Raw genomic sequence first — 57,671 nt, 5'->3', positions numbered from 1 at the left:
CGGATCGGCGTGCACGTCGTCGCCGTCGTCCCACAGCACCACCAGGCCGAGGTCGCGCACCGGCGCGAACATCGCGGCACGGGTTCCCACGACGATGCCGACCTCGCCACGCAGCACCGACAGCCAGCGCCGGTACCGTTCGGCGGGGCCCAGTTCGGCGGTCAGCGCGACGTGCATGCCCGGTCCCAGCCGTGCGGACAGCGCCGTGTCCACCGCGGCGACGTCACGGCCGTCGGGGAGCACCACCAGGCTGCCCCGCGCCGATGCCGACGCGGCCCCGGCTGCCACCGCGATCGCATCACACCACTGGGGGCCGGGAACGGTGTCCCACACCGCCCGGGGCCCGCGTCCCGCGCGCAGAGCGGCGAGGAACGCCGGTCCTGCCGGGTAGTCCGCCCAGGGGCCGGGCCCGGCATCGGGCTCGGTGACGGTCGGGGCGGGTTGCTCCGGGCCCGGGGGAGCCCCGTGCTCCTCCGGGCCGTCTTCGGCAGAGGAGGGGGCAGCAGGCGCGGTTTCGGGCTCCTGCGCGGCCGTGTGGGCAGAGGCGTTGCCGCTTCTCTGCTCCTTCCGTTCTTTCTCCACCCGGGCGTGGCGTGGGGGGACGGCCAGGCGGAGTACATCGTTGAGGGTTCCGGCGTAACGGTCGGCGACGGCGCGTGCCAGCGCGGCGATCTCGGGGGTGAGCACCGGTTCGGGCGAGACCACCTGATGCAGGTAGGCCAGGCGGCCCTGGAAATCGGACTCGGCGACCCTCTCCAACAGGAAGCCGTCCAGCGTCTGGTTGTTGAACCGCACCCGGACCCGACAGCCGGGCACGGCGCTGTCGTCCATGTCGTCCGGCACCTGGTAGTCGAACGGACGGTCCAGGTGGGGCAGCGGCGTGTCCACCAGGACACGGGCCACCGCACGCTCGGCCGCTGGGCGACGTGGAACAGGAGCCTTCCTGCGGGCCGCGGCCTTGGCGCGGGGCACGTCGAACAGGGCCCCTTCGTCGGGGCCGGGCTGGTGGGTCACGCCCACAGTCCTACCAGAGGGGGCCGACCACGGTGGTGCGCCTGCGAGGTGGGCCGGTGCCGGCGGTTCGCCCGTCCGCCCCCCGGCGGCCCGCCGAAGCGTTGCGGTACCGCTGCCCGGCCGGGCGCGTCGGTTCGTTCGCCCCGGCCCGCGTGCGCGTGCCGGCACCGGACCATCGCAGAGGAGGGACGGTCCGCGGAGCCGGTCGCCCCCTTTCGCCGTAGCGGACGGTTTATGGGGCGAATTATGGTCATTGGGAAAGCTCGGGAAAGTCGGAAAATTCCGCCTCGCCGTCGGTCGCTGTGCCACGCTGGGCGGGTGAGTGGACACACTGACCACGCCGCCGCAGAGCACCTGGTGCCCGGAGCCGCTGCCCCGAGAGAGAACGGTCCGGTGCGCGCCTGGCTGAGCCGGGCGCACCGCCAGTGGGTTTTCTGCGCCAAGCCGGTGGGAGAGGTTGTGTTGAAGCCGCCGACTACCCGCCCCGACCCTTCGCCGGTGGCGCCCGTACGCCTCGCTCCGGAATCCGAGCTCGCCGCATCTGCCCGTCGCTCACCGTTCCTGGTCGCCCTCCGCGCACTCGCCGACTGGGCCGAGGAGCACCGCCCCCGCGTCGTCGACGGCCGCCCCGAGCCCGGTCCGGCCGCACGGGCACTGCGGGAACTGCCCGCGGTGCGCCCGGTCGCCCACGACGGCGATGTCCAGGACCCGGACATGGCGTGGGTGTGGAACACGGCCTTCGACACCGGCCTGCTCACCATGGAATCGGGCCGCGCCAGACGAACCCCCGAGCTCGGCGGAGGGGACTCCGACCCGCTGACGCTGCGCCACTGGCTCGCGGTCTACGTCGCCCTCACCGAGTTCGACGAGGACACCGGCCACGGTGCCCAGCGCGTGGCCGAACGGGTCCTCGGTGAATTCATGTTCGAGCTCTACCAGTGCGGGCGCGCCGTCCAGCCCGAGTCCGGCATCGCCCGACTGGCAGCAGAGGTCCTCGACGACGCGGTCACCGACGGTCTCGTCGACGCGACCGAGACCGAGAGCCTGAGCACGCTCGCCCAACCCACGGTGCGCAACGCCCTGGGGGAACTGATCCGCCACGGCGCGGTCACCCGGCCCTCGGCCGTGGGCGTCGAACTCACTGCGCTGGGTCGCTGGGGCCTCAACCGGTTGCTCAATGCGTCCGGAATGACTGCCCCGGTCCTCGGCGGCCATGCCCACGCCGAGGCGGACGAACTCCTCGCCGCACTGTCGGGCTACTCCGAGTCCGAGCGTGCGGTGGAGTTCCTGGGGTGGTTGGCCGAGCGCACGGAGGAGGATGCAGCAGCGGGTCTGATCGCCGCTGCCGCACGAGCCGGGACCGGACAGCGCGGGATCGCGGTGGTCCTGTTGGGGCGCCTGGGACCCGGGGCCGAACCCGCGGTCCGCGCCGGACTCGCCGACCCGCTGATGTGGCGTCATTGTCGCCAATGGCTGGCCGGCCATGCCATCGCCCCCGTCCCACCGCTCTGCGACACCGACCGCGCCTGGTTGGTCGCAGAGGCCGTCGTGGGCCTCAGCCATCAGCGCGGCCTCCAGGACTACACCCGTCTCCTGGACCGTCTCATCGGCCCCCGCGAACTCCCGCTCGTGGCGCTCCTGGCCGACCTCGATCACCCCGACCGCGCCCGTGCGCTGGAACTCCTCTTCCAACTCCACCCCGACCCGCACATCTCCGTCGCCGCCCGGCACGGCATGCGCCGCTGATCCCGTCCAGCAGATACGCCGCCCCGACGTGTCCGCTCGGCGCGCCGGCCGTCGTCGCTTCCAGGACCCGCGTTTGTCATTACGCTGTGTGCACCCGGACCGCCGCGGGGCCGTCCTCGCACGGTGCCGCGCGGCGGCGGGTCGGAACGAACGTCTGGAATATGGGGTCCGTAGATGAAGTTGGTCTTCGCGGGAACGCCGGAGGCGGCCGTACCGTCGTTGAGAGCGCTGCTCGACTCTCAGCACGAGGTCGTCGCGGTCGTCACCCGCCCCGACGCGGTGTCGGGTCGCGGGCGCAAGGTCTCGCCCAGTCCGGTCGCGGAGGTGGCAGCCGAGGCCGGGATCGAGGTGCTCAAACCGGCCAAGGCGAGCGAGCCGGATTTCCTCGCGCGGCTGAGGGCGCTCGAACCGGACTGCTGCCCGGTGGTGGCCTACGGGGCACTGCTGCGCAAGGAGGCGTTGGCGATTCCCCGGCACGGATGGATCAACCTGCACTTCTCACTGCTCCCGGCCTGGCGCGGCGCCGCCCCCGTGCAGCACGCCGTCCTGCACGGCGACGACATCACGGGTGCGGCCACGTTCCAGATCGAGCCGGCATTGGATTCCGGCCCCGTGTACGGGGTGGTCACCGAGCCAATCGGGCCGCGCGACACCAGCGGCGTCCTGCTCGAACGCCTCTCCCACTCGGGTGCCGAACTGCTGGTCCGCACCCTGGACGGCGTCGCCGCCGGTTCGCTCGAGTCCCGTCCCCAGAACGAGGACGGTGTGTCCTACGCCGCCAAGCTCAACCCCGAGGACGCCGAGGTGGACTTCCACGCCCCGGCCCTGCGCATCGACCGCCTCATCCGCGCCTGCGACCCGGCTCCCGGAGCATGGACGGTCTTTCGCGGAACCCGGCTCAAACTCGGCCCGGTCGCGTTGGTCGAGGACGCTCCCGCGCTCCCGCCGGGGCGTCTGGAGATCGGCAAGAAACACGTCCTCGTGGGCACTGCCACCCGCTCGGTGCGCCTCGGCCACGTCCAGCCCCAGGGCAAGCGCATGATGCCCGCGGTCGACTGGGCCCGTGGTGTCCGTCCCGGTGACGACGAGCGCCTGGGGAGCGCCTGACCGGTCCGCGCCCTGGCTTCCGGCGACGGCCCGGCGGGCGATCAGCTGCTCGTTGAACTGTGGAGATCTGTACCCTCGATGGGTGACCCGCGGGGACCGCGGGCCGCATCGGATTCTCCAGGCGTGAGGCTGATCGACAGTGACTGACCGTTCCTCTTCCCCCTACCGCTCCACGCGTCGCGGGCGGGGCCGCCCCGCGACGCCACCCGTGCCCAAGGACCTGGCGCGACGGGTGGCCTACGACGTGCTGCGCGCGGTGGAGACCAGGGACGCCTACGCCAACCTGCTCCTGCCCGCGACACTGCGCGAACGCGGTGTCGCGGGCCGCGACGCGGCCCTGGCCACCGAGCTCACCTACGGTACGTTGCGCCGCCAGGGGACCTACGACGCGATTCTCAACTCCTGCGTCGACCGCTCCATCCGATCGGTCGATCCCGAGGTGCTGCCGGTACTGCGCCTGGGCGCCCACCAGCTGCTGTCCACCAAGATCCCGCCGCACGCGGCGGTCAGCGCCACCATCGACCTTGCCCGCAAGGTCATCGGTCACCACCGTTCCCGGTTCGCCAACGCCGTTCTGCGCAAGGTGAGCGCCCGTGACCTCGACGCTTGGCTGGCCATCGTCGCCCCCGCCCGTTCGGCCGACGCCCTGGGCCATCTCGCCGTCGTCCACAGCCACCCGCGCTGGATCGTCGGTGCGCTGGCCGAGGCGTTGGGGGAGGACCTTTCCGGGGAACTGGCCGAGACCGAACGTCTGCTCGCCGCGCACAACGAGCGCCCATTGGTGACCCTGGTGGCCAAACCCGGTCGTGCATCGGTTGCCGACCTGGTGGAGGAGGGAGCCCAGGCGGGGCGCCTCTCCCCTTACGCGGCCTACCTCACCGAGGGCGACCCCGGTCTGTTGCGTCCCATCCAGCAGGGACGCGCCGCTGTGCAGGACGAGGCCAGTCAGCTCGTCGCCCTCGCGCTCACCAGGGTTCCGCTGACCGGCCCCGACGCCCGTTGGCTGGACATGTGCGCGGGTCCAGGCGGCAAGGCCGGGCTACTGGGCGGGCTGGCCGGCCAGCGTGATGCCCGCCTGCTGGCGGCCGAGGTCCAGCCCGCGCGGGCCGGACTGGTGGCCCGGGCCGTTCACCGCTCGGTTCGCGACGCCGCCCGCGCGGTCGTGGCCGACTCCACCCGGCCGGCATGGCGCGACGGCGCCTTCGACCGGGTCCTGGTCGACGCCCCCTGCACCGGGCTGGGGGCCCTGCGCCGCCGGCCGGAGTCGCGGTGGCGCCGCACCCCCACGACCGCGGCCGGGCTGGCCCCCCTCCAGCACGACCTGCTCAACCGCGCGTTGGACGCCGCGCGCTCCGGTGGCGTCGTGGGCTATGTGACCTGTTCGCCGCACCTGGCCGAGACCCGCGACATCGTCGAGGCGGTCCTGGCGGAGCGCACCGACGCCGAACTCATCGAGGCCGCCCCGTACCTCGACGAGGTCGCCGACGTCGCCGCGGGCCCCTTCGCCCAGTTCTGGCCGCACCGCCACGGCACCGACGCCATGTTCCTTGCCCTGGTGCGCAAGCACTGACCGAATCCCCGGCCGGGTCGCGCCCGTCGTCCCCGCCCTGCTGGAAAGGGGTGAGGGGCGAGGCCGCGACCGGCGCATACGGCTAAGCTTCTGTCCCGTGGCGATCCAGATCTCTCCCAGCATCCTCTCTGCCGACTTCGCGCACCTCGCCCAAGAGGCCGCGGCAGTCGCCGACTCGGCCGACTGGCTGCACGTCGATGTCATGGACAATCACTTCGTCCCCAACCTGACGCTGGGGCTGCCCATCGTGGAGTCCCTGCACAAGGCGGCGGCGCTGCCGCTGGACTGCCATCTGATGATCGAGGACCCCGACCGCTGGGCTCCGGCCTACGCCGAGGCGGGCGCGGGCAGCGTCACCATTCACGCCGAGGCGGCCAAGTCCCCGGTGCGCACGCTGCGCGAGATCCGGCGCCTGGGTGCACGGGCGGGACTGGCGCTCAACCCGGCGACGCCGGTCGAGCCCTACGCCGACCTGTTCGGGGAACTGGACATGCTGTTGGTGATGTCGGTCGATCCGGGGTTCGGCGGCCAGAAGTTCCTGGACGTGGTGCTGCCCAAGATCCGACGGGCCCGTCAGCTGATCCGCAGCACCGACGCCGCTGTCTGGCTCCAAGTGGACGGCGGGGTGAGCGCGGAGACGATCGAGCGTTGCGCCGAGGCCGGAGCCGATGTCTTCGTGGCGGGCTCGGCGGTCTACGGCCAGGAGGATCCGGCCGCGGCCGTCGACGCGCTGCGGGCCCAGGCGGAGCGCGCGGCCGGCTGAGGGTACGCGGACCCCGCCCGCCATCGGCCGGAGCAGGGATGCGTTCCCGCCCTTCCGCTGGATTGCGGACATTCGATTGTCGGGCCCTCGGGTGGAGCGGGAATACCCGCCCGTGGCACACTTGTTGACCAAGACGTACGAAAACGCGTGCTCCGGGGTCGGTGAAAGTCCGAACCGGCGGTTATAGTCCGCGACCCGGCCGAAGCCATCGGCCGGTTGAACCGGTGGGATTCCGGTACCGACGGTTAAAGTCCGGATGGGAGGCAGCGCGCGTGGGACCGGTGTGACCGAACCTTGTTCAAGGTGTCGGCGACACCACCCTCGATGGTTTCAGCCATCCCCACACCCCCGGAGCCGAACCAGGCAAAAAGGGGATGGCGCTCTCGTGTTCACCGGAATCGTTGAAGAGCTCGGCCGGGTCGTCTCAATCACGCCGGTCGGCGAGGCCGCAGGACAGGCCGCCAGACTGACGATCCACGGTCCCACCGTCACCTCCGACGCCGCCCACGGCGACTCCATCGCGGTCAACGGCGTCTGCCTGACCGTCACCGGGTATGAAGACGGCCACTTCAGCGCCGACGTCATGAAGGAGACCCTCGACCGATCCAGCCTCGGCGCCCTTGAGCCGGGATCCCCGGTCAACCTCGAACGGGCGGCGAAGGTCTCGGCCCGCCTGGGCGGCCACATCGTGCAGGGCCACGTGGACGGCACCGGCGTCATCACCGAGCGCGTCCCCGGAACCGACTGGGAGACGGTGCGTGTCTCCGTACCCCCCGCGCTTGCGCGCTACGTGGTGGAGAAGGGATCGATCACCGTCGACGGCGTGAGCCTCACGGTCGTCGAGGCGGGCGACGCCCATTTCACGGTCAGCCTCATCCCCACCACGCTGGACCTCACCACCCTGGGTGCCAAACCGGTCGGCGCGCCGGTCAACCTCGAAGTGGACGTCATCGCCAAATACGTCGAGCGTCTGCTCGGCCACCGGGCCGGAGACACCCGGTGAGCGGCACGGGGGCCTGGTGGCTGGAGTGGGCCTACACGGGTTTCACCCTGTTCGGCGAACACGTCCGCTGGGCCGACCTGATCGGCAACATGGCAGCCCTGGCCACCGTCGCCTTCGCCATCCGCCGCAGCATTTGGACCTGGCCGGTGCAGCTGACCGGAACCGTGTTGTTGTTCGCGGTCTCCGTCGACGCCCTGCTGGTGGGCAACGCACTCAAGCAGGTCATGTTCGCGGTCCTGGCCGTCTACGGCTGGTATCGGTGGTCGCGCGGTATGCGCGGTGGCGCCGAACTGCCGGTTCGTCCCGCCACCACCCGAGAACGCCTCCTGTTGGCCGGCCTGCTGTCGGTGGGCACGGTGGCGGTGGCAACGGCTTTCAGCTACACGGGAATCTCCTGGTCGCCCTGGTTGGACGCCTTCATCTTCGTGGGGAGCGCCGTCGCGATGTTCGCGCAGAGCCGCGGACTCGTGGACTTCTGGGTGGTGTGGATCATCGTCGACCTGGTGGGGATCCCCCTCACCCTCATGGCGGGGTTGTGGGTCAGCGGCCTCGTCTACGGCGTCTTCTTCGTGCTCGCCGCCATCGGCATCCGCGACTGGACCCGCCGGTACCGAACCGATCAGGCCGCGGACCGCTCGTCCCGTCGGGTGACCGCATGAACCGTCCAGCCAGCCAGACCCCGCCAAGCAGCTTTCAAGGAGGACCCGTGAGCACGGTCGAGGACACCGGCCAGATCCAGTTGGACGACATCGACGCCGCGATCAAGGAGATCGCCGCCGGACACGCGGTCGTCGTCGTCGACGACGCCGACCGCGAGAACGAGGGCGATCTCATCTTCGCCGCGGAGGCCGCGACCCCCGAACTGCTGGCCTTCATGATCCGACACACCTCCGGGGTCGTCTGCGCGCCGATGCTCGGGGAGGACCTGGACCGCCTCAACCTGCCGCTCATGACGGCGACCAACGAAGACTCCATGCGCACCGCCTACACGGTCACCGTGGACGCGCGCTCGGGGGTGCACACCGGGATCTCCGCCGCCGACCGCGCCCACACGCTGCGACTGCTGGCCGACCCGGCCGGCGCCGTGGGCGACTTCACCCGCCCCGGACACGTCCTGCCGTTGCGCTACCGGCCGGGGGGTGTCCTGGCGCGTCGTGGCCACACCGAGGCCGCCGTCGACCTCGCCCGGCTCGCCGGCATGCGTCCCGCGGGAGTGATCGCCGAGGTGGTCAACGACGACGGGACCATGGCCCGCCTGCCGCGGTTGCGCGACTTCGCCGACGAACACGGGCTCAAATTGATCTCGGTCGAGCAACTGGTCGAGTACCGCCGCCGTACCGAGAAGCTCGTCGAACGCGTTGTGGAGACCCGTATCCCCAACCGTCACGGCGAATGGCGGGCGGTGGGCTACCGGGCCGAGATCGACGGGGCCGAGCACGTGGCACTCGTCCACGGCGACCTCGGAGACGGCGCGGACGTGTTGGTCCGGCTGCACTCGGAGTGCCTCACCGGTGACGCGTTCGGCTCCTACCGTTGCGACTGCGGCGAGCAGTTGGAGGCCGCCATGGCACGCATCGCCGAGGCGGGCCGTGGGGTGCTGGTCTACCTGCGCGGGCACGAGGGGAGGGGAATCGGCCTCCTGCACAAACTGGAGGCGTACCGACTCCAGGACGCCGGCTCCGACACCGTGGACGCCAACCTCGAACTCGGCCTGCCCGCCGACGCGCGCGAGTTCGGCACCGCGGCCCAGATCCTCACCGACCTGGGGGTCGGCTCGGTACGCCTGCTCAGCAACAACCCCGGCAAAGCCGAAGGACTGCACAGCAACGGGATCGAGGTCACCGAGCGGATCCAGATGCCCGCAGTCGTCACCGCCGACAACCTGCGTTACCTCATCACCAAGCGCGACCGTATGGGCCACGATCTGCCCGGTCTCGCCTCCTGACCGCATCTACCGAAGGGGCGCGTCCGGACGCGCCCCACGCACAGTGAGGACACGAACATGAGTGGAGCGGGGCGCCCCGACTACGTCGTCGAGGCGGAGGGCCTCACCCTGGGGATCGTCGCCACCCGGTGGAACGCCGACATCGTTGCCCCGATGCTGGAGCGGGCCCTGGCCGCGGCCAAGGAAGCCGGTGTCGTGGAGCCGACGGTGGTGCACGTCGCCGGCGCGGTCGAGATCCCCGTCGTCGCCCAGGAGCTGGCGCGGGGCCATGACGCGGTGGTCGCGCTGGGAGCGGTCATCCGGGGCGGGACCCCGCACTTCGAATACGTCTGCCAGTCCCTCACCCAGGGCCTCACCGACGTCGCCCTGCGCGAATCACGCCCCGTTGCCAACGGCGTGTTGACCTGTGACACCCTGGAACAGGCGCGTGAGCGAGCCGGTCTGCCGGGTAGCCACGAGGACAAGGGCTGGGAGGCGACCGTCGCCGCGCTGGACACCGCCCTGGTGCTGCGCGGACTGCGCGCCCGGCACGACTGAGGCTTCTACGCGTGATCCCGCCGGGTCCGGCGGGCAACGCGAGCGGGACGGGAAAGGCGGGCGATGGCGTGCCATCAAAAGACGTGAAGGACGGGGAGACAGTGAGCGGGCAGGGAAACGGGGCGCTGCGGTTGACGATGCGTCCGCGCAACGTCCGGTGGGTCGCCTACGGCCTGGCCGCGTTGATCTTCTTGACGCTCCTGGTGCTGGCGGTCATCATGCCCGGTGAGTGGGGCGTCCCCGACCGGGTGGCCCTGGTCGCCCTGGGCGCGGTCATGGCGGCGGGCCTGCACCTACTGGCCCGGCCCCACCTGGAACTCACCGAGAACCGGGTCACCGTGGTCAACTCCATCCGCACCCACGTGCTGGTCTGGCCCGAGATCGTGGATGCGCGGATGCCGGTGGGGGAGCCCTGGCCCAGCATCGACCTGCTCGACGGTTCCACCCTGGCGGTGATGGCCATCCAGAGCAACGACGGCGACCGCGCCCGTGCCGACCTCGCCCGGTTCCAGGAACTGCTCCACCAGTACGGTGAGGCGGCAGAGCCGCGCCGTTGACCCACTGCCGCGGCGGACGGTGGCTTTCTGTGGCCGGAACGTCGATTTTTCGTCACTTTCGGTAAAAACAGGAGAACCGAATAGGTGGTCTGGGCGTCCTACAGTTATGGACGTCAAGAATCGACGTAGAAAGCACGTTCGACAGCAGCAGATGGACCGGGTGGCCGCACTGATCTGGTGCGTCGTCGTGGTTCTGGCGCTGTTGTCGCTGATCCTCGCCTGACCCGGCCACGTCCCGATCGGCGTTGGACGGAGCCCCGCCCCTCGGGCGGGAGCCCCGTCCGTCCAACACACACGGTGGTACGGATAGGTACGAAAGTACGATTCGGACCCGGTGTTTTTGGAGGATCCTGATCGTTCCCCCGGAGTCCTCAGGGCAATAGCCTGGCCACACAGCCAGGAAGGGGCCCGATGAACGGTGACGACTCCGCTGCCGACCGCACCGCACCCGTGGTCGACACCCCCGAGCACCTTGCCGAGCTGCTGGACGCCCAGGACTACCTCGCCGACGACGGGGCGGCCACCGCCTGCTTCCTGGCCCTGAAGATGGGCCGCCCCCTCTTCCTCGAAGGCGACGCCGGGGTCGGCAAGACCGAGCTCGCGAAGGCGCTCGCCCGTGCGCTGGGCGGCCCGCTCATCCGGTTGCAGTGCTACGAGGGCATCGACGCGGCCCAGGCCCTCTACGACTGGGACTACCCCCGCCAACTGCTCCACCTGCGCGCGGCCCAGGCCGCCGGGGTCGCCGAGGTGCAGCGCCTGGAATCCGGCCTCTACGACCGCCGCTTCCTCCTGGCGCGGCCACTGCTTCGCGCACTGGAGAGCGGCGGCGCAGCCCCCGTCGTCCTCCTCGTGGACGAGATCGACCGCGCCGACGACGAGTTCGAGGCGTTCCTGCTGGAGTTCCTGTCCGAGTTCCAGATCTCCATCCCGGAGCTCGGCACGATCCGCGCGGCCGTGCCGCCCGTGGTCGTCCTCACCTCCAACCGGACCAGGGAGGTCCACGACGCCCTCAAGCGCCGTTGCCTCTACCACTGGACGCCCCACCCCGGTTTTGAACGCGAGGCCGCCATCATCGCCCGCCGCCTTCCGGGAGCGGGGGAGCGGTTGAGCGAGCAGGTCGCGCGTGCGGCCCAGGCGATGCGCGACCCGGTCGAAGGGCTCGACCTGCTCAAACCGCCGGGGGTTGCCGAGAGTATCGACTTCACCGCGGCCCTGCTGGCCCTGGGGGCCCACGAACTCGCCCCCGACTCCGCGGCCCGCGCCCTCGGTGCGCTGGTCAAGCACCGCGAGGACCAGGAGACGGTCAGCGGGCGGCTGTCCGCGCTGTTCAGCGGACAAACTGCCGGGAAGACGGGCTGACCGGTGCGTTCGCCGGCCACCGATCCCGACGTCACCGCCGTGATGCTGGGGTTCGTCCGGGCGCTGCGCGCGGCCGGCCTGCCCGCCGACACCGCCCGCGCGCAGGCGTTCCTGCGGGCGCTCGGCACTCTCGACGTCACCGATGCAACCGACGCCTACTGGGCCGGGCGTCTCACCCTGTGCGCGGGGGCAGCCGACCTGCCCGCCTACGACGCCTGCTTCGCGTACTACTTCGCCGGCGCTCCCCGACGACACCCGGTCCCTCCGGGGCCGATGGAGGCGGTGCGCGCCCCCATGTGGCGCCCCGAGGCGCCCAAGGGCCCTCCGCCCGCCCGGGAGGAAGCAGAGCAGGCATCGGCGGCCAGCGACGTCGACGTGCTGCGCGCCAAGGACCTCGCGACCCTCGACCCGGCCGAGCGCGCCGAGGTCGCCCGCCTGCTCGCGCTGCTGGCGACCCGTCGCGAACAGCGCAGGACCCACCGGATGACGCCCGCTGCGCGCGGCCGGCTCGACTACGCCCGCACCATCCGGGCGACCCTGCGCAGCGGAGGCGAGCCGGTGCGCCTGTTGCACCGTTCCCGCACGACCAGGCCGCGCCGCGTGGTCCTCCTGATCGACGTCAGCGGCTCCATGGCGCCCTACGCCGACGCGCTGCTGCGCCTGGCGCATGCGGTGACCAGGGGCGACATTCGCAACACCGAGACCTTCAGTGTGGGGACCCGGCTGACCCGGCTCACGTCCGCGCTGCGCAACCGCCACGCCGACGCGGCGATGGCCGCGGCGGGCGCCGCCATCCCCGACTGGAGCGGGGGGACCCGGCTGGGCGCGGAACTCAAGGAGTTCCTCGACCTGCACGGACAACGAGGGATGGCGCGGGGGGCGCTGGTCGTCGTCGCCTCGGACGGGTGGGAGCGCGGCGACGCCGCGCTGCTGGGCGACCAGATGGCCCGACTGGCCAGGCTCGCCCACCGTGTGATCTGGGCGAACCCGCACAAGGCCCAGCCGGGCTACGCCCCGTTGGCCGCCGGAATGGCGGCCGCACTGCCCCACGTCGACGATTTCGTGTCGGGGCACAGCCTGGGCGCGTTGGAAGAGTTGGCCACCGCTGTTACAGGCGCCAGGACCGGGATAGGAGGAGCGTATGCGTGACATCCGCAGTGCCGTCGCCGAGCTCTTCGCGACAGGGGAGACGTTTGCACTGGCCACCGTGGTCGACGCTTACCACAGTGCCCCCAGAGAGGTGGGGGCCGCCATGGCGGTCAGCGCCTCCGGCGAGGTCGTGGGCAGTGTGTCGGGCGGCTGTGTCGAAGGGGCGGTCTACGAACTCGCCCGGGAGGTGATCGCCACTGGGAAGCCGGTGCGCCGGCGCTATGGCGTCAGCGACGACGAAGCGTTCTCCGTGGGACTCACCTGTGGCGGAACACTGCACATCCTGGTCGAGCCGATCGACCCGAGCCGCTACCCGAGCCTGGGCCACGTCATCGACGCCGTCGACGGCCACCGCCCGGTGGCGGTGGCCACCGTCGCCTCCGGTCCCGACCTGGGCGCGCGTCGTGTCATCTGGCCCGACCGGGGGGAAGGGGACCTGTCCACGGGACGGCTGGCCGACGCGGTCGACGACGACGCCCGCGGCCTGCTCGCCCAGGGGCGCACCGCGATCCTGCGCTACGGTGCCGACGGCCAACGGCGCGGCGACGAACTGGAGGTGTTCGTGCAGTCCTTCGCCCCGGCCGCCCGCATGCTCGTCTTCGGCGCGATCGACTTCGCCGCCGCGGTCGCCGACATCGGCGCCTACCTGGGCTACCGCGTCACCGTCTGCGATGCCCGGCCCGTCTTCGCCACCGCCAAGCGTTTCCCGCGCGCGGATGAGGTGGTGGTCAAGTGGCCGCACGTCTACCTCGGCGATATCGCCGAGGAGATCGACGAGCGCACCGCCATCTGCGTGCTCACCCACGACCCCAAGTTCGACGTCCCGGTCCTCAAGGCCGCACTGGCGACGGGGGCCGGCTACATCGGCGCGATGGGCAGCCGCCGCACCCACACCGACCGGCTGGCCCGGCTGCGCGAGGTCGGCGTCCCCGCCGACCAGCTCGCCCGACTGCGCTCACCGATCGGGCTCGACCTGGGGGCGCGCACCCCGGAGGAGACGGCCGTGTCCATCGCCGCGGAGCTCATCCAGACCCGCTGGGGAGGGAGTGGCCGTCCGCTCACCAGCGGTTCCGGGCCGATCCATCACACGCCGCTGATCCCCAGCACGGTCTGAGCCCCCGTGGCGACACGTCCGACGCATCCTTCCGGGGTGGCCGGCCTGCTGCTGGCGGCGGGCACGGGCAGCCGGTTGGGCACGCCCAAGGCCCTGGTCGAGTTGGCGGGGGAGCGTCTCGTCGACAGGGGGGTGCGCCTGCTGGGCGACGCCGGCTGCGCCCCCGTGCACGTGGTGACGGGGGCGGCGCGGGTGCCGGTGGTGGGAGCCCTGGAGGTGCACAACCCCGAATGGGCCACCGGCATGGGGTCCTCGCTGTGCGCGGGTCTGGCATCGCTGCCGGACAGCGTGCCCGCCGTCGTGGTGGCGCTGGCCGACCAGCCTCTCATCACGTCCGCGGCCGTCCGCAGGCTGCTGGAGGCCCACGACCGAGGGGCGGAGGTCGCGGTCGCCGCCTACTCGGGCGCCCCGCGCAATCCCGTCCTGCTGGCGCGCGCGCACTGGCAGGGCGTGTGCGCACTGGCCCGCGGCGATACCGGGGCTCGTCCCTTCCTGCGCGCCAACCCCGAATTGGTCACCCGGGTGGAGTGCGCCGACGTCGCCGCCCCCGACGACATCGACACCCCGGAGGACCTGGCGAGGCTGCGGGCGGCCCTCGACGGCTCGGGCAGTTGACCCGCGCGGCCGGTGCGTCGGTGCGGACGCACGGCGCCGGTCGTATCGGGGTCGGACCGGGTGACAGGCGCGATGCGGGGGCGCGACTGGTACGGGGCGGGGCCGAGGAGCCCGCTCGGGCATCATCAATTTTGATGAAGGACCCGTTCGGCCTCCCGGGTGCCCGGCCACCGGGCCGGGAGCGCCCGTGGGCAGGGGGCATTCCCGGCAGGGCCGGCCCCGGGGGCGGGCTTCGTGGGAGTGGCGTTTGCCTGCCTTGTGCGAAACAGGTCGCTTTTCGTGCCGGATGTTCTTTTCTCGACAAGTGAATGAAACGAGGGTTACCCGCTGGTAGAGTCCCTGGTCATCAAGGGTGCTCCCCGCGCACGCGGGGATGGTCTTGTGTGCCGGGACGAGGAAGCGGGCCGTTCCGGCCTTCGCCGTCACGGATGGCCGCCGGTGTCCACGGCTGCCCGGGTGCAGGTCGTCGCGTCCCACGAGACGTGGTTCCAGGGTGGTGGACAAGGACCTATGACCAGCGTTGACTACTCTGCGAGAGCTTACGAATGCCAAGAGTGGTTGATTGCGACCGTCGTAGATCGGAGCGCTATGCGCCGTGTCCTTGCCGTCCTCGCCCTGTCGTCCGCTGTCCTCGGGGCTGCGGCCCCACCCGCTGTCGCCGGTGACGTGCCAATCAATACCCAGTCCCTCGTCTGTTCCCCGCTCGCCACGTTCGTCGCCGGCTCCACCGGGTCCGGCCTCGGATGCCCCATCGGCAGTCAAGACACGGAGGAGGCTCCGCTCCGGTAGGGCGGTCGGCCCGCGTCATCGTCGCATGTCACGATCGCGCGCCTGGTCTGTCGGGGGTGGAGTCCGCATCGGACTCCACCCCCGACAGGCTTCCCCGGTCGCGGAGGGAAGGTGCTCCGCTCTATGAATCTACACCGTAAAGGTCGTGCGGTTCTGAAGAGGACTCTCAGACCGGCGGTGCGGTGGTGATCCCGTAGGTCGACTCCACCTGCTGCCCGGGCGCCAGGACGACGACGTCCTCACCGGTGGCGAACGCGTTGGGCGGGCAGGTCATGGGCTCCACCGCCAGATGGCGCCGGTTCTGCGGCCCCGGGCGGTCGGCGCTGAAGATCTGGATCCAGGAGTAGCTGTCGTCGCACCACAGGCCCACCCGGACCCCGTCGGCCTCCAGTACCGTCCAGATGCGTCTGTCCGCGGACGGGGTCAGGCCGGTGAAGGCGTTGTCCAGCACCACGTCGCCGAACCGGCGCGGGGTGCGGAAGTCGTACTCGGTGTCCGCCACCGGTCGGGGCGCGCCCGCGGGCAGCAGCCGCTCGTCGGTGGGCAGCCAGGAGTCCGCCGGCAGCAGCAGGACGGTCTCGTCCACGGGGCGCTGCATGGTGAGGAAGTTGTGCGTGGCGTTGCCGTAGGGGGCGTTGTGCTCCCCGGTGTTGCGCGCCGTGATCCGGACGTCCATCCCCAGTTCGGCGTCGAGGGTGTAGCGCACCGACAGTTCCAGCCGGAACGGGTAGCCGGGAGCGCCGTCGAGCAGGAGGGTGAACAGGACCGATGCGGTGCCGGCCTCGGCGGTTTCCCAGAGCAGGGTCCGGGTGAGCCCGTGGATCGCGTTGTCCAGCGCGGGCTCGTTCACCGCCAACTGGTAGTCGGTGCCTTCGAAGGAGTAGCGGCCCCGGTCGATCCGGTTGGGCCAGGGAATCAGCACCTGCCCCTGGGACAACTGCGGTTCCCCTTCGGGGTAGCCCCAGATCAGGTCGCGTCCCTGCGCCTTCAGGGTGCGCAGCGCAGCACCGAGGGGATCCACTGTGGCCCGGTACTCTCCGGCCTCCAGCACGATCACGTCGTTGTTCTTCTCGCCCATGACCACCACCGTTCTAGGCCCGCGGAAAGCGGACCACCGGCGATGATAACCCGTGCGCCCCCGCCCGGGCCGGGAAAGGTCCTGCCCGGGCGAGGTCGGGGCGCGCCGACGGAGTCAGCCGGTGAAGACGACGATGGGGATGAGGATTCCCATGAAGGTGAAGAACAGTCCGTGCGAGGCCAACCGGATCGCCATGACCACGCTGCCCACCACCGCGAGTCGGTAGGCGGCCAGCTGGGCGCCGGCCTTGCGCTGTGAGCTTGCGGCGATGCGCCCGAGATAGAGCAGCCCCACACCCAGGAGTACGGCGAACCACCAGCTCAGCGCGAGTCCGCCGGGAACCAGTTCCAGGAGTCCGGTGGCGAGGTCGCCCAGGGCCGCGATCGGCGGGCTGTCCTTGATCGCCTGGAAGACCGCCTGGAGCTCCTGCACCCATTCCTGATCGCTGTACACGCCGTCGCCGCGCAGCTGCCACAGCCACAGGCCGAGGCCGTCCAGGATGCCGAGGTAGGCGGCCGGACGGGCGAACCTGCGGCAGCTCCCCGCGTTCATCGCGCGCTTGACCTGAGCCATCCCGCGTTCGGCCCGCCGTACGTCACGCTGCCGCTCACGCTCCGCCCGGGCGGCCTTGCGGGGGTCGGCGCTGCCGTGCCGGTCCCATGGGGAGTGCGGTGTCCCCGGACCGTGCCCCTCCACGGCCTCGGCCACCCGGTCGCGGGCGCTTCTCCATCCGCCGGTGGCGATCGTGGTGAGCCGTGTCCAGCGGTCGTTCCAGCGCGCCCTGCTCTCGACCCGTTCGCGTTCCCGGCGTACCGCGCCGGCCTGCACGGCGCTCGGGAGCAGCAGCACGGCGGTGACCACGGCCGCGTTCGTCGCGGTCTCGCCTTTGGCGCCGCGCAGTGCCGTGGTGCGTTGTTCGCTCCACCACTCGGTGCGCGGCGCGTCGCTGCGCCGGCCCGGCTGCCAGGACTGGGCCCGAAGCAGTCGGCGGTAGCGGGTGGTGGACTCCTCAGGGTCCAGGACCAGTTCGGTCGCGTGGGCCCAGGCGGCTTCCCAGTCGTGTTCCTCGGGGCGCGAGGAGCCCGCGGTGCGGGCCAACCGGTCCACGGTCGCCCGGGTCTGGCGCATGATCAGCGGGACCTCGTGCTGGGCCCGCTCCAACAGGACGCACCGGTTGGTGCTCTCGGCGCGGCATCGCGCGTGCCCGCACCAGTGCCGCGCGGCCAATCCGAGTGCGCCCAGTTCGACGGCCTCGCGCAACGTGGAGTGGCGGCTGCCCTCGCCCACGGCCAGCGCGAGCACGCCCTCGGCGCTGATCTCGTGGCCGCGATAGCGCGGGGTCATGCCGGGGACGAACTGGGCGGCCAGCGCGCTGATCGCCAGGTGGGCGCGCTCGGGGTGGTCGGCCAGTTGGTCGAGGTGGGCGCGGTCGAAGGTGTAGTCGCGCACTTCGCGGTCCAGCCAGGTGCGCAGTACCTGGTGGTGGGTGCGCAGCCAGACGGCGCCCTTGTCGGAGCGGTCCAGCAGGTCGAACGCGAGACTGGGCGGGTCGTCGTGGGACACCTCGGCGAACTTCAGCGGGGCGTGCCTGCGTGCCTTGACGACGCTGGGGCGCTCGCCGAGCAGCCAATCGCGCACCTGGGCGTCGCCCCAGCGCGCCTCGGGAACCGGCGTGAGCAGCCCACGGGCCAGCAGCCGCCAGTGCTCGTCGGCGATTGCCGAGACGTCGATCTCGGTGGTGCGCGCGGTGAGCCAGTTCTCCCCGCGTTCGGGGCGGCGTCCGGTGAGGAGTTCGTGCACCATGATGCCCAGCGACCACCAGGCCGCCGGGGCCTCGCGGCGGCCCTCGACGACTTCCGGAGCGGCGTAGGCCTCGGTGATGGCCTGCTCGCCGTAGACCCGGCTCATGGTCGCGCGCACCGCGCCGCCGAAGTCGGTGAGGGCGAACACCGGGGGGTCGAGACTGCGGATCAGCAGGTTCTCGGGCTTGACGTCGGTGTGGTTGTGCTGAAGGGATTCCTGCCAGTGGCGCAGGCAGTCGGCCACGGCCGCGACGATGGCGCGGGACCGGTCGTCGGGGAGCGGGGCGCCGTCCATGAGGGTGCGCATGGACCCCTCGGGGAAGTACTCCTGGGCCTCCCAGGCGATTTCCTCCCCCCAGGCGCTGCGGGCCCTGCCGTAGCCGTGGATGGCGGGGGTGTGGGGGTCGGGGGAGCGTCGGGCGCGCAGCCGTTCGAGCAGGTCGCGGTTGACGTCGTGGCCCGGGCGGTACAGCTTCAGCGCCAGTTGCCGCCCCTCTTCCCCTTTGGCCGAGGGTTCGGCGAGATAGACGACCGCCTCGCCGCCGGAGCCGATGTAGCCCTGGACGTCGTAGGTCCGGCGAAGTTCCGCGGGGATCGCGTACTCCAGTTCGCCGGCCGGCCCTTGGACGACCCGTCGCGTCAGTCGGCCGATCAACTCCAGCAGTGGTGCGAAGAGCCGTTGCCACCAGGTGGTGTCCCCGTTCTTGGCGGGGTCGCCGAGGTTTCGGGTGGGTTCGGGGCGTACGACGGTCCGCGTCTGATCGATGCCCTCGGCCGGGGTGCCCGGCCGGAGGAAGGCCGTCGCCCGCCGGGTACGGTCGGCGTCGGGCGTGAGCCGCGTGGTGGGCGGGGCGGGGGCGATCTTACGGGTGTGCTGCGCGTCGGGGTCGAGGGGGTCGGGAGCAGCCATCGTCGAGGGGCGCCTTCAGTTGCCGGTTGGACCAAAGTTCTGGGTCTGGTCTTTTCAGAGTAGGTGAGAGAACGGAGTCGTGGCCGATGGCGGCTCCCGGTTGTTTCCCCTAGGGGCTCCCTTGTCGATTACGTCACAGGTCGCTACATTGGCCCAGTGGCTAGGCCAATGTCTGGTCGATCCCGCCTGTAACCGGCCGGGGTGAGGTCGAGAGGGAGGGTGCACGTGGTTGAGGAAGGCGGGCCACTGGCCGGTATCGTGGTTCTGGACCTGTCCAGGGCACTGGCCGGGCCGCATGCGGCCATGATGCTGGGCGACCTGGGTGCACGGGTCATCAAGGTGGAGCAGCCGGGAACCGGCGACGACACCCGCGGTTGGGGGCCACCGTTCGTCGGTCCCGACGACGCCCCCGTCAGTACCTACTTCCTGTCGTGCAACCGCAACAAGGAATCAATCGAACTCGACCTCAAGTCCGAGGACGGACAGGTCCAACTGACCCGGCTGGTACGGGCCAGCGACGTACTGGTGGAGAACTTCCGTCCGGGAGTGCTGGACCGGCTCGGTTTCTCCATGGAGCGCCTGCACGAGCTCAACCCCCGACTCGTGGTCTGCTCCATCAGCGGATTCGGCCACGACGGCCCCGAAGGCGGGCGTGCCGGATACGACCAGATCGCCCAGGGGGAGGCCGGCCTGATGAGCGTCACCGGCCCCTCCGCCGCCGAACCGACCAAGGTCGGTGTGCCGATCGGTGACCTCCTGGCCGGGATGCACGGCGCATACGGGACCCTCAGCGCTCTCTACGAGCGCGAACACACCGGAAAGGGTCGGGTGGTACGCACGTCGCTGCTCGCCTCCATCGTGGGGGTGCACGCCTTCCAGGGCACCCGGTGGACGGTCGCGGGCCAGGTCCCCGAGCCGATCGGCAACCACCACCCCTCCATCTCGCCCTACGGGGCCTTCGCCTGCGGCTCAGAGATGGTGCAGGTCGCCGTCGCCAGCGAGGCGCAGTGGGCCAAGTTCGCTTCCGTGCTGGGCCTGGACCCCGAGGACCCCCGCTTCGCCCGCAACGCCGACCGGGTCGCCAACCGCGCCGCGCTGACCGCCCTCATCGAGGAGGTGCTGGCCACCGGATCCCGTGACGAGTGGCTCGCGCGGATCGGCGCGATCGGCATCCCCTGCGGTGCGATCCGCACCATCGACCAGGTCTACGAATGGGATCAGACGCGTTCGCAGGGGCTGGTGGTGGGGGTGGAGCACCCGGTGCTGGGCCCGATCGAACTTCCCGGTCCGCCCATCCGCTTCGACGCACACCCCGGAGAGGGCGCGGCCGGGCGCGCCACCCATCTTCCCCCGCCCGGGCTGGGCGAGCACAACGACAGCGTCCGCGCCTGGTTGGACGGTCTGGGGACCGGCTCCTGACCGGACGCGCCGGCGGGGCCGTCACCCCGTCGGCGCATCGGGTGCTTCAGTGCCCGCCGTCCGCGCCCCGAGGGGGCAGGCCCAGTCGGGAGCAGGCCTGCTCGTAGAGGCCGACCACCTCGGTTCGGATCTGCGCGCGCTCGGTGATGGGTTCCGACCAGGGGATCTGCACGGTGGTCTCATCGCCGTCGACGGTCCCGGCATACACGCCGACCGTGCCGTCCAGGCCGGTCATCCGTGCTGCCGTCGCGTCGGGCAGTCCGCCCAGGGCGCGCACGATGAGGAGGGTGTCCTCGGGGTGGTCGTCGTTCATGTGCGCGATGACGGCGCGCACGACCTCGGGTGCGAACGGGTTGGCCGACAACGTGGTCCCTTCGGAGGCGGGCGGACAGAGCGAGGGGGCCGTCGGCGCGCGCCGACGGCCCCCAACGTTATCGCCGTACCTGCCCGACCATCCGTGGCAGGGGCGGCCGGCGGATCGGTCAGCCCTCCTGGAGGGTGAACTCCGCGTCGATCTCGATCTTGATCTTGTCGCCCACGACCACGCCGCCGCCGTCCATGGGCATCTCGATGTCCACGCCGAACTCCTTGCGGCTGATCTCGGTCACGGCGTGGAAGCCGGCGCGCTGGAGGCCGTAGGGGTCGAGGGTCGAGCCGTTGAACTCCAGGACCAGCTCGACGGGGTTGGTGATGCCCTTGATGGTGAGGTCGCCGGTCAGGACGAAGTCCTCACCCTTCTGTGCGACACCGGTCGAGGCGAAGGTGAACTCCGGGTAGGTCTCGACCTGGAAGAAGTCGGCGGAGCGGATGTGCTCGTCGCGCTGGGGCTGGCCGGTGTTGATGGAGGTGGCGTCGATGGTCGCGGTCGCCGAGGCCTGGGCGGGGTCCTCGGGGACGGTGAGGGTGGCGTCGAACTTCTCGAACCGGCCGCGCACCTTGCTGACCATCATGTGCCGCACCGAGAAGCCGATCTCGGAGTGGGCGGCGTCGATCTTCCAGATTCCCGGCTTCAGCTGCTTCTCGGCCATGGTGTCCCCCTGTTGGTGGTTTGACGTGTGCTGTTCGAGGGGTCGGACCGAAAGCGGCCACAATGTCCCCGAAAGAATCTTGCTGGGAAGAGAGTTTAGCCTGAGATCGAGAAAGCGCAAGTACGATTGCCCTCATGAGCACGGTCAATTGGCTGGATGTCGAGGAGCAGCAAACATGGCGCAACTTTCTCGTCGTCAACTCCCTTCTCCAGGAACGCCTCGATCGAGACCTGCAACGCCGTGACAAGCTGACGCTGGTCGAGTACGGAATCCTCGTCCACCTCGCCGAAGCCGAGGGCCAGCGCCTGCGGATGCGCGTGCTCGCCGACAGCGTCATCGTCTCCAAGAGCCGCCTGTCGCACCAGGTGGCGCGCCTGGAACGCGACGGTTACGTGCGTCGTGAGAACTGCGCGGAGGACCGCAGGGGTTCTTGGGCAGTGCTCACCGACGAGGGCGGCGCCGCCCTGCGCCAGGCCGCCCCCGGACACGTGGCGACCGTCCGCACCAGCCTCTTCGACCAGCTCAGCCCGGAGCAGGTCGCCTCACTCGGCGAGATCATGGGCTCGCTCGCCGCCAGCCTGCGCGCCGGAGCCTGACCCCTCACCCGTCCCCGTCCCGTGGGCCGCGGCGCATCGCCCACGGGACGGGGACGGGTTCGACCGCGATGCCCGCAGCGGAACAAGTAGAGTCACCTTTCGTGACGGGACCACGCATTATCGGCGCGCAGCACTTCCGCGATGACGACGGGAGCGCCGACCCCGCTGTGCGCACACGCCTTGACGACTATGCCCAGGGGGCGGTGGGGGAGCGCCAGGTACTGGCCGCGCTGGGAGCCTCCCGTCTCCTCATCCCGGTGGTCGCCGCGGCCACCGAGGTCGGGGAAGGTGCCCACGGCCTCACCGTGGACAAGAAGAGCGAGGTCGCCATGCCCGTCCTCGTCGGCAAGGACGGCCGTCGGGGCGTACTCGCCTTCACCTCGGTGGACTCCGTCCGACGCTGGCGGGAGGACGCCCGCCCGCTTCCCTTCACCGCGATGGACGCCTGTCGCGCGGCCCTCGACGACGGTGCCGACGCGCTCGTCGTCGACATCGCCGGCCCGGTCACCTACGCCGTCCAGGGCCGTTTCCTCACCAGTCTCGCCGAGCACGGAACGGTTCCCGAGCCCAAGGAGGACCCGCAGGTTCTCGCGCTCATCTACCGCATCACCCACACCGAGTTCGGCATCGAACGGGTGCGCATCCACGACTCCGAGCGTGCCGACATCGGCGTCCGCCTCGAACTCGACGTCCGCGACGACGAGTCGATCCGCCGCGTCGCCGAACGCCTGGCAACCGAACTCGCACCGGTCCTGCCCGGGGGAGTGGAGCTGAGCGCGGTCGTCCGCGCCCGCCGCGACTACCCCGGGTCCCGCCCCGCCTCCCGGTCCTGATCGTCCATGGCCACCCACACCGATGTGCTCGCCGCCCTCGACGCGGAGACCGACGCCCTTCTCGACGCGCTCGCCCGGATCACGCCGACCGAGTACCGGCGCGCGACACGCTGCGCCCCCTGGGACGTGGCCGCGCTCGCCGTACACACCGTCGGTGCGTTGGACAGGGTCGTGGCGGTGCTGGAGGCGGCGCCCCCTCCACCGGGCGCCCGGACCGGCGCAGCCGGGTACTACCGCCCTGACGTCCGTTTCTCCGCGGAGGTCGACGCTGATCGGGTGGAGAGCGCGATGGCCGCGGCCGAGCGCGCCGATCCCGCGCTGATCGCCGCGGCCGGTGCGCGCCTCCGGGCACGGTTGCGGCCCCTGCTCCGTGCGGCCCCCGGCGACCGGATGGTGCGTACACGCCACGGGGACGCGATGACGCTCACCGACTTCCTCGTCACCCGGGTCCTGGAGATCCTCGTGCACGGCCTGGACCTCGCCGACGCGCTCGGGCGCCGGCCGTGGGCCACCGGCCCCGGGGTGGAACTCGTCGGTGGACTGTTCGCCGAGACCGCCGACCGCTCGGCACTGGAGGGCACCGGGCTCACCGGTCTGGCGTTCGTGCGCGCGGCCACCGGTCGGGCGCTGCCCGGCCAGGCGGGCCGTTCGGCGCTGGCCGGGACCGGGGTCCGCGACCTGGCGTTGGGCTGACCGTCCACAGTCGCCGCGGTCGGGGCGGGGAGAGCGTCGGCCGGGCGAATAGAGTTTCGCCATGCCCTCCCTCCCCGACATCCTCGTCGTGCTCGGCCTCGCCGTGCTGGGCGGCGCGCTCGCGCTCCCCGTCGGTCGGGTGGTTCCGCTGTTCCAGCGCTACGAACCCGATCCGGCCGACGACTCCCCTCCGCCCCCGGCCACCTACCCGGGATCGGGGACGCCCGTGGCCTGGCGGCGCTGGTCCCCGTTGCCGTGGCGGCTGGTTGCCACCGGCCGAGGCCCGGACGGCGAGCGGGTCGGTGCGCCCAGCACCGTCGTGGTCACCACGGCCGTCGCCTTCGCGGTACTCGGCGTGCGCGCCCCCGACTGGTCGGCCGTCGAGCTCGTCGCCTTCTGCTTCCTCGCGTTGTGGGGCGCGGTGCTGGCGGTCATCGACACGCGCACCCATCGTCTCCCCAACCCGTTGGTCCTGCCGGCCTACCCCATCGCCCTGGCCCTGCTCGCCCTGGCCGCGGTCACCACGCCCGGCGGTCCCGGTCACGCCGTCGACGCGCTGATCGGTATGGCGGCGCTGAGTGCCTGCTACTGGCTGCTGTGGTTCATCTACCCGGCCGGTATGGGGTGGGGCGACGTCAAACTCTCCGGTCTGCTCGGCCTCTACCTGGGGTGGGGCGGGCTCGGCGCGGTCTTCAGCGGGACCTTCGCCGCCTTCCTGCTCTCGGCCTCCGTGGGCCTCGTCCTCATCGCGCTGGGCCGAGCAGGGCGCAAGACCCCCATTCCCTTCGGGCCCTTCATGATCGCCGGAGCCCTCGCCGTCGCCGTGCTCGGCGACCCCCTGCCCTGGTTCACCACGTGAGACCGATGTCAGCCCCGAGACCAGGACATGGAAAGATCGAGGGCATGTTGCGTTGGCTGACCGCTGGAGAGTCCCACGGACCGGCACTCGTCGCGATTTTGGAGGGCCTCCCGGCCGGTGTGTCCGTCTGTTCAGACGACATCGCCGCCGCGCTGCTCCGCCGCCGCGCCGGGTACGGCCGGGGCGCCCGCATGAAATTCGAACAGGACCAGGTCTCCGTCATCGGAGGCATCAGGCACGGCCGCACCCAGGGCGGCCCCGTGGCAATCGAGGTCGGCAACACCGAGTGGCCCAAATGGGAACAGGTCATGTCCCCTGACCCGGTGCCCGCCGAGGTGCTCGACGGGATCGCGCGCAACGCGCCGCTGACCCGCCCGCGCCCCGGACACGCCGACCTCGTGGGCATGCAGAAGTACGGCCACGACGAGGCCCGTCCCATCCTGGAGCGCGCGAGCGCCCGGGAGACGGCCGCCCGGGTCGCCATCGGCGAGGTCGCGCGCTGCTTCCTGCGCCAGGCGCTGGGAGTGGAGGTGCTCAGCCACGTCGTCTCCATGGGGGAGGTGGACGTCCCCGACGGTTCCCCGCTGCCCGGCCCCGACGACCTCGCCCGCGTGGACGCCGATCCGGTCCGCTGCTTCGACGCCGAGACCAGCGTCCGCATGATCGCCGAGGTCGACGACACCAAGAAGACCGGCGACACCCTCGGCGGCGTCGTCGAGGTCCTGGCCTACGGCTTGCCGCCGGGCCTGGGCAGCCATGTGCACTGGGACCGCCGCCTCGACGCACGCCTCGCCGGTGCGCTCATGGGCATCCAGGCGATCAAGGGCGTGGAGGTCGGCGACGGCTTCCGCACCGCCGCACGACGCGGCTCCGCAGCCCACGACGAGATCGAGCCCGGCCCCGACGGAGTGCGCCGCCGTACCAACCGCGCAGGTGGTGTCGAGGGCGGGATGAGCACCGGTGACGCCCTGCGGGTGCGCGCCGCGATGAAGCCGATCGCGACCGTGCCCCGTGCGCTGGACACCATCGACGTGGTCACCGGCGAGGCGACCCAGGCCCACCACCAGCGCAGCGACGTGACGGCCGTTCCCGCGGCCGGGGTCGTCGCGGAGGCGATGGTCGCGCTGGTCCTAGCCGAGGCCGCCATCGAGAAGTTCGGCGGCGACTCGGTACCCGAGACCGCCCGTAACTTGCGCGGCTACCTGGACTCGCTGGAAATCAGGTAGTCGGGCGCATCGGTGCCGGGCCCGGCGCCCGGTACGGTGCAGGGCCCACCCACACGATGGGGGCGGGGCAGGGGAACGCGCTTGCGCCCCTGCCGGCAGACGCAGTGAACGAGAAGGAGATTTCCCGATGGGCAGACCACGCGCGGTCCTGATCGGTTCGCCCGGCGCGGGCAAGACCACCGTCGGCCAGGCGCTGGCCGAGCGGCTCGGCGTGGCGTTCACCGACACCGACATCGAGATCGAGGCCCGTGCGGGCAAGCCCATCGGCGACATCTTCATCGAGGACGGGGAACCGGCCTTTCGTGCACTGGAGCGCGCAGCCGTCGTCGAGGCCCTGCGCACCGGAACCGGCATCGTCGCGCTGGGGGGTGGCGCCGTCCTCGACGCCGCCACCCGGACCGACCTCGTCGGCCACCACGTCGTCTACCTTCAGGTGGAGTTCACCGACGCCGCCAAGCGGGTCGGCCTGAACCAGGCCCGGCCGCTTTTGACGGGCAACCCGCGGGCCAGGCTCAAATCCCTGCTGGAGGAGCGGTTGCCCGTCTACGAGGGCCTCGCCGTGCACACGGTTCCCACCAGCGGCTACCACCCCGATGAGGTCGTCGACCACATCGTGGAGACCCTGGTGGGCGTCGATGGCTGAGCCGGGAACCGATCAGGTACACCCGAGCGGAGTAGGAGAGTCGGTGCACGCGCGATGACCGCCACCCGGATCGCTGTCGGAGGCTCCTCCGCCCCCTACGACGTCGTCGTGGGCAGTGGCGTCCTCGGGGAGCTGCCCGGCCTGGTGGGCGAGGCCGCCCGCCGGGTCGCCGTTGTCCACCCCGAGTCGCTGGACCCCGTCGCCCGCCCGGTGTGCGCGGCGCTCGCCTCCGCCGGTTACGAGGTCCATCCGCTGCCCGTGCCCGACGGCGAGGCCGCCAAGGACGCCACGGTGCTGGCCGGGCTGTGGGCGAGCCTGGGCAAGGCCGCCTTCACCCGGACCGACGTCGTCGTGGGCGTGGGCGGCGGGGCCACCACCGACCTCGCCGGCTTCCTTGCCGCCAGCTGGTTGCGCGGCGTGCGCGCCGTCCTGGTCCCCACCACCCTGCTGGCGATGGTCGACGCGGCGGTCGGGGGCAAGACCGGTATCAACACCGCCGAGGGAAAGAACCTCGTCGGTGCCTTCCACCCGCCGGCCGGTGTGCTGTGCGACCTGGGCACGCTGCCTTCGCTGCCCCGCGCCGACTACATCGGCGGACTCGCCGAGATCGTCAAGGCCGGGTTCATCGCCGACCCGGTCATCCTGAACCTGGTCGAAGCCGACCCCGAAGGGGCGGTCCGTCCCGAGGGGCGCCACACCCGCACGCTCATCGAACGCGCCATCGCGGTCAAGGCCGACGTCGTCTCCGCCGATCTGCGCGAGGACAGTCAGCGCGAGATCCTCAACTACGGCCACACGCTGGGCCATGCGATCGAACGGGCCGAGAACTACACCTTCCGGCACGGCTACGCCGTCTCCATCGGCATGGCCTTCGCGGCCGAACTCGCCCGTCTGGACGGTCGCATCGACGACGCCACCGCGCGGCGGCACGCCGAGATCCTCACGTCGGTGGGGCTGCCCGTGCACTACCCGGCAGAGGCGTGGCCTGGGCTGCGCGACACCATGCGGGTGGACAAGAAGACCCGGGGCGCCACTCTGAGGTTCGTCGTCCTGAACGGCCTGGCCAAGCCCGCGATTCTGGCCGCCCCGGACCCCGACCTGCTGGACGGCGCCTACCGGGCGGTGAGCGGCACCGCATCCAACACCCACTAGACTCCTTCTAGTGAGCAGTTCCGGTCATCGGCCAGGGGCCGGCCCGGTTTCGCGGAGCGAGACGGGCGCGCCGGAACCTCGATGCTCTTGTCCGCGTGCGCCGCGGTGCCCAGAGGGCCCAGGCCCGCCGGGGCATGTTTGATCAACGACTTTTCGCCTGACGGCTGGGAGAGACGACCGAAGTGGCTACCACGAACGACCTGAAAAATGGCATCACCCTGAGGCTCGACGGCGGAGAGCTCTGGAGCGTGGTGGAATTTCAGCACGTCAAGCCGGGCAAGGGCGGTGCGTTCGTGCGCACCAAGCTGAAGAACATCACTTCCGGCAAGGTCGTCGACAAGACCTTCAACGCCGGTATCAAGGTGGAGATCGCCAACGTCGACCGCCGCGAGATGCAGTACCTCTACGCCGACGGCGAGTCCTACGTCTTCATGGACACCGACACCTACGATCAGCTCTTCATTTCGCGCGAGGTCGTCGGCAAGAACGCCGACTACCTGCTGGAGAGCGCAACCGCGGTCGTCGCCATCAACGAGGGCAACCCGCTCTACATCGAGCTGCCCGCCTCCGTCGAGCTCACCATCTCCCAGACCGATCCCGGCTTGCAGGGCGACCGCTCCACCGGCGGTACCAAGCCCGCGACCCTGGAAACCGGCGCCGTCATCCAGGTGCCGCTGTTCATCAGCACCGGCGAGAAGGTCAAGGTCGACACCCGTTCCGGCGACTACCTCGGCCGCGTCAACTAATGAGTGGAGCACGACGCAAGGCGCGCCGCCGCGCCGTGGAAGTACTCTACGAAGCCGAACTCCGCGGGGTCACCGTGGAGCGGGTGATCCAGCGGCGGCGTTCCCAGCCCGAGCCTCCGATCAACGAGTTCACCGAGCAGCTCGCCGCGGCGGTGGACCACCGCCGCGGTCGCATCGACGAGCTGCTCGACACCTACGCCATCGGCTGGACGCTGGAGCGTATGCCGGTGGTCGACCGCAACATCCTGCGGATGGGTGCCTACGAGCTGCTGTGGGCAGAGGACATCCCCGACGGGGTCGCGATCGCCGAGGCGGTCGCGGTTGCCAAGGAACTCTCCACCGACGAATCCCCGACCTTCATCAACGGTCTGCTCTCCCGGCTGATGGAGAACAAGCCGTCGCTCACGCTTTAGCGTCACCCCGCGCAAGGGCGCGCGGTCAGGAAAGGACTCGCTCGTGACAGACAGAGCCGGCGCCGCATTCCCCACCACAGGATCCCACCGCGCAGCCAGCCTGGCGCGTACCGCAGTGGTGTGGGAAGTACTCGACGCCGAACTGTCTGCCGCGAGCGCGCGGGCAGGTGGCCCGTTGGAGATCGTGGACGCGGGCGGTGGCACGGGCGGCTCCGCGGTTCCTTTGGCGAAACTCGGCCACCAGGTGACCGTCGTGGAGCCCAGTCCGGACTCCCTGGCCGCGTTGGAGCGCCGCGCCGCCGAAGCGGGCGTGCGGGTGCGCGCCATCCAGGGGGAGACCCGGGACCTGGCCGACCTCCTGCCCGAGGGGCGCGCCCACCTGGTCCTGATGCACAACGTCCTGGAGTACGTCGAGGACCCCGCTGCCGCGCTGCGCGACGTGGTGTCGGTGACCAGGCCGGAGGGTGCGGTCAGTCTGGTCGCGGCCAACGCCGTGGCGGCGGTCCTGCACCGGGCCCTGGCCGGTCACCTCGACGACGCCCTGCACCTCCTTGAGTCCACCGACGGGCGCTGGGGTACCGCCGACCCGATGCCGCGCCGCTTCACCGCCGAACGACTCGTCGCCCTCGCCCACGAGGCAGGGCTGGTCGATGTCCGGCTGCGCGGGGTCCGGGTACTGGCCGACCTCCTCCCCGGGCGGGTCTTCGAGGATGCCCAGACTCCTGAAGCCCTGATGGCTCTGGAGCGCGCGGCCTCCGACCACCCCGGTCTCTCCGGTATCGCCACCCAGCTGCACCTGCTGGCCCGGCGTCCCGCATAGCTCCACGAACGGCGGACCCAGATGAGTCGGCGCCAACTCGAACGCGGCAGGGCCGTGCGCGGCATGGTGACCGAGCAGGGGATCGTCCCGCTGGACAGCGGCGTTCCCGATGACGACGACTGTTCGATCCTGCACATCGACATGGACGCCTTCTTCACCGGGGTCGAGCAGCTGCGTCACCCCGAGACCGGGGGCCGCCCGGTCATCGTCGGCGGTACCGGTCCGCGCGGAGTGGTCTCGGCGGCCAACTACCAGGCCAGGGAGTACGGAGTCCACTCCGCGATGCCCATGTCACGTGCGCTTCGGCTGTGCCGGGACGCCGTGGTGTTCCCCCCGGACGGTGCCGCCTACCGCAGGGTTTCGGCGGCGGTCATGGACATCCTGCGTTCGGTCACTCCCGAGATCGAGCCCCTGTCGGTGGACGAGGCGTTCCTCGACGTGGCCGGAGCCCGGCGCAGGCTCGGCGGTCCGGTGCGCGTGGCCGAACTCATCCGTTCCAGAGTCCGCGCGGAGCAGGGCCTGACCTGTTCGGTGGGGGTCGCGGCGACCAAGTTCGTCGCCAAGCTCGCCTCCACCCGTTGCAAACCCGACGGACTGCTGTTGATTCCCACCGCGCATGTCACCGCCTTTGTGCACCCGCTGCCGGTCGGTGCGCTGTGGGGGGTCGGGGAGAAGACCGAGCAGACCCTCAAACGCCTGGGACTGCGCACGGTGGGAGATGTCGCGCGTACCCCGCCCGAGATGTTGCGCCACGAACTCGGCCAGGCGCTCGGCACCCACCTGGCGGAGCTGTCGTGGGGACGCGACCCCCGCCCGGTCAGCCCCCAGAGCGTGGACAAGAGCATCGGTGCCGAGGAGACCTTCGATACCGACGTCTTCGACACCGAGGTCATCCACCGCGAACTGCTGAGACTGGTCGAGAAGGTGGCGCGCCGCCTGCGGGAGAGCCGACAGGTGGGCCGCACGGTGGTGGTCAAACTGCGCCGCGGCGACTTCAGCACCATCACCCGCTCGCGCACGCTCACCGAACACACCGATGTCGCCAGGGAAGTGTTCGCGGCGGCCCGTGAACTCTACGCAGCCTCCGGACTGCACGGGGTACCACTGAGACTCGTGGGAGTACGGGTCGAAGGGCTGGAAGCACAAGAGCGGGTGCACCGCCAGCTCGCGTTCGATGAGCCCGACAGTGACTGGCGAGCCGCTGAGCAGGTCATGGACGCCGTGGCCCGGAAGTTCGGGGCCAACATGATCGGTCCGGCCGTCCTTGCGGCTCGGGAGGAAGACAAAGGATGATCCGGCAACTTTGCCGCCTCGCGGCACGTTCTACTCAGGGGGGACACCCCCGGCCGTACAGCGATTCCCCTGATCTGGGGGAGAAAGAGGGATGTGGGAACCCGTGAAACCGACAGAGGTCGAGGGTAATGTGACTCATGTGGGTCACCTACGCGCACATCTTTTCTTTTCACCGGGCGCTAAGTCCCCGTATTCTGGGCATATCACTGGCCATCAGACCGTTGTTCAGTACCCGTCGCCCCAACCGGGGACTGTTTTTGGGAGGCGTCGTGCCGCTCTCTGAACACGAGCAGCGCATGCTCGAACAGATCGAGCGGGCGCTGTATGCCGAGGACCCGAAGTTCGCGAACACCGTTCGTCAGACGAACCCGCAGGTCCATTACAAGCGCCGGATCATCAAAGCATCGATCGGCTTCGTGCTGGGCATCTTTTTGCTCCTCGGCGGTTTGATCACCGCCTCGGAGCAGCCGTGGACCGTCGGTGTCAGCATCGTGGGCTTCATCGTCATGCTGGCGTCGGTGCTCTGGGGTCTCTCCGGGCTTCGCGGTGCCGCAGGCGGGACGTCCGGGGCCGAGGGCGAGCAGGCGGCCCAGCCCAAGCAGCGTCGGCAACAGCGCCCTGGAATGATGAACCGCTTCGAGGAGCGCTGGCGTCGCCGGCAAGAGGGCGAGTAACAGCGCTCCTCGCCGGTTCTGACCCGTGTCCCTTGCCCGTGCGGAGGGGAGCCCGGGTCAGAACCGGCGTGAGGTGTAGAGCGATCGGGGCAACAGCACCGCCGTGATTCGGGCTCGGGTGGACTGCAGCGCCCCCAGGGCGAGCCGGACCGTGCGACCGTCGCTCCCCAGCCCCCGGCCTTCCAGCGGGTCCGGCGCATATCGTGCGGCCTCCTCGGCAGCCACGATCCGACGCAGGGACTCCTTGGCGTGTGAACCCAGCCGGTACTCGTTTTCCAGACGCCGGCCCAGCCCGCGCGGACTCTCCGCAGGACGCCACTCCACCCCCAGGTCCACGAGGTCGTCGCGCAGTTCCAGCCATGCCGCACGTGAGCGCCCCAGCGCATCGCGGGCCCTGCCCCAGCGGACCCGTCGCACCGCACCGCGGATCAGCGCGGGCAGCAGCAACAGCGCCGCGACCGCTCCGATACCGATCAGTACGCCGGTCCAGGGGAAGGACTCCTCCACCACTGTGCCGCCCCCGAAGTCGTCGGCCAGGTTGCCGCCGGGCACGGGTGCCGAGGTCTCGCCGGACTCGCTGTCGGTCCCCGCGCCCTCGCTGTCCTCGGGCTGTGCCGCCGACCCCGGGCCCTCGGGCGAGGAGGTGTCGGGTTCCGCCGGGTAGGCGTAGCCGGGGACGGTGGCACTGGGCTGGGCATCGGTCGAGGACGGCGTCGGCTCGAACCGCAGCCATCCGGCGCCTTCGAAGTACAGCTCCGGCCAGGCGTGGGCGTTGCGCTCGGTCACGATCCAGCGGTCGGCGGAGACCGAGGTCCCGGAGGTGTACCCCACGGCGACCCTGGCGGGAATGCCCAGTTGGCGTGCCATGACTGCCATCGCCGCTGAGAACTGCTGGCAGTAGCCGACCCGGTCCTCGAAGAGGAAGTGCGCCAGCGGGTCCGCGCCTTCGGGCACCGGTTCCGGGCTCAGGTCGTAGTCGAACCGGTCCCCGGAGGTGAACCAGTTCTGCAGGGCTACCGCGCGCGCGTGGGTGCTACTGGCATCACCGGTGATGGATTCCGCGAGTTCCCTCACCCGAGGGTCGACGCCGTCGGGGAGATCCAGGTAGCGCGAATCCACGGTGCGGGCCCCGGTAGCGCTGGTGCGGGCGAGTGCGGCGCTGCTCGGTTCGGGCGCGGCGCTGACCGCCTCATAGGTGAGTCCTCTGGCCTCGCCGCGGGGGGAGAACACCATCAGGGTCTCCGGGTCGGTGAACCAGTCACCGGAGATCGCCAGGTTGCGGGTGGGGTAGGGCAGGGGGAGGAAATCCATGCGTTGGGTCCCGGAGCTCACCGTGACCTGGGTCGTGGCCAACTGATCGGGGGCGGGGGTGACGAACCCGTCCGGTTCGGGGAGGTCCTGGTCGTCGACCCGGTTGCGCTGGGACGCCTCGACCGGCGACATCGTCCAGTTCTCCCCGTCGAAGGTGTCCAGGACGTGCATGCGCAGGTAGTCGGGCCGACTCTGGCTGGTCCGGTACTCCAGGATCCGCCGATCGCCCAGCGAGGTGATGTCGCGGCGCAGACTGGCCAGCGGATTCACCGTCGTCACCGTCTGCCCTCCGTCGCGCGCCCCGCTGGCCAGAGCGAACACCGCGTCGTTGACCATCCCGGGGACCGCCAAGGGCACCAGCAGTGCCAGGACCACAGCGACAACGGCGATGTGCGCGGTGGTGAGAAGCTGGCGCAGGTAGGAGCCGGTGCGGCTCGCCCACGTGTTCTTCGCCTCGGCCGAAGGCGGGACGCGCAGCCCCCATCCGGCGGAACGCTCGGAGCCTTCCACCGCCAGCAGCAGCAGAAATCCCAGCGCGGTCAGCGCGAACGCGCTCCAGGTGACTCCCTCGTGGTGCACGGTGAGAGGGACGAACACCAGTGCCAGGAGCGCCATTCCGGCGAGACCGGCCAGGCGCAGCTGCACCGCCACCAGATGGACGAGCACGCCCAGGCCGCCCAGGCTCGCAGTCATCACGACGAGCAGTCCCGCCGAAACAGGGACGGGACTGATGTTCATCCGGATGTCGCCGAAGCCCAGGGCGATCAGGTCGCTCAGGGCGGAGAAGGAAGCCGCAGTGGGGAGGAAACCGAGGATCGCGGATTCGGGCGCGTAGACGGCGGTCACCGTGCACGCCACCCCCACGATCTGGGCCAGTGGCACCAGTATCGCGGGCACCCTCGACCAGCTCAGGGCGACGCCGATGCCGGTCACGACCAGCACGGCCAGGGCAGACCCGTACCACCAGCCGGATGTGGCGAAAACCGGATCGAGCATTGAGAACGCGCACAGTGTGGTGACCATGGCTGCCAGGGGCAGTGCCACGCGCGGTTTGAAACCGCCGTGCCGCCTCATCGGACACCAGCGGCAAGGCCGCTCCACAGCGCGCCCAGTTCATCGGCGGAACTCGGTTCCAGGACCCGCCATCCCGCCTGGACGAGGTGCTCCCGGGCGCGGTCCGCCGCCTCGGGTGCGGCCCAGGCGGCCCCCGGGGTGAACACCACCACCCGACCGTTGCCCCGTTCGCCGTGGCAGGCGGCCAGGGTGCGCGCCTCGTCGGTACGCAGTGCTCCCACCACGGCCACCAGCAGACCGCGTCCACTGATCGTGGACTGGCCCACCAGGGCGGTCCCTTCCTTGAGCGAGGTCCCCGGTTCGGTCTGGAGGACCGCCAGTGCGTCCAGTACCTGGTCGCCGCGGTGAAGCGGGCTGATCTCGGTCTTTCCGGCCATGAACCGCAGTTCCTGCCCCCGTTTCAACAGGTGCACCGCGATGGACGCGGCCAGGGTGATCGCCGTCTCCAGCGAAGAGTCCGTTCCCTGGCCTGCGTGGGCCACGGATCGGACGTCCAACAGGATCGAACTGTGGTCGCGCCACTGCTGCTCCTCGCGTCGAACCATCAGCTGTCCCCTTCGCGCGGTGGAGCGCCAGTGCACCCGGCGCATTCCGTCACCGTGCCGGTACGCGCGCGGTACGGCGTCGTCGTCGCCCGCACTGGCGGAGACGCGCAACCGGCTCTCCCCGCTCTCGGCGCTGTCCCCGCGCGGAACCGCCCCCGCCAGGTCCACCACGGCGGGGGTGACCAGCAGGGTTGCCCCCGTCCCCACCTCACGGGTGAAGCGGGCGCACCCAAGGGGGTCGACGAAGTGCAGGGTGAGTGGGCCGACGGGATAGCGACCGCGCATGTGCGAACGCAACCGGTAGGTGACGGTCCGCCGCTCGCCCGGGCGCAGCCGCCCGAGAGCGAACCGGGGCGGATCACCCAGAGCGTAGGGAAGACGGTCCTCGACCAGGACGCTTCCAGGGGACGTCGTCCTTCCCGTGTTGACCACGGTCAGCGCCACCCGGCAGTCGCCGCCCACCGGTATCCGCGCCGGCGACAACTCCCTGGTGTGGGTGACACCGCGCGGAACCCTGACCATCACCAGTGCGCACACCACCGGCAGCAGAACCACGAATACCCCGATACGCAGCAGGTCGCGCTCCCCGACGGCGAGCGCGCCCACGACGATGACCAGCCCCACGCACAGAAAGATCCGGCCGCGCGCGGTGAGGGAACGAAAGGGGTTCATCCGTCCACCTCGGTGGTCCGGGGTGGGCAGACGCTGCAAAGGTGCTGCACGACGGTGTCCTCGCCAGGTGGGTGGGCGGCGCCAGAGGGCGGCGCGGCTGCGGGGCGCAGACGCCCCGCTGCCGCGGTACTACCGGCGATCGGGGACCGGCAACCGGGAGACGAGGTCGCTGACGACCTGTTCCGGCAGCCTCTGTTGTTGTTGGGCTTCCGGGCTGGGGAGCAGCCGGTGGGCGAGGACGGGGACGGCCAGGGCCTGAACGTCGTCGGGAAGGACGTGGCCGCGGTTGTCCAGGGCGGCGTAGGCCCGGGCCGCGCGGACCAGGTGCAGGGTGGCACGCGGGGAGGCTCCCAGCCGCAGTGCGGAGGAGGTTCGGGTGGCCGCCACCAGATCCACCACGTAACGCTTGACGGCGGGGGAGACGTGGATGGAGCGCACCTCCGCGATCATCGCCTGGACGTCGTGGGTACTGGCCGCCGGCCGGATGCTCTCCAGCGGGGACTGGGAACTGTGGCTGTCGATCATGTCCAGTTCCGCCTGGGCGGAGGGGTAGCCCACGGCGATGCGGGCCATGAACCGGTCGCGCTGGGCCTCGGGCAGGGGATAGGTGCCCTCCATGTCCCCTGGGTTCTGCGTGGCGACGACCATGAACGGGCGTTCCAGGGACCGGGTCACCCCGTCGACGCTGACCTGTCCCTCCTCCATGCACTCCAGCAGTGCCGACTGCGTCTTGGGCGAGGCGCGGTTGATCTCGTCGCCGAGCACGATATGGGCGAAGACCGGTCCGGGCTGGAACTGGAACTCGTGCAGTTCCTGGTGGTAGACGCTCACACCGGTGATGTCGCTCGGCAGGAGGTCGGGGGTGAACTGCACCCTGTTCACCTGGCAGTCGACGGAGCGGCCCAGTGCCTTGGCCAGCATGGTCTTGCCGACGCCGGGGACGTCCTCGATCAGCAGGTGCCCCTCGGCAAGGAGCACGGTCAGTGCGATGCGCACCGTCTCCGATTTGCCCTCGATGACCGACTCCACGGCGGAGCGGACCTTCTCGGCGGTGGCCAGGACACCGGCGACGCCGCCAACGCCCCCTTTGTCGTGGCTGTTCAACCGCGTGTCAAGTGACACGTGTCCCCTCTCGCAGCGTCTGCCCTGATCGAAAACGAGGCTAGGCGTAAAGCGGTGGTTTGCAAACCAAAACGACGAAGTTGACCTGCGCGGTGCCGCGCCTGGTCCGCGCTGGTGCGGTGCGGCCCGGGGAGCACCCATCCCACGACACCCCGTGGGAGGTGCGCAGCCCCCCACTCCGCTCCACCGCCCCTGACCTGCTGTTTTGTCGGAGATGGCTGGTCGTGGCGGGCGTGGATTCTGTTCACTGTGGAGGAGAGTGGAGTACAGTGGGGCCGCGTGGAGGAGGGGACTGCTCCACGGAGGCTTGGGGAGGTGGGGCCGATGTTTCTCGGAACCCACTCGCTACGCCTCGACGAGAAGGGACGCTTGTTCCTTCCGGCGAAGTACCGCGACGAACTGTCGGGGGGACTGGTGGTCACGAAAGGCCAAGAGCGCTGCCTCTACGCCTTTCCGGTGCGCGAATTCGAGCGCATCACCGAAGCCCTTCGATCAGCTCCCGTCACCGCCAAAGCAGTGCGCGACTACAGTCGCGTCTTTTTCGCCAGTGCGTCCGATGAACGGCCCGACAAACAGGGCCGGGTCACCGTCCCCGGCACCCTGCGCTCCTATGCGGGGTTGGACCGGGACTGCGTGGTCATCGGGGCCAACACGCGCCTGGAGATCTGGGACGCGCAGGCCTGGGCCCGTTACGAGGCCGAACAGGAAGAGGTATTCGCGGATCTGTCGGAGGAGGTGTTGCCGGGGGTGCTGTGACTCCACGGCACCGTCGCGCAGGTTTCGGCCAACCGAACCGGCGACGCGGGTCGATAGACAGACGGGGTCACGACCGTCGATCCTTGCCCGGTCCGAGCCCGCGAACGAGAACGATCCAGGTCAGCTGAGGCATCTTCCCCGGCGTCAGGTGACGGCCGCGAGAGACAACCGCGGTGACATCGGCGTTCGCGGGCCCGAACCGGCCCAACGGTTGATTCGTGGCGGCAATGCGCCGAACAGGCGCACGGGGATGTGAGACCGGACCGCACCGTATGAGCGGCTGCGGACGGCGAGGGGGATGGAAGTGCTGATGGGTGACGACGTGGCGAAGCAGAGCGAACGGCCGCGTCCGGGTGACCCCACCGACCCCCGACCGGCCCACGTCCCGGTGATGCTGGACCGTGTCCTGGAGGTTCTCGCCCCGGCGCTGTCCGAACCCGGAGCCGTCGTCGTGGACGGCACACTCGGTCTCGGCGGCCACTCCGAGGCGCTTCTTTGTGCCCACCCCGGGCTGCGCCTGGTGGGCGTGGACCGCGACACCACCGCGTTGGAGCGCAGCGCCCAGCGTCTCGCCCCCTTTGCCGATCGGATCGATCTCGTCCACGCGATCTATTCCGACATCCCGAGCGCACTGGACGGCCTCGGCATCGACCGCGTCCACGGCGTGCTGTTGGACCTCGGCGTGTCCTCCCCGCAACTCGACGAGGCCGACCGGGGCTTCGCCTACTCCTACGACGCCCCGCTGGACATGCGGATGGACCGCACACAGCCCAGAACGGCTGCCGAGGTGGTCAACACCTACTCCGCGGGAGAGCTCTCCCGCATCCTCAAGGTCTACGGAGAAGAGCGCTTCGCCTCGCGGGTCGCCGCGGCCATCGTGCGCGAGCGGACCAAGGCGCGCCTCGACTCCACGCGCGCCCTCGCCGAACTGGTGCGCGACGCCATCCCGGCCGCGACCCGACGCACGGGCGGAAACCCTGCAAAGCGCACCTTCCAGGCGCTTCGCATCGAGGTCAACGCCGAGCTCACCATCCTGGAACGGACGCTTCCCGCGGCAATCGGGCGTCTCGCCCTCGGAGGGCGCATCGCGGTGCTGTCCTACCACTCCCTGGAGGACCGGCTCACCAAGCGTGCCCTGGCCGCGTTGAGCACCGACACCACCCCCCAGGACCTACCGGTGCCGCTGCCCGACCGGCAGCCCGAACTCCGGTTGCTCACCCGCGGTTCCGAACAGCCCTCGGAACACGAGAACGAGCGCAACCCCCGTGCCGCGTCGGCCCGCTTCCGGGCCGCCGAGAGGATCCGGGAGCCGTGATGGGCGGCTCCGTAGCGAAGAGCATGTCCCCGGGAGCAGACCACGGGGGCTTCGACGGCGTTCGGGAGGCCGCATGAGTATCACCGAGGACCGCACCATCCGCAGCGGCACGGCCACCAAGCCCCGTACCCGGCCCGCGTCCCCGCCCCGGCCCACGACCGTGCCCACCCAGCGTGGTGCGGCGGCCCAGCGGCCCTCGGCACGGCCGCCGCGCATGCCCTTCGTGCTGCTCGTCCTGGGCCTGCTCGGTGGCGCGCTGGTGTGCCTGCTCGTACTGCGCACGGTCCTCGCAGAGGACACCTTCGAGATCAGCCGCCTGCAACAGGAGAACCGCACCCTGGCCCAGCAGGAACAGGCGTTGCGCGAAGCGAACCTGCACTCCGAGACGTCCGAGGCCATCGCCGATGCCGCCGAGGAGCTCGGCATGGAGCCCGGCGAGGCCCCGCGCTTCATCGAGGTCGAGGGCGAATCGGCGCAGGTGCTGACCGGCGGGCGTGAGGCCCCGTGACCGGCCCCGGACACAGACCCGTGCCCGTGGCGGGCGGTGCCGACGATCGGGAGAAGAAACAGCTTTGAGTACCCCGCGTGACCGCGACCCGCGCCGGCCCGGGTCCGCGGCCCGCCGTCGTCGTCCCAGCCAGCGCTCCGCAGACGGTCAGCCGCGCGGACGCGCCGGCGCCGAACCGGTTCGACGCCGCGCTCCACAGGCAGCGCGCAGTCGGCCCGCGCCGGGCGGCCGGGCCCCGCGGCGCCCGGCACGCAAGACCTCGGGCGGCGGGCCCACCGCACCACTGTTGCGCCGTACCTTCCGCCGCAGTGAGCCGGGACCGCGCATCAAGGTTGCCGTCGTCCTGCTCGTCGTGGTGCTGGTCGTCTTCGGCGGGCGCCTGGTCCAGATCCAGGGCTTCGAAGCCGCCCACTACGCCTCCCAGGCGTCCGACACCCGCCTCACCACGATCGACATTCCCACGGTCCGCGGCGACATCACCGACGCCTCCGGCCGCCCGTTCGCCATTTCGGTCGAGGTGCGCACGGTCTTCGTGGACCCCAAGGAGGTCAAGGCGGACGAGCGGGAGCAGATCATCACCGAGCTCTCCGGACGCTTCGACCTGCCGGTGGAGGAGGTCACGGCCAAGCTCGACGCCACCACGCCCGAGGGCGAGCCCAGCCGCTACCAGGTCATCAAGCGGCAGGTGTCGCAACAGGACTGGCGCGAGCTCGACGAACTGGACCTTCAGGGAGTCTCCTCCGAACGCGACTACAAGCGCGTCTACCCCGACGAGACCGGTGCCGCCAACCTGATCGGGTTCGTAGGAGCAGAAGGCCACGGCCTGGAAGGGCTGGAGGCCGTCATGGAGCGCACGCTCGCCGGCGAGGCCGGCAAGCAGCAGGTCGAGGTCGGCCGGGGCGGCACCCAGATCCCCATGGTGGCGGGCCTCGCAAAGGAACCCGTTCCGGGGCGGAGCGTGCGTCTCACCATCGACCAGGACATCCAGTGGCACGCCCAGCAGACGCTGGCCGAACGGGTCGACGCACTCGACGCCGAAGGCGGCAGTGTGGTCGTCATGGACCGCTCGGCGCGGATCAGGGCCATGGCCACTTACCCCACCTACGATCAGAACGACATCGACGGCTCCACCCAGGAGGATCGGCGCAACGGCGCGGTCGCCGACGCCTTCGAGCCGGGCAGCACCAACAAGGCGATCACCGTCGCCGGCGCACTGGAGGAAGGCGTCACCACGCCCGACACCGTGTATACGGTTCCCTACTCCATCCAGCGCTACGACCGCACCTTCAAGGACTCCGACTACCACCCGACCGAGCGTTTCACCGTCAACGGGATCATGGCCACCTCCAGCAATGTCGGCACCATCTACATCGGTGACCAGTTGGGGCCGGACAAGTTGTACGACTACCTGGGCAAGTTCGGTTTCGGACAGCCCACCGGTCTGGAACTGCCGGGCGAGAACCAGGGCATCCTCACCGACCCGCAGTACTGGTCGGGTACGGACCAGCCATCCATCTCCTTCGGACACAGCCTCTCGGTGAACGCCGTCCAACTGGCCAGTGTCTACGCCACCATCGCCAACGACGGGGTCCGGGTGGAACCCAGCCTCGTGGCGGGGACCGTTGACGAGACGGGCGACTTCACCGCTTCGCCGGCCCGCGAGAAGCGCCGGGTCATCAGTCCCGACACCGCCGAGCAGGTCCGGCTGATGCTGGAGGCGGTGACCGGGAAGGAGGGCACCGCGCAGGCCGCCCGGATCGACGACTACCGGGTCGGCGGCAAGACCGGTACCGCCAACCGGATCGACCCGGAGACGGGACGGTACGAGCAGGGGCAGTACACCAGCAGTTTCGTCGGTATGGCACCCATCGACGACCCCGAGCTGATCGTGCTCGTGGTGCTGCACAACCCCAAGAGCGAGGTGTACGGCGGTCAGGCCGCGGCGCCGGTTTTCACCGACGTCATGTCCTTCGCGCTCAAGACCGATCAGGTGCCCCCCACGGGTACCGAGCCGCCCAAACTCCGGTTGAGGGAGTAGTCCGGGCGCGTAAATTAACGACCCCCGCTCACCAGCCGATAGCCTCACAGCGTGTCACCCGTAATGCGTCCAGAACAGATCCAGCCGCGCCCGTTGTCCGAGCTCGCCCCGTTGCTGGGCCAGGACTCCTTCATCACGTGCGTGGATCCCACAGAGCCGCCCTTGGGCACGGTGGCCGTTCCCGGTGGTCCAGAGGCGGTGGAGGAGAGAGACGTGTTGGCTACGGCCATCACCGGCATCACGCACGACTCCCGCGCGGTGCGCCCCGGAGACCTCTACGCGGCCCTGCCCGGCAGCCGCGCCCATGGGGCCGACTACGCCCTCCAGGCGGCCGGAGCGGGCGCCTCGGCGATCCTCACCGACCCCGAGGGCTACGACCGTGCGGCGGCCACGCGGCTGCCCGTGGTCACGGTGCCCGACCCCCGTTCCCTCCTCGGGGAGATCTCGGCGTGGGTCTACGGACGGCCCTCCGAGGACCTTCTTCTCATCGGAACCACCGGCACCAGTGGCAAAACCACGGTGAGCTACCTGGTGGAGTCCGGGCTGCGTGCGGCCGGACTGCGTACCGGGTTGATCGGCACCGTGGAGATGCGGGTGGACGACGAGCGCGTCGACTCCTCGCTCACCACACCCGAGTCCACCGACCTGCACGGGCTGTTCGCTCTCATGCGGGAGCGCGAGGTGACCGCTGCGGCCATGGAGGTCTCCAGCCACGCCCTCGCCATGGGGCGGGTGGCCGGCGCGCGCTACGAGGTCGCGGTCTTCACCAACCTCTCCCAGGACCACCTGGACTTCCACGCGGACCTGCGCGACTACTTCGACGCCAAGGCGAAGCTCTTCACCCCGGAGTTCGCCTCCATCGCCGTGGTCAACCGCGACGACCGGTTCGGCCGTGCGCTCGTGGACATGGTCACCGCACGCGGTGAGATCCCCGTCACCACCTATTCCGCGGAAGGGGACCCCGAGGCCGACTGGCGGGCCACCGACGTCGTCCTGGGGCCCGAGGGAAGTCGTTTCCGGGTGGTGGGACCGGGCGGTCTCGAACTCGACGCTTCCGTGCGGCTGCCCGGCCCCTTCAACGTCGCCAACGCGATGGCTGCCATCGTCGGGCTGGTCGAGGCGGGAATCCCGCTGGCCACCGCCCTGGACGGTGTCGCGGAGGCCCCCGGTGTCCCAGGGCGGATGGAGCGGGTCGACGAGGGACAGAACTTCACCGCCATCGTCGACTACTCGCACAAACCCGGTGCGATCGAGGCGGTGCTCGCCGCCCTGCGTTCCATCACCGAGGGCGAGCTCACCATGGTCGTGGGCTGCGGTGGGGACCGGGACCGCGGCAAGCGGCCGCTGATGGGCGAGGCTGCGGTGCGGCTGGCGGACTCGGTGATCTTCACCGACGACAATCCTCGTACCGAGGACCCGGTCGTTATTGTGACCAGCATGCTTGAGGGCGTTGCGAAGGTCCCCGCCGACCATCGGGCCAGGATCACCGTGGAACCCGATCGGCTCACTGCGATCGAGTTGGCCGTGGAGCGTGCCAGACCCGGTGACGTGATCGTCGTTGCAGGCAAGGGCCACGAGCGCGGTCAGTACGTCGGGGACCAGGTTCTGCCTTTCGACGACCGTGAGGTGCTGCGCGCGGCGCTGCGGTGGCGGATCGGCAAGGACTGATCCGGGAGTGTCGTCCCGGCCCGACCGCGCAGGGGACCGCCCGGCCGCCGGGCACCGTCCGAGAGCTGCTTGGCCTTGCCCGTACGGGAAGCCGGGTTTCGGTCTCACTCGTGCCACATTCCGGCCGGGGCGCAACTCGATAACCAAACATGTTCTAAGGTGGGGTCCGGCAATTGCAGCCCGGCACCGTGGCGTCATCACGCCGCCTTGCGGCTCTTGTACATCATCCCCGTATTTCGCACGGTGTCCACCGTCAAGAGCGCTTCACGCGCGGTGGACCGGGCCCGACATGAGGAGTGGATTTGATCGCGCTGACGCTCGATCGGATCGCTGAGATCACCCAATCCCGCATCTGCGGATCGGCGCGGCCCACGGACGTCGTCACCGGCCCCGTCGTCATCGACTCGCGGCAGGCGGGCCCCGGCTCCCTGTTCGTCGCGTTGAACGGCGAGCGGGTCGACGGACACGACTTCGCCACGACAGCGGTGGCGGCCGGCGCGACAGCGGTCCTGGCCTCCCGGCCGGTCGAAGGCCCCCACCTGCTCGTCGCCGGTGGCGACGACGAGGTCGTGGCCGCACTGGGCCGGTTGGCCCGCGAGGTCGTGGACCGGCTGCCCCAGGCCGAGATCGTCGGCGTCACCGGATCGTCCGGCAAGACCACCACCAAGGACCTGCTGGCTCAGGTGCTCGGCAGGCTGGGGCCGACCATCGCACCCCCCGGATCGTTCAACAACGAGATCGGGCACCCGCTCACCGCGCTTCGTGCCGACGAGCAGACCCGGTTCGTCGCGCTGGAGGTGTCCGCCCGCGGGATCGGCCACATCGCCTACCTCTGCGAGGTCGCACCGCCGCGGATCGGCATCGTGCTCAACGTGGGCAGCGCCCACATGGGCGAGTTCGGCAGCCGCGCCGCGATCGCCCAGGCCAAGGGCGAGCTGGTCGAGGGCCTTCCCTCGGCCGACGCGGGTGGCGTGGCCGTCCTCAACGCCGACGACGACGCAGTGGCCACGATGGCTGCCCGCACCGACGCCAAGGTCGTGTTCTACGGCCTGGCCGAGAACGCCGACGTGCGCGCCACCGACGTTGTACTGGACACCGAGGGACGCGCTACGTTCGTCCTCGGGATCGCCGGGGCGCAGGCCCCGGTCCGGCTGTCCCTGGTCGGTGTCCACCAGGTGCACAACGCCCTCGCGGTGGCCGCTGCCGCCGTCGAACTGGGCATGGGTATCGAGGAGGTCGCCGTCGCGCTCAGCGAGGCGGAGCCGGTCAGCCGGTGGCGGATGGAGGTCTCCGAGCGCGCCGATGGCGTTACGGTCGTCAACGACGCCTACAACGCCAACCCCGAGTCCATGGCGGCCGCGTTGACGACCCTGGCCGCGCTGGCAACCGATCGCCGCGCCTTCGCGGTGCTGGGGCATATGGCGGAGCTCGGGCAGACGCACCGGGCCGAGCACGAAAGGGTCGGCCGTCAGGTCGCCCGCAGCGGTGTCGACGTACTCGTGGTCGTGGGCGACCAGGCCGCACCCATCGCCGAGGGCGCGCGGGGTGTGGCCGACTGGCAGGGAGAGATCGTGGGCGTCTCCGACGTCGGACAGGCAGTAGCCGCGTTGGCCGAGCGCCTGCGCCCCAAGGACATCGTCATGGTGAAGGGATCGCGCGTGGCCGGGCTGGAAAAGGTAGCCGAGCAGCTGACCGGTGTGGAGGCTGCCAAGTGACCGGGATTCTCGTCGCCGCGGGGCTCTCCCTGCTGGTGTCCTTCGTGCTCATGCCGCCGCTGATCAAGCTGCTGTACCGGTTCAAGTTCGGTCAGGAGATCCGCGACGACGGCCCCGAGGGCCACAAGACCAAGCAGGGCACGCCCACCATGGGCGGCATCGTCATCATCCTGGGCGCGGTCTCCGGGTACTTCGGCGCGCACCTGGCGACCATGACCCCGCCGACGGTCTCCGGTCTGCTGGTGATGTTCCTGTTCGTCGGGATGGGCTGCGTCGGCTTCCTCGACGACTTCATCAAGATCTACAAGCGTCGAAGCCTGGGCCTGCGCAGTGGTGCCAAGATGCTGGGCCAGGTCATCGTGGGCGTCGGCTTCGCCGTCGGCGTGACGCAGTTCCCCAACAACTACACCTACACGCCCGGGTCCACCCACCTGTCGCTGCTGCGCGACTTCGGTCCGCCCCTGGCGATCTGGCTGTTCGTGATCTGGGCGCTGATCCTGATCGTGGCCACCTCCAACGCGGTCAACCTGACCGACGGCCTCGACGGCCTGGCCACCGGAGCGATGATCCTCTCCCTGGTCGCCTATGTCATCATCGGCAACTGGCAGCTGCGCCAGAGCTGCATCAACGCCCTCGACCCCAACTGCTACACGGTGCGTGACCCGCTGGACCTCGCGGTCGTGGCCGCGGCGGCGCTGGGCGGCTGCATCGGTTTCCTCTGGTACAACGCCCCGCCCGCAAAGATCTTCATGGGCGACACCGGTTCACTGGCACTGGGCGGACTCCTGGTCGGCTTGGCCATCACCACCCGCACGCAACTGTTGTTGCTGGTCATCGGTGGGCTGTTCGTCCTCATCACCGCTTCGGTGATCATTCAGGTCGGTTCCTTCCGCCTCACCGGAAAACGGGTGTTCCGGATGGCTCCGCTCCAGCACCACTTCGAGCTCAAGGGCTGGGCGGAGACCACCATCGTGATCCGGTTCTGGATCATCCAGGGCCTGTTCGTGGGAGCCGGGATCGCCCTCTTCTACCTGGAATGGATGCCGCGGTAACCCATGACTGACACGGTGCTGGACCTTCGCGGGTCGACTGTCTGCGTCACCGGACTGGGGGTCTCCGGGCCCCCGGTCGCACGCGCCCTGCTCTCCCTGGGGGCGGTGGTGACCGTGGTGGACGGCCGCGACGACGACGCCAACCGTGCGCGTGCCGAAGAGCTGCGCGCCGAGGGGATCGCCGTCGAGCTCGGCGACCCCGCCCTGCCGGAGGGCACCACCTTGGTGGTGACCTCTCCCGGTTGGCGCCCCGACTCGCCGTTGCTGGTGGCCGCGGCACGCGACGGCATCGAGGTGATCGGGGACGTCGAGCTCGCCTGGCGCCTCAAGCCCGCCGACCAGGTGTGGCTGGCCATCACCGGTACCAACGGCAAGACCACCACCGTGCGCATGCTCGAAGCGATGCTGCGCGCCGACGGCCGGCGAGCCCTGGCCGTCGGCAACGTGGGCACCCCGGTCATCGAGGCGGTGCTCGACCGGGGCCCCGGTCGCCCCACGGTCCTGGCCGTGGAGCTGTCCAGCTTCCAACTGCACTGGTCGTCGTCCCTGCGTCCGCACGCGGGCGTCGTCCTCAACATCGCAGCCGACCACCTCGACTGGCACGGCGGCCTGGACGCCTACGCCGGGGCCAAGGCCGCGGTCTACGCGCGGGGCACCATCCGGGTGGTCAACGTCGCCGATTCCGCCACCCGCGCGCTCGCCGAGAAGCACGGCGATCCCCATACCCCCTTGGTCGGCTTCGGCCTGGGGACGCCACGTCCGGGGGAACTGGGCCTGGTGGAAGACCTGCTGGTGGATCGTGCCTTCGTACCCGACCCGGCCGGCAGCGCCGAGGAACTGGCCACCGTGGCCGATGTCGTACCGGCGGCGCCCCACAATGTCGCCAACGCGCTGGCCGCGGCGGCGCTGGCCCGTTCGGTCGGCGTTGCGCCGGAGGCGGTCCGCGCGGGCCTACGGGAATTCGCCCCCGAGCCGCACCGCATCGCCCATGTCGCCACCGTCGCGGGTGTGGACTACGTGGACGACTCCAAGGCCACCAACCCGCACGCGGCCGCGGCGTCGCTGGCCGCGTACCCCTCGATCGTGTGGATCGCCGGCGGTCTGCTCAAGGGAGCCGATGTCGCCGACCTGGTCGCGGGCGCGGCCGATCGGCTGCGCGCCGTTGTCCTTCTGGGCGCCGACCGCGACCGGCTCCGCGCGGCTCTCACCGAGCACGCGGCACACGTGAAGGTGGTCGAGGTCGAGCGCACCGACGGGGCGGCGATGGCCGAGGTCGTGACCGCTGCCGCGGGGTTGGCCCGATCCGGGGACACGGTACTGCTCGCTCCGGCCGCCGCCTCCATGGACATGTTCGCCAACTACAACGTCCGCGGTGACGCCTTCGCCGCCGAGGTGCGGTCGATACGGGTCTAAGACACCAGGAAAGACCCGTCTTGTTGTCCAATCGCTATGTCAACCGGGACAACCGAAGTGTCAGTTGTGCGTCACCAGCCGGTCCCGTGTCAGAAAAAACCCCAACACGCCGGTAATGTGCGATGGCTCAAAGCCTCTTGCCGCCAAACTTGTTCGACGCTAGGGCGGTTTCGGGCGCGGGCGGAGAATGCACATGGCGGTGACGACATCGGTCCCTTCGGCCACCAGGGTCCGAGTGGGTGGCGGTGCCAGTGGGGGGGCGGTCCTCAGCGGGGTCCGCGACTTCGCTCGGCGCCTCGACCGTCCGCTTACGTCCTATTACCTGATCTTTGGCAGTGCGCTTCTGCTGACCGCTCTCGGGCTGGTCATGGTGCTGTCCTCGTCGATGGTCGACTCCTATACCGAGACCGGCTCGGCGTTCTCGATCTTCAACAAGCAGATCGGTGCAGCCGCCATCGGCCTGCCGCTGATGATCCTGGCCTCCCAAACGCCGGTACGGGTCTTTCGGCTACTGGGTTATCCGCTGATGCTCGGTTCCATCGTGCTGCTGGTCCTCACCGTCTTTCGGGGTGAGGAGTACTACGGCGCGGTCCGGTGGCTGGAGATCGGCGGTCTCACCGTCCAGGCGTCGGAACCCGCCAAACTGGCCTTCGCGCTGTGGGGGGCCAATGTCCTGGCGCGCAAGGAGGAACTCAAACAGCTCGTCGAGTGGCGCCACCTCCTCGTACCGCTGCTGCCCGGCTGCGGCATGCTGGTGCTGCTGGTGCTGCTGGGAAGCGACCTGGGAACCTCCTTCGTTCTCATGGCGGTCTTCGTAGCACTGTTGTGGGTGGTGGGTGCCCCGGGACGGCTGTTCCTCGGAGCGCTGGGCCTGGTCGGTGCGCTCGTCGGCATCATGATCGCCGTCGAGCCCTACCGGATGGCCCGGCTCACCTCCTTCTGGAACCCCGAAGCCGACCCCTACGACGGCGGTTACCAGCTCCTCCACGGCCTCTACGCGTTGGGCACCGGCGGCCTGTTCGGGGTGGGGATCGGCGGCAGCCGCGAGAAGTGGGGCAACCTTCCCCACCCCGAGAGCGACTTCATCTTCGCCATCATCGGTGAGGAGTTCGGTCTCATCGGCACCCTGATCGTGGTCTGCCTCTTCGGTGTCCTCGGTTTCTCCGGACTTCGGGTGGCCTCCCGGGTCAAGGACCCCTTCGTCCAACTCGCCGCGATTGCCATCACCACCTGGATCACTATTCAGGCCCTGGTCAACATCGGTACTGTCATCGGGGTTCTGCCGATCACCGGTATCCCGCTGCCGCTGGTCTCCGCCGGTGGTTCCGCGCTCATCCCGATCCTGGTCGGCTTGGGCATCTTGTTGGCGCTCGCCAAGAGCGAGCCCGATGCGCGCCGGGCGCTGGCAGCCCGGGGTCCGACACACCTGGAAAGGGCCCTAAGCTGGCTGGGCCTGGACAATGGCGGCGCAAAGGCGCCGGCCGGCCGGGCCCCGACCAAGACACGTCCGACGCAGGTCCAAGCGAGGAGGAATCGGCGACGATGAGGGTAGTCCTCGCCGGCGGTGGCACGGCCGGTCACGTAGAGCCGGCCCTTGCCCTGGCAGATGCGCTGCTGCGCATCGACCCCGACACCCAGGTGCTGTGCCTGGGAACAGAGCGGGGGCTTGAGCAGCGACTCGTTCCCATGCGGGGATACGAGCTGGGGGAGATCCCGGCTGTTCCGCTTCCGCGCAGGCTCACGCCCCAACTGCTGTCCGTTCCCGGAAAACTGGCCAACGCCATCAGCACCGCGGCCGGGTACATCGACCAGATCCAGGCCGACGTCCTCGTCGGCTTCGGCGGCTACGTGGCCACTCCCGGCTATCTCGCGGCGCGTCGCCGCAAGGTACCGATCGTGGTGCACGAGGCCAACCCTCTCCCGGGCCTGGCGAACCGGTTGGGCTCGCGGCTCACCCCGCACGTCTTCACCGGACACCCCCACACCGACATCCGCAACGGCCGCTTCATCGGCATCCCGCTGCGTCAGCAGATCTCCTCGCTGGACCGGTTGGCCCTGGGGGACAAGGCCCGCGCCCACTTCGGTCTGCGCTCGGACCTGCCCACGCTGCTGATCTTCGGCGGTTCCCAGGGTGCGCAGGCGGTCAACCAGGCGGCGTTCGACTCCGCCAGTGACTTCTGCGCCTCGGGCGTGCAGGTCCTACACGTGGTCGGCCCCAAGAACGCCGACGAGCCCGAGGACCGCACCCGTGACGGTGTGCCCTACGTGGTCGTTCCCTACGTGGACCGGATGGACCTGGCCTACGCCGCCGCAGACGTGGCGATGTGCCGCTCCGGCGCGCTGACCTGCGCCGAACTCACAGCGGTCGGTTTGCCGGGTGCCTTCGTGCCGTTGCCGATCGGCAACGGCGAACAGCGCCTGAACGCCGAACCCATCGTCGAGGCCGGTGGCGGTCTGCTGGTCGACAACTCGGCGCTCACCGCGCAGTGGATCCGCGACCAGTTGATCCCCCTGCTGACCGACACCGACCGGGTGGTCGCGATGTCGGAAGCCACCGCGAAGATGGGACGTCGCGACGCCGACATGGCGCTCGCCCGCGAGGTCATGGCCATCGCTCAGCGGCGCAGCGGTGTGGACGCACCCATTGACGACTCCGAGGACGACGCCGATTACGGCGACCCCGGAAGGGACGCCCGATGAGCCTGGTCGAGCCCACCGAGCCGGTAGCAGTCGAGAAGCTCGGTCGTGTCCACTTCGTGGGCATCGGCGGGGCCGGTATGTCGGGTATCGCGCGGGTGCTCCTGCAACGCGGCGTCGAGGTCTCCGGGAGCGACGCCCGCGACAGCGAACTGCTCGCCGAGCTCGCCGAGCTCGGCGCCGACGTGCATGTCGGCCACGCCGCCGCCAACGTTGCGGACGCAGACACCCTCGTGGTCTCCTCGGCGATCCGCCCCACCAACCCCGAGCTGGTCGAGGCGCTGGAGCGCGGCCTGCGCATCCTGCCCAGGGCCGCCGCCCTCGGTGCCCTGCTGCTGGACCGGCGAGGGGTCGCGGTCTCGGGCACGCACGGCAAGACCACCACCACGTCGATGGTCACGGTCCTCCTCCAGCACCTGGGGGCTCAACCCGGCTACGTCATCGGTGGAAAACTCGTGACCACCGGCCTGGGCGCCGACGCCGGCGCCGGTGACGTCATCGTGGTGGAGGCCGACGAGAGCGACGGCTCGTTCCTCATGCTCTCGCCCAAGGTCGCCGTGGTCACCAACGTCGAAGCCGACCACCTCGACAACTATGGCGGTCTGGAAGAGATCCACAGCAACTTCGCGGCCTTCGTCGACCGGGTCGCCGAGACCCTGATCATCGGGATCGACGACCCCGGGGCCCGGCGCGTCGCAGAGGTCGCCCGGGAACGAGGCAAACGGGTGCGCACCTATGGGGTGACACCCGAAGCCGACTACCGGGTCGCCGACATCGAAGCCGACGGTTTCGCCACCGACTTCACGCTGATCGCCGATGGGGGAGACCCCATCAAGTGCGCGATCTCCGTGCCCGGTACGCACAATGTGCTCAACGCCGCCGCGGCCGTAGCCGTCGCCGACGAACTCGGACACGATCCCGAGGTGGCCGCCCAGGGGTTGCCCGAGTTCACGGGCGCGGCCCGCCGCTTCGAACTGAAGGGCGAGGCCGGTGGGGTACGCGTCTACGACAGCTATGCCCACCACCCCACCGAACTGACCGCCGATCTCACCGCGGTACGTGCCGCATTGGCCTCCCGTGCGGCCAAGTCCGCCCCCGACGCGCCCGCCGGGCGGGTCGTGGCTTTGTTCCAACCGCACCTGTACAGTCGCACGCGCATCTTCGCGACGGAGTTCGCCGAAGCGCTCACCCTCGCGGACGAAGTCGTCGTGCTTCCCATCTATGCCGCCCGCGAGGACCCCGAGCCAGGGGTGAGCGCCGAGCTGATCACCGGACAGGTCGCCCATGAGCGGGTCTACCACCACGTGGACCGCGCCGATGCGGTCGCTCGCGTCGCGCAGGTGACCCGCCCCGGTGACATCGTGCTCACGATGGGCGCGGGCGACGTCACCGAACTCGGTCCGGTGATCGTCGCGGCGTTGGTCCAGCAGGCCGGTTAGCACCCGGCACGGTTGTCGTTTCAGCCCGGGCACGAGACGGAGAGGACCTGGTGAGCGCTGCCGAGAGCTCCGACCAGCGAACCCGTTCCGTCCCCCAGGGGACGGGCCGGAGCGTGTCCGACCCCTGGAAGGCTGCTTTCGTCACCTTGCTGGTGGTCGCCCTGCTGGCCGTCATGACCTGGGTGCTCCTCGGATCGCGGCTGTTGGTGGTGCGGCAGGTCGAGGTGATCGGACTGGAACGGCTCGCCGAACAGGACGTGGTCGCCGCGGTCGACGTGGCCACTGGAACCCCTCTGGCGAGGGTGGACATCGAAGCAGCGGCCCAGCGCGCCGAGGAGTTGCGGCTCGCGCAGGCGGTCACCGTCTCGCGCGGTTGGCCGGCCACGTTGGTCGTGGAGGTCACCGAGCGGCTTCCGGTGTTGGCCATCCAGGTCGGGGACGGGTTCCAGCTCGTCGACGGGGAGGGGGTCCGGATCGAGGACTCCGAAACCAGGCCCTCGGACTACCCCCTGGTGACCGTCAAGGGCGAGGTCGAGAACAATCCGGCGATCGCGGACGCCGCGGCTGTCGCCGACGAGCTTCCCCCTGCCGTCCTGTCGACAGTGAACACCATCGAGGCGTCCGACCGCTCTTCGATCGTGCTCGACCTCGACAACGGGGCGACCGTCTCCTGGGGGGACGTGGATCGCGGCCCGGACAAGGCCCGTGTGCTGCAGGTACTCATGCGCGAACATCCTGCCGCCGCCGATCGCCGGTACGACGTCAGCGCCCAGGGCGTCGCGGTGGTCAAGTGAGGCGCGGGGCAGGTCCGGGCGTTGTCGTTCACAAAGCCGGGTCCGCCCGGCGCGCCCACCGCCCGCCCGTCCGACACGCCGATAGTCTGAGCTCGTGGTTGGTTGCTCCCGCGGTGGGCGCAGGCTTACTGTCGGGAAGCAATACCTTTAGTTGACATAAGTACGCATGGCAAGCATCCGGAATCGGTGCTTGAGACCGGCTGATGTGCGTTTGCAGACCGCATCGGCCCACTGCCCCGGGGCTTCCCGCAACGGAGTACCCGGGCGTTATACCAAGTCAGAGCAGAACCGGACAGCTTTCGAGCCGATCCACCCCTGAGGGCGACGCGAATCGCGTCCGCCCGGGCCGATCGGCAGAGTTGGCAAGAAGCGAGCGGAAAGGCCCCTCGTCGTGGCAGCACCGCAGAACTACCTCGCGGTCATCAAAGTCGTCGGTATCGGCGGCGGCGGTGTCAACGCCGTCAATCGCATGATCGAAGAGGGACTTAAGGGCGTCGAGTTCATCGCCATCAACACCGACGCTCAGGCGCTGCTCATGAGCGATGCCGACGTCAAGCTGGACGTCGGCCGCGAATTGACCCGCGGACTCGGCGCGGGGGCCAACCCCGATGTCGGCCGGAAGGCCGCCGAGGACCATCGCGAAGAGATCGAAGAGGTGCTCAAGGGCGCCGACATGGTCTTCGTGACGGCGGGGGAGGGCGGCGGTACGGGTACCGGCGGCGCCCCGGTGGTCGCCAACATCGCCCGGTCCCTGGGCGCACTCACCATCGGCGTGGTCACCCGCCCCTTCGGATTCGAGGGCAAGCGGCGCGCCACCCAGGCCGAGGCGGGCATAGCCATGCTCCGCGAAGAGGTCGACACACTCATCGTCATCCCCAACGATCGCCTGCTGTCGATATCGGATCGCCAGGTCAGTGTCTTGGACGCGTTCAAGGCCGCCGACCAGGTACTGCTGTCCGGTGTCCAGGGCATAACGGATCTGATCACGACGCCCGGCCTCATCAACCTGGACTTCGCCGACGTCAAGTCGGTCATGTCCGGGGCAGGGTCGGCGCTCATGGGGATCGGCTCCGCCCGCGGCGACGATCGTGCGGTGGCGGCAGCCGAGATGGCCATCTCCTCGCCGCTGCTGGAAGCCAGCATCGACGGTGCCCATGGCGTCCTGCTGTCGATCCAGGGCGGATCGGATCTGGGACTCTTCGAGATCAACGAGGCGGCCCAACTCGTCGCCAACTCTGCGGCGCCCGACGCCAACATCATCTTCGGTGCGGTCATCGACGACGCGCTGGGTGACGAGGTACGGGTGACCGTGATCGCGGCAGGGTTCGACGAGCCTCGCGTGGAGGCAGTCCCCCCGCCCCAAGCGGCGACCGCGCCTAGCCCGCCGGCGCCGCAGCCCCAGCCTGCTCCCGCCCCCGTGCGTCCGGAGCGTTCCTTCCCGCCGGCCGCCGCCGCGCCGGTCCGTGTGCCCGAGCCCGAACCGGTCAGTGTCCGGCCCGAACCCGAGCCCGAGCCGGTCCGCGCGCCCGAGCCCGAACCCGAACCCGAGGCGCCGCAGGCGGCCGAACCCGAGCCCGAACCGGAGGAGGAGCCGGAGGAGCAGGTCTACCAGCCGCGCAGTATCCATGCGGTTGGCGAGAACGGTTACGGCCTGTCGCGCGGGCCGGGATCCGACAGCCCCTTCTCCCGGAGCAACGAGGTCCCGACGCCGCGGCGCCGGGTGGTCTTCGACGAAGGAGACGACCTCGACGTCCCGGACTTCCTCAAGTAGCCCGTCGCGTCCCGCCGGACGGCGGGTACGGACACCAGGCTGACCGGATCGGCGGTGCGCTTCTCATGGGAGCGCCCCGCCGTTTCGGCGTTAGGGACCCCCACTCCCATCCTTTTCGCACCCGACAAGAAACCGGTCCACCCCATGACCACCACCATCGAACTGGTCCCCGGTGTCCACGCCGGGTTCACCCGGCGCCACGGCAGCGGTTCCAGCGAGGCCCCCTACGACTCCCTCAACCTCGGCACCCATGTCGGCGACGATCGCGAAGCGGTCGCTGCCAACCGGGTCGAGGCCGCGCGCGGGTTCGGCCTCGACCCCGCACGGGTGGTCTGGATGGACCAGGTGCACGGTGTGGAGGTCGCGGTTGCCCGTGGTCCCGGGGCGGTCGGGAGCGTCGACGCGGTGGTGACGGTCGAAACCGGTCTCGCCCTTGCGGTTCTGGTGGCGGACTGTCTTCCCGTGCTGGTCGCAGACCCGGGCACTGGTGTCATCGGGGCCGCCCACTCGGGGCGCCCCGGGACGGTCGGCAATGTGGCCGCGCAGCTGCTGGCCGCGATGGCCGGCCTGGGGGCCGACCCCGCACGGTGCACCGCGCTCCTGGGGCCCTCGATCTGTGGCGGGCACTATGAGGTGCCCGCCGAGCTGAAGGAAGAGGTGGTCCGAGCGGTCCCCGAAGCGGGCTGCACCACCTTCGCCGGCACACCCGGAGTGGATATTCGTGCCGGTGTGGCCGCCCAGCTGACCCGGCTCGGCGTCACCGTCCGCCACGACCGGCGCTGCACTCTGGAGGACCCCGCATTGTTCTCCTATCGGCGCGACGGACGCACCGGACGCTTTGCCGGCTATGTGTGGAGAGGCTGACATGGTCCAGGAGGCTGCCGACCGGCGCGCCGTGATCGCCGCCAATCTTCAGGTCGTGCGGGAGAGGGTCGCCGCAGCGTGCAAAGCGGCAGGGCGTTCACCGGACGAGGTTCGCATCATCGCGGTCACCAAGAATCATCCCGCCTCTGACGTGCGTATTCTCGCCGAACTGGGGATGGTGGACGTGGGGGAGAACCGGGACCAGGAAGCCGCCCCGAAAGCCGCAGAATGCGGTGATATCGATCTCAACTGGCATTTTGTGGGGCAATTGCAGCGCAACAAGGCGGCGTCGGTGGTGGGCTACGCTCACGTCGTCCATTCGGTGGACCGCGGACGCCTGGTCGAGGCATTGGCCGCGCGGTCGCGTGCCGCTGGGCGCGAGCTGAACTGTCTGGTCCAGGTCAACCTCGATCCCGACTCCGAACAAGGGGTCATCGGGCCGCGGGGGGGTGCCGATCCCGCCGATGTGCCGGACCTGGCCAAGGCGATCGCAGAGGCCGAGGGGATCGTGTTGGGCGGGGTCATGGCGGTCGCGCCGCGCGGGGCCGACCCGCGGGCGGCTTTTGATCGGTTGTACGAGGTCGCCGCTGTCGTTCGCTCTCGCTACCCTCGTGCCACGGCCATTTCCGCGGGCATGAGCGGGGACCTGGAGGCCGCCGTGGAACGGGGGGCGACACACCTGCGGATAGGTACGGCGTTGCTCGGCGATCGTGCGGCGATCGTGGGGTAATGTCCCCACATGGACCTTGGAGCCCATGGCCCTCGCCCGCGGGGTGAGCAGGGCATAAGCCAGCGATAAGTCATCTGCGGTAAATCACCACAGGGACGACGGAGGACAAGAGATGGCCGGCGCTATGCGCAAAATGGCGGTCTACCTCGGCCTCGTGGAGGACGACCGTTACGATCACCGCTATGCGGATGAATATGATGACTTCGATGACTTCGACGAGGGCATCGAGGACCGGCGCGACCGGGACCCCGAGTCCCGTCTCGACGCGCGTCCCGAGTCCGTGACAGAGCAGGGCGACTACGCCGTGTCTCCGAACGAACGACGAAACGTGACCGCAGTCGCGCCTGCCACCGCGGATCTCGCTCGAATCACCACACTGCATCCCCGGACGTACAACGAAGCGCGTACTATCGGAGAGCATTTCCGGGAAGGAATACCGGTGATCATGAACCTCACCGAGATGGTCGACAGCGACGCCAAGCGTCTCGTCGACTTCGCGGCGGGGCTCATCTTCGGGCTGCACGGCAGTATCGAGCGTGTAACCAACAAGGTCTTCCTGCTCTCCCCGGCTAATGTCGAGGTGACCGCGGAAGACAAGGCACGTATTGCTGAGCGAGGGTTCTTCAATCAGAGTTAGATCAGCACACACGTCCGGTGACGAGGCTGTCGGGGCGCGATTGTGAGTATTGTCCACGTACTGGGCACCCTTATGTACTGGGTCCTCAGTATCTACCTGCTCGTACTGATCGGGCGGATGGTGTTCAACCTGGTTCAGTCGTTCACCAGGTCCTGGGAACCCACCGGATTCGTGTTGGTTCTGGCCGAGACGGTCTATACGGTCACGGATCCGCCGTTGAGGTTCCTCGGTCGGTTTATCAAGCCGGTCCAGTTGGGGAGCATCCAGTTCGACCTGAGCTTTATGGTCCTCTTCCTCATCGTGGTGATCCTGCGGGCGATCGTAGCCCCGTACACGGTGTGAGGTCCAAGATGTCGGAAAGGTAAGCTCCGGTTCCGATACGTGGTCTTGGTCATGATCTGGATTGCCGTAAGGTCACGATCAGGTAGCGTCCCTACGGACAGAGTCCAAGCGCGCCAAGGAGACGAACATGCCGCTGACACCCGCGGATGTACGGAATAAACAGTTCAGTACCACCCGGCTACGGCCGGGTTATGACGAGGAAGAGGTCGACGCCTTCCTCGACGAGGTCGAGTCCGAGTTGGACCGCCTCATCCAGGAGAACGAGGAACTGCGCGGAAAGCTCGCGGAGTGCCTGCGCGGCAAGGTTCCGCCGGCTGGGATGAATGACTTCCAGCCCCAGGAACCCCAGATGATGCCCGAGCCGCAGCCCGAGCCGATGCGTCCGCCCGAGCCGATGCGTCAGCCGGAGCCGATGCGTCAGCCCGAGCCCATGCGTCACCCCGAGCCGGTCCAGTCCGTCGCGCCCATGGGCCTGCCCGGTGCAGAGGACAACATGGACACCGCCGCGCGCGTGCTGGCTCTCGCCCAGCAGACCGCCGACCAGGCGATCTCCGATGCCCGTCGCGAGGCCGACGACACCCTGGGCCGCGCCCGCCACGAGGCGGACGACATCCTGGGCAAGGCGCGCCGCCAGGCCGAGCAGATCGTCAACGAGGCCCGTGCGCGTTCGGAGAACCTGGACCGCGACGCCCAGGAGCGTCACCGCCAGGTCATGGGCACGCTGGTCGAGCAGCGCGACAAGCTGGAGCACCGCGTCGCCGGTCTCAAGGACTTCGAGCGCGAGTACCGCAGCCGCCTCAAGGACTACTTCGAGCGGCAGTTGCGTGAGCTGGCCGAAGGCGCCAACGAGCACAACAGCCCCAACAGCACGGGTGGTTTCCAGACCATGGCGCCCACCGGTGCCAACCCCTCGCTACAGCACTCCGGCGGCCCCGGCAGCGGTGCACCCGGTGGCAACCCGTTCGCTTCGCCCGAGCCCGCCCAGCACGGGGGCTACCACCCGGGTGAGCCCCACGACCGCCACTGAGCCGGCCAACCGCATTACGACAATGAGCTCCTCGAGTTCGTGAAAAGGCATCCAACCCGGTGATCATCATCTGCCTGGTCCTCGTCATCGCGGCATTCGTCGTGATCGGCGTGGCGCTGGCGCTCGCAGAGCTGACTCTGGTCTATATCGCGATCGGCATCAGCGGCCTGTCTGCTGTCCTGCTCGCGATAGAGTTCGTCCGCAACAGGAAGAACCTGTTCGGTGCGAAACAGCGCAGGGACCACCTGGTTTCGGATGCCGTGGGAGTGCTCGGGACGGACGGTTTGGGGAAGGCGTCCGTCCAAGCAGCTCCGGTTCCGGCGGTGATGTCCGCCGCAGACTCGAACCAGGAGGCCGGCAGCACCGGCACGACTGCACCCGCACCGGTTTCGCAACCGGTGCGGGCTGCCGCGTTTTCAGGGGAGTCCGCGGACCGTCCTCCTGCCGTACCCAGTTCCCTACCGTCCTGCGACGGCCACCCCGACCCGGTGGACGAGGACACGTCCGCCGTTGACTCCACTGCCGACGAGGTGGAGCCCGATTCCTCGCCGCCCGCCGAGGACGACTGCGCAACCGCAGATCTGGCGCGCAACGTCGCCAAGGCGGATGAACGGTCCGCAGACGTGACGAACGAATCGCTTGTTGATCTTCCCGGCGAAGGCGCTGCGCAGCCTCCGTCGCCAACCGGCTCCGCCGACGGGGTGGCTGTCCCGCCTGCCGTCGACACC

At 70.0% G+C, this 57,671-nt stretch carries 53 protein-coding genes and 1 riboswitch (2 of these 54 cut by a window edge); of the genes, 45 read left to right on the top strand and 8 right to left on the bottom strand.

The window, feature by feature from the left end:
• On the bottom strand, positions 1-1,014 hold the 5' end (the start) of the coding sequence (locus QSJ59_RS01820) for a primosomal protein N' (protein ID WP_285756885.1). 1,152 nt of this gene lie to the left of the window's left edge; only the first 1,014 of its 2,166 coding nucleotides appear in the window; the start codon lies at positions 1,012-1,014; its stop codon lies off the left edge, out of view.
• A 318-nt stretch (positions 1,015-1,332) separates the two neighbouring features.
• Between QSJ59_RS01820 and QSJ59_RS01815 the strand changes: the two genes are divergently transcribed.
• The 13 genes from QSJ59_RS01815 to QSJ59_RS01755 all read left to right on the top strand — a co-directional run bounded on the left by QSJ59_RS01815 (position 1,333) and on the right by QSJ59_RS01755 (position 14,479).
• A complete protein-coding gene (locus tag QSJ59_RS01815; protein WP_285756884.1) occupies positions 1,333-2,760 on the top strand; it encodes a hypothetical protein in 1,428 nt (475 codons plus the stop codon).
• 174 nt (positions 2,761-2,934) lie between these two features.
• A complete protein-coding gene (gene fmt, locus QSJ59_RS01810; RefSeq protein ID WP_285756883.1) occupies positions 2,935-3,867 on the top strand; it encodes a methionyl-tRNA formyltransferase in 933 nt (310 codons plus the stop codon).
• Positions 3,868-4,006: 139 nt separating this feature from the next.
• The gene (locus QSJ59_RS01805; protein ID WP_285756882.1) at positions 4,007-5,437 is read left to right on the top strand and encodes an RsmB/NOP family class I SAM-dependent RNA methyltransferase; all 1,431 of its coding nucleotides are present in this window, start codon (positions 4,007-4,009) and stop codon (positions 5,435-5,437) included.
• Between the two features lie 97 nt (positions 5,438-5,534).
• On the top strand, positions 5,535-6,200 hold the full coding sequence (rpe, locus tag QSJ59_RS01800) for a ribulose-phosphate 3-epimerase (RefSeq protein WP_285756881.1): 666 nt from the start codon (positions 5,535-5,537) through the stop codon (positions 6,198-6,200).
• Between the two features lie 143 nt (positions 6,201-6,343).
• Positions 6,344-6,474: riboswitch (FMN riboswitch) on the top strand.
• 111 nt (positions 6,475-6,585) lie between these two features.
• Entirely contained in the window at positions 6,586-7,203 is a 618-nt protein-coding gene (locus QSJ59_RS01795) for a riboflavin synthase (protein WP_285756880.1), read from the top strand.
• Entirely contained in the window at positions 7,200-7,862 is a 663-nt protein-coding gene (gene pnuC, locus QSJ59_RS01790; protein WP_285756879.1) for a nicotinamide riboside transporter PnuC, read from the top strand. The genes QSJ59_RS01795 and pnuC overlap by 4 nt, the downstream gene beginning before the upstream one ends.
• Positions 7,859-9,148, top strand: coding sequence for a bifunctional 3,4-dihydroxy-2-butanone-4-phosphate synthase/GTP cyclohydrolase II (locus tag QSJ59_RS01785; RefSeq protein ID WP_432707397.1), 1,290 nt, complete (start codon positions 7,859-7,861; stop codon positions 9,146-9,148). The genes pnuC and QSJ59_RS01785 overlap by 4 nt, the downstream gene beginning before the upstream one ends.
• A gap of 57 nt (positions 9,149-9,205) precedes the next feature.
• Positions 9,206-9,685 (top strand): 6,7-dimethyl-8-ribityllumazine synthase, encoded by a 480-nt coding sequence (ribH, locus tag QSJ59_RS01780; protein ID WP_285756877.1) that lies wholly within the window; start codon positions 9,206-9,208, stop codon positions 9,683-9,685.
• Positions 9,686-9,822: 137 nt separating this feature from the next.
• Positions 9,823-10,242: a PH domain-containing protein gene (locus tag QSJ59_RS01775; protein WP_285757845.1), complete on the top strand. Its 420-nt coding sequence runs from the start codon at positions 9,823-9,825 to the stop codon at positions 10,240-10,242.
• A gap of 411 nt (positions 10,243-10,653) precedes the next feature.
• Positions 10,654-11,601, top strand: a complete 948-nt coding sequence (locus QSJ59_RS01770) for an AAA family ATPase (protein ID WP_285756876.1) — start codon at positions 10,654-10,656, stop codon at positions 11,599-11,601.
• A 3-nt stretch (positions 11,602-11,604) separates the two neighbouring features.
• On the top strand, positions 11,605-12,750 hold the full coding sequence (locus tag QSJ59_RS01765; RefSeq protein WP_285756875.1) for a vWA domain-containing protein: 1,146 nt from the start codon (positions 11,605-11,607) through the stop codon (positions 12,748-12,750).
• Positions 12,743-13,864, top strand: a complete 1,122-nt coding sequence (locus QSJ59_RS01760; protein WP_285756874.1) for an XdhC family protein — start codon at positions 12,743-12,745, stop codon at positions 13,862-13,864. The genes QSJ59_RS01765 and QSJ59_RS01760 overlap by 8 nt, the downstream gene beginning before the upstream one ends.
• Before the next feature lie 6 nt (positions 13,865-13,870).
• On the top strand, positions 13,871-14,479 hold the full coding sequence (locus QSJ59_RS01755; RefSeq protein ID WP_285756873.1) for a nucleotidyltransferase family protein: 609 nt from the start codon (positions 13,871-13,873) through the stop codon (positions 14,477-14,479).
• Between the two features lie 955 nt (positions 14,480-15,434).
• Here QSJ59_RS01755 and QSJ59_RS01750 read toward each other — a convergent pair.
• Both QSJ59_RS01750 and QSJ59_RS01745 read right to left on the bottom strand, forming a co-directional pair.
• Entirely contained in the window at positions 15,435-16,346 is a 912-nt protein-coding gene (locus QSJ59_RS01750; protein ID WP_285756872.1) for an aldose 1-epimerase family protein, read from the bottom strand.
• A 114-nt stretch (positions 16,347-16,460) separates the two neighbouring features.
• Positions 16,461-19,058, bottom strand: a complete 2,598-nt coding sequence (locus QSJ59_RS01745; protein ID WP_285756871.1) for a protein kinase domain-containing protein — start codon at positions 19,056-19,058, stop codon at positions 16,461-16,463.
• A gap of 225 nt (positions 19,059-19,283) precedes the next feature.
• Between QSJ59_RS01745 and QSJ59_RS01740 the strand changes: the two genes are divergently transcribed.
• Positions 19,284-20,477: a CaiB/BaiF CoA transferase family protein gene (locus QSJ59_RS01740; RefSeq protein ID WP_285756870.1), complete on the top strand. Its 1,194-nt coding sequence runs from the start codon at positions 19,284-19,286 to the stop codon at positions 20,475-20,477.
• Between the two features lie 46 nt (positions 20,478-20,523).
• On the opposite strand, the gene QSJ59_RS01735 is transcribed toward QSJ59_RS01740, so the two are convergent.
• Both QSJ59_RS01735 and QSJ59_RS01730 read right to left on the bottom strand, forming a co-directional pair.
• The gene (locus QSJ59_RS01735; protein WP_285756869.1) at positions 20,524-20,841 is read right to left on the bottom strand and encodes a DUF2470 domain-containing protein; all 318 of its coding nucleotides are present in this window, start codon (positions 20,839-20,841) and stop codon (positions 20,524-20,526) included.
• A 118-nt stretch (positions 20,842-20,959) separates the two neighbouring features.
• Positions 20,960-21,505, bottom strand: coding sequence for a YceI family protein (locus tag QSJ59_RS01730; protein WP_285756868.1), 546 nt, complete (start codon positions 21,503-21,505; stop codon positions 20,960-20,962).
• A 134-nt stretch (positions 21,506-21,639) separates the two neighbouring features.
• Between QSJ59_RS01730 and QSJ59_RS01725 the strand changes: the two genes are divergently transcribed.
• From QSJ59_RS01725 to QSJ59_RS01670, 12 genes are all read left to right on the top strand, one after another.
• Complete coding sequence (locus QSJ59_RS01725) at positions 21,640-22,101, top strand: MarR family winged helix-turn-helix transcriptional regulator (RefSeq protein WP_285756867.1); 462 nt, start codon at positions 21,640-21,642, stop codon at positions 22,099-22,101.
• A 101-nt stretch (positions 22,102-22,202) separates the two neighbouring features.
• Entirely contained in the window at positions 22,203-22,934 is a 732-nt protein-coding gene (locus QSJ59_RS01720; protein ID WP_285756866.1) for an SseB family protein, read from the top strand.
• 6 nt (positions 22,935-22,940) lie between these two features.
• Positions 22,941-23,627 (top strand): maleylpyruvate isomerase family mycothiol-dependent enzyme, encoded by a 687-nt coding sequence (locus tag QSJ59_RS01715; RefSeq protein ID WP_285756865.1) that lies wholly within the window; start codon positions 22,941-22,943, stop codon positions 23,625-23,627.
• Between the two features lie 61 nt (positions 23,628-23,688).
• Entirely contained in the window at positions 23,689-24,486 is a 798-nt protein-coding gene (locus QSJ59_RS01710) for a prepilin peptidase (protein WP_285756864.1), read from the top strand.
• A 44-nt stretch (positions 24,487-24,530) separates the two neighbouring features.
• A complete protein-coding gene (gene aroC / locus QSJ59_RS01705) occupies positions 24,531-25,712 on the top strand; it encodes a chorismate synthase (protein ID WP_285756863.1) in 1,182 nt (393 codons plus the stop codon).
• A gap of 127 nt (positions 25,713-25,839) precedes the next feature.
• Positions 25,840-26,355, top strand: coding sequence for a shikimate kinase (locus tag QSJ59_RS01700; RefSeq protein WP_285756862.1), 516 nt, complete (start codon positions 25,840-25,842; stop codon positions 26,353-26,355).
• A 54-nt stretch (positions 26,356-26,409) separates the two neighbouring features.
• On the top strand, positions 26,410-27,507 hold the full coding sequence (gene aroB / locus QSJ59_RS01695) for a 3-dehydroquinate synthase (protein WP_285756861.1): 1,098 nt from the start codon (positions 26,410-26,412) through the stop codon (positions 27,505-27,507).
• Positions 27,508-27,689: 182 nt separating this feature from the next.
• On the top strand, positions 27,690-28,253 hold the full coding sequence (gene efp / locus QSJ59_RS01690) for an elongation factor P (RefSeq protein WP_285756860.1): 564 nt from the start codon (positions 27,690-27,692) through the stop codon (positions 28,251-28,253).
• The gene (gene nusB / locus QSJ59_RS01685; protein ID WP_285756859.1) at positions 28,253-28,666 is read left to right on the top strand and encodes a transcription antitermination factor NusB; all 414 of its coding nucleotides are present in this window, start codon (positions 28,253-28,255) and stop codon (positions 28,664-28,666) included. Before efp ends, nusB begins: the two co-directional genes overlap by 1 nt.
• A 43-nt stretch (positions 28,667-28,709) precedes the next feature.
• Positions 28,710-29,486 carry a methyltransferase domain-containing protein gene (locus QSJ59_RS01680; protein WP_285756858.1) on the top strand — a complete coding sequence of 259 codons (777 nt, stop codon included), beginning with the start codon at positions 28,710-28,712 and terminating at the stop codon, positions 29,484-29,486.
• 21 nt (positions 29,487-29,507) lie between these two features.
• Positions 29,508-30,779 (top strand): DNA polymerase IV, encoded by a 1,272-nt coding sequence (locus QSJ59_RS01675; RefSeq protein WP_285756857.1) that lies wholly within the window; start codon positions 29,508-29,510, stop codon positions 30,777-30,779.
• A 269-nt stretch (positions 30,780-31,048) separates the two neighbouring features.
• Positions 31,049-31,453: an SCO2097 family morphological protein gene (locus QSJ59_RS01670; RefSeq protein WP_285756856.1), complete on the top strand. Its 405-nt coding sequence runs from the start codon at positions 31,049-31,051 to the stop codon at positions 31,451-31,453.
• A gap of 57 nt (positions 31,454-31,510) precedes the next feature.
• Here QSJ59_RS01670 and QSJ59_RS01665 read toward each other — a convergent pair whose 3' ends face one another.
• The 3 genes from QSJ59_RS01665 to QSJ59_RS01655 all read right to left on the bottom strand — a co-directional run bounded on the left by QSJ59_RS01665 (position 31,511) and on the right by QSJ59_RS01655 (position 36,177).
• Complete coding sequence (locus QSJ59_RS01665) at positions 31,511-33,808, bottom strand: transglutaminase TgpA family protein (RefSeq protein ID WP_285756855.1); 2,298 nt, start codon at positions 33,806-33,808, stop codon at positions 31,511-31,513.
• 26 nt (positions 33,809-33,834) lie between these two features.
• On the bottom strand, positions 33,835-35,055 hold the full coding sequence (locus tag QSJ59_RS01660; protein WP_285756854.1) for a DUF58 domain-containing protein: 1,221 nt from the start codon (positions 35,053-35,055) through the stop codon (positions 33,835-33,837).
• Between the two features lie 129 nt (positions 35,056-35,184).
• Positions 35,185-36,177, bottom strand: a complete 993-nt coding sequence (locus tag QSJ59_RS01655; protein ID WP_432707396.1) for an AAA family ATPase — start codon at positions 36,175-36,177, stop codon at positions 35,185-35,187.
• Between the two features lie 324 nt (positions 36,178-36,501).
• Between QSJ59_RS01655 and mraZ the strand changes: the two genes are divergently transcribed.
• The 19 genes from mraZ to QSJ59_RS01560 all read left to right on the top strand — a co-directional run.
• A complete protein-coding gene (mraZ, locus tag QSJ59_RS01650; protein ID WP_285756853.1) occupies positions 36,502-36,933 on the top strand; it encodes a division/cell wall cluster transcriptional repressor MraZ in 432 nt (143 codons plus the stop codon).
• A 310-nt stretch (positions 36,934-37,243) separates the two neighbouring features.
• Positions 37,244-38,248 carry a 16S rRNA (cytosine(1402)-N(4))-methyltransferase RsmH gene (gene rsmH, locus QSJ59_RS01645; protein ID WP_432707395.1) on the top strand — a complete coding sequence of 335 codons (1,005 nt, stop codon included), beginning with the start codon at positions 37,244-37,246 and terminating at the stop codon, positions 38,246-38,248.
• Between the two features lie 73 nt (positions 38,249-38,321).
• Positions 38,322-38,756, top strand: coding sequence for a cell division protein FtsL (gene ftsL, locus QSJ59_RS01640; protein ID WP_285756852.1), 435 nt, complete (start codon positions 38,322-38,324; stop codon positions 38,754-38,756).
• 64 nt (positions 38,757-38,820) lie between these two features.
• Positions 38,821-40,794 carry a peptidoglycan D,D-transpeptidase FtsI family protein gene (locus QSJ59_RS01635; protein ID WP_285756851.1) on the top strand — a complete coding sequence of 658 codons (1,974 nt, stop codon included), beginning with the start codon at positions 38,821-38,823 and terminating at the stop codon, positions 40,792-40,794.
• A gap of 63 nt (positions 40,795-40,857) precedes the next feature.
• Complete coding sequence (locus tag QSJ59_RS01630) at positions 40,858-42,462, top strand: UDP-N-acetylmuramoyl-L-alanyl-D-glutamate--2,6-diaminopimelate ligase (protein ID WP_285756850.1); 1,605 nt, start codon at positions 40,858-40,860, stop codon at positions 42,460-42,462.
• Between the two features lie 302 nt (positions 42,463-42,764).
• A complete protein-coding gene (locus QSJ59_RS01625) occupies positions 42,765-44,177 on the top strand; it encodes a UDP-N-acetylmuramoyl-tripeptide--D-alanyl-D-alanine ligase (RefSeq protein ID WP_285756849.1) in 1,413 nt (470 codons plus the stop codon).
• On the top strand, positions 44,174-45,229 hold the full coding sequence (gene mraY, locus QSJ59_RS01620) for a phospho-N-acetylmuramoyl-pentapeptide-transferase (protein ID WP_285756848.1): 1,056 nt from the start codon (positions 44,174-44,176) through the stop codon (positions 45,227-45,229). Before QSJ59_RS01625 ends, mraY begins: the two co-directional genes overlap by 4 nt.
• 3 nt (positions 45,230-45,232) lie before the next feature.
• The gene (gene murD / locus QSJ59_RS01615) at positions 45,233-46,642 is read left to right on the top strand and encodes a UDP-N-acetylmuramoyl-L-alanine--D-glutamate ligase (protein WP_285756847.1); all 1,410 of its coding nucleotides are present in this window, start codon (positions 45,233-45,235) and stop codon (positions 46,640-46,642) included.
• Positions 46,643-46,835: 193 nt separating this feature from the next.
• Positions 46,836-48,188, top strand: a complete 1,353-nt coding sequence (gene ftsW / locus QSJ59_RS01610) for a putative lipid II flippase FtsW (protein WP_285756846.1) — start codon at positions 46,836-46,838, stop codon at positions 48,186-48,188.
• Complete coding sequence (murG, locus tag QSJ59_RS01605) at positions 48,185-49,342, top strand: undecaprenyldiphospho-muramoylpentapeptide beta-N-acetylglucosaminyltransferase (protein ID WP_285756845.1); 1,158 nt, start codon at positions 48,185-48,187, stop codon at positions 49,340-49,342. The genes ftsW and murG overlap by 4 nt, the downstream gene beginning before the upstream one ends.
• Positions 49,339-50,778, top strand: coding sequence for a UDP-N-acetylmuramate--L-alanine ligase (gene murC / locus QSJ59_RS01600; RefSeq protein ID WP_285756844.1), 1,440 nt, complete (start codon positions 49,339-49,341; stop codon positions 50,776-50,778). Before murG ends, murC begins: the two co-directional genes overlap by 4 nt.
• A gap of 50 nt (positions 50,779-50,828) precedes the next feature.
• On the top strand, positions 50,829-51,572 hold the full coding sequence (locus QSJ59_RS01595; protein WP_285756843.1) for a cell division protein FtsQ/DivIB: 744 nt from the start codon (positions 50,829-50,831) through the stop codon (positions 51,570-51,572).
• A 391-nt stretch (positions 51,573-51,963) separates the two neighbouring features.
• Positions 51,964-53,343, top strand: coding sequence for a cell division protein FtsZ (gene ftsZ, locus QSJ59_RS01590; protein ID WP_285756842.1), 1,380 nt, complete (start codon positions 51,964-51,966; stop codon positions 53,341-53,343).
• A gap of 144 nt (positions 53,344-53,487) precedes the next feature.
• Positions 53,488-54,207, top strand: coding sequence for a peptidoglycan editing factor PgeF (gene pgeF / locus QSJ59_RS01585; protein WP_285756841.1), 720 nt, complete (start codon positions 53,488-53,490; stop codon positions 54,205-54,207).
• Position 54,208: 1 nt separating this feature from the next.
• Positions 54,209-54,937, top strand: coding sequence for a YggS family pyridoxal phosphate-dependent enzyme (locus tag QSJ59_RS01580; protein ID WP_285756840.1), 729 nt, complete (start codon positions 54,209-54,211; stop codon positions 54,935-54,937).
• Positions 54,938-55,049: 112 nt separating this feature from the next.
• Positions 55,050-55,574 carry a cell division protein SepF gene (locus QSJ59_RS01575; RefSeq protein ID WP_285756839.1) on the top strand — a complete coding sequence of 175 codons (525 nt, stop codon included), beginning with the start codon at positions 55,050-55,052 and terminating at the stop codon, positions 55,572-55,574.
• 42 nt (positions 55,575-55,616) lie between these two features.
• Positions 55,617-55,916: a YggT family protein gene (locus QSJ59_RS01570; protein WP_285756838.1), complete on the top strand. Its 300-nt coding sequence runs from the start codon at positions 55,617-55,619 to the stop codon at positions 55,914-55,916.
• 127 nt (positions 55,917-56,043) lie between these two features.
• Positions 56,044-56,943 (top strand): DivIVA domain-containing protein, encoded by a 900-nt coding sequence (locus tag QSJ59_RS01565; protein ID WP_285756837.1) that lies wholly within the window; start codon positions 56,044-56,046, stop codon positions 56,941-56,943.
• A 59-nt stretch (positions 56,944-57,002) separates the two neighbouring features.
• Positions 57,003-57,671 carry the 5' portion of a hypothetical protein gene (locus QSJ59_RS01560; protein ID WP_285756836.1) on the top strand. The gene runs 417 nt beyond the window's last position, so only the first 669 of its 1,086 coding nucleotides appear in the window; its start codon is at positions 57,003-57,005; its stop codon lies off the right edge, out of view.

The sequence above is a fragment of the Nocardiopsis ansamitocini genome, assembly GCF_030268225.1.
In the GTDB taxonomy this organism is placed as follows: domain Bacteria; phylum Actinomycetota; class Actinomycetes; order Streptosporangiales; family Streptosporangiaceae; genus Nocardiopsis_D; species Nocardiopsis_D ansamitocini.
Note: the sequence above shows the minus strand (reverse complement) of the source record. Positions and strands in the feature narration are given on the sequence as shown.

Bases quoted from the DNA above. Each gene is read 5' to 3' on its own strand.
- QSJ59_RS01710 (WP_285756864.1), top strand. From the start codon at position 23,689: ATGCCCTCCCTCCCCGACATCCTCGTCGTGCTCGGCCTCGCCGTGCTG.
- QSJ59_RS01750 (WP_285756872.1), bottom strand. From the start codon at position 16,346: ATGGGCGAGAAGAACAACGACGTGATCGTGCTGGAGGCCGGAGAGTAC.
- QSJ59_RS01725 (WP_285756867.1), top strand. From the start codon at position 21,640: ATGAGCACGGTCAATTGGCTGGATGTCGAGGAGCAGCAAACATGGCGC.
- QSJ59_RS01700 (WP_285756862.1), top strand. From the start codon at position 25,840: ATGGGCAGACCACGCGCGGTCCTGATCGGTTCGCCCGGCGCGGGCAAG.
- aroC (WP_285756863.1), top strand. From the start codon at position 24,531: ATGTTGCGTTGGCTGACCGCTGGAGAGTCCCACGGACCGGCACTCGTC.
- QSJ59_RS01580 (WP_285756840.1), top strand. From the start codon at position 54,209: ATGGTCCAGGAGGCTGCCGACCGGCGCGCCGTGATCGCCGCCAATCTT.
- QSJ59_RS01715 (WP_285756865.1), top strand. From the start codon at position 22,941: ATGGCCACCCACACCGATGTGCTCGCCGCCCTCGACGCGGAGACCGAC.
- QSJ59_RS01675 (WP_285756857.1), top strand. From the start codon at position 29,508: ATGAGTCGGCGCCAACTCGAACGCGGCAGGGCCGTGCGCGGCATGGTG.
- ribH (WP_285756877.1), top strand. From the start codon at position 9,206: ATGAGTGGAGCGGGGCGCCCCGACTACGTCGTCGAGGCGGAGGGCCTC.
- QSJ59_RS01575 (WP_285756839.1), top strand. From the start codon at position 55,050: ATGGCCGGCGCTATGCGCAAAATGGCGGTCTACCTCGGCCTCGTGGAG.
- fmt (WP_285756883.1), top strand. From the start codon at position 2,935: ATGAAGTTGGTCTTCGCGGGAACGCCGGAGGCGGCCGTACCGTCGTTG.
- QSJ59_RS01745 (WP_285756871.1), bottom strand. From the start codon at position 19,058: ATGGCTGCTCCCGACCCCCTCGACCCCGACGCGCAGCACACCCGTAAG.
- rsmH (WP_432707395.1), top strand. From the start codon at position 37,244: ATGGGTGACGACGTGGCGAAGCAGAGCGAACGGCCGCGTCCGGGTGAC.
- ftsL (WP_285756852.1), top strand. From the start codon at position 38,322: ATGAGTATCACCGAGGACCGCACCATCCGCAGCGGCACGGCCACCAAG.
- murD (WP_285756847.1), top strand. From the start codon at position 45,233: ATGACTGACACGGTGCTGGACCTTCGCGGGTCGACTGTCTGCGTCACC.
- QSJ59_RS01770 (WP_285756876.1), top strand. From the start codon at position 10,654: ATGAACGGTGACGACTCCGCTGCCGACCGCACCGCACCCGTGGTCGAC.
- mraZ (WP_285756853.1), top strand. From the start codon at position 36,502: ATGTTTCTCGGAACCCACTCGCTACGCCTCGACGAGAAGGGACGCTTG.
- aroB (WP_285756861.1), top strand. From the start codon at position 26,410: ATGACCGCCACCCGGATCGCTGTCGGAGGCTCCTCCGCCCCCTACGAC.
- nusB (WP_285756859.1), top strand. From the start codon at position 28,253: ATGAGTGGAGCACGACGCAAGGCGCGCCGCCGCGCCGTGGAAGTACTC.
- ftsW (WP_285756846.1), top strand. From the start codon at position 46,836: ATGGCGGTGACGACATCGGTCCCTTCGGCCACCAGGGTCCGAGTGGGT.
- QSJ59_RS01730 (WP_285756868.1), bottom strand. From the start codon at position 21,505: ATGGCCGAGAAGCAGCTGAAGCCGGGAATCTGGAAGATCGACGCCGCC.
- QSJ59_RS01760 (WP_285756874.1), top strand. From the start codon at position 12,743: ATGCGTGACATCCGCAGTGCCGTCGCCGAGCTCTTCGCGACAGGGGAG.
- QSJ59_RS01775 (WP_285757845.1), top strand. From the start codon at position 9,823: ATGCGTCCGCGCAACGTCCGGTGGGTCGCCTACGGCCTGGCCGCGTTG.
- pgeF (WP_285756841.1), top strand. From the start codon at position 53,488: ATGACCACCACCATCGAACTGGTCCCCGGTGTCCACGCCGGGTTCACC.
- murC (WP_285756844.1), top strand. From the start codon at position 49,339: ATGAGCCTGGTCGAGCCCACCGAGCCGGTAGCAGTCGAGAAGCTCGGT.
- QSJ59_RS01565 (WP_285756837.1), top strand. From the start codon at position 56,044: ATGCCGCTGACACCCGCGGATGTACGGAATAAACAGTTCAGTACCACC.
- QSJ59_RS01630 (WP_285756850.1), top strand. From the start codon at position 40,858: ATGCGTCCAGAACAGATCCAGCCGCGCCCGTTGTCCGAGCTCGCCCCG.
- murG (WP_285756845.1), top strand. From the start codon at position 48,185: ATGAGGGTAGTCCTCGCCGGCGGTGGCACGGCCGGTCACGTAGAGCCG.
- QSJ59_RS01660 (WP_285756854.1), bottom strand. From the start codon at position 35,055: ATGAACCCCTTTCGTTCCCTCACCGCGCGCGGCCGGATCTTTCTGTGC.
- QSJ59_RS01785 (WP_432707397.1), top strand. From the start codon at position 7,859: ATGAACCGTCCAGCCAGCCAGACCCCGCCAAGCAGCTTTCAAGGAGGA.